Raw genomic sequence first — 57,671 nt, 5'->3', positions numbered from 1 at the left:
AGTTCTGGCCGGAAAAGAACGTTGCTTTTACCGCGGCAGTACAAAAAGAACGGTATTTCTATGGCAAAGACCTGAACCTGGACCTGACATATCAGGAAATGCTGGATGGTCTGGGAATTGAAAAGGACCTGTTTTTCAAACATTTTCATAGTCCGGAAATGAAAGCGGCCACTCAGGAGGCTTTTGCAAAAGCGGCAGATTATGCCATGTCTTATCCAACCTTATTATTGGATACCGGATCGGAAATCTTGCTCATCGAACAGGGATATTCTTCCCTGGAAGAGATCTTCAGTCGCATTGAAACGAGTTTAGTTAAATAATGATCTGTCAGCAATGAAAAAACAACCATACACTATACTTTCAACAACCATTTTATTCTTTTTAATCCTGTTAAACATGAATGCAACAGCACAAACATTTAAAGCGATTGATGCTGGTCCGTTAAAACTTAACGTGTACCATGCCGCCGAGACCAGCTTCGGTGTCGCCTCAGTGATCATTAGTGGGGAAACCGATGCGATATTGGTGGATGCTCAGTTTACCTTACCGGATGCCAGAAAGGTGGCGGAAGAAATCAAAGCCAGCGGTAAAACATTAAAGGCCATTTTTGTGAGCTATGGCGATCCTGACTTTTATTTCGGACTGGAAGTCTTCAAAAGCTATTTCCCGGGAGTAACGGTGTATGCGACTGAAACTACAGTGGAGCACATTAAAGAGACTGCCCAGAAGAAACTGGAGGTATGGGGACCACAGTTAGGGGAGAACGGCACAAAGAACGTGGTATTGCCACAGGTATTAAAAGGAAACAGCCTGGATCTGGAAGGCAATAAGCTGGAGGTTGTTGGTGTGGAAGGTGCCCCACAACGGACTTTTGTCTGGATTCCTTCGATCAAGGCCGTGGTTGGCGGAATCAACATCTTTGGAACAGGTTTTCATTTATGGCTTGCAGATGATGCTACGGCAGAGAAACGTCAGGAATGGTTAAAGGCCCTCGATAAAATTGAGTCCCTGAAACCGGCCATCATTATTCCTGCACACCACAGAGATGGCGCTGCTTTAAATATTGAGTCGCTGAAATACAACCGGGCTTACCTCAAGGCCTATGCAGAAGAGCTGGGGAAAGTGAAAACTTCCGGAGAACTGATTGACGCGATGAAAAAGCGCTACCCGGACGCTACATTCGAAATTGCATTGCAGCTCGGTGCAAAAGTGAATACCGGAGAAATGAAATGGTAAGTTTTTTTTCCTAGCTTCACTCGCATTATATAAGACGGCTCCAGGCGCCCTGATAAAGGGGCCCTGGAGCTGTCCTGCGAAAATAGATTTAGCTGGATATGAAAAAATATATTGCCCTCTCTCTTATTATTTTAACGCTTGGATGTTCAAGCGAACAAACAGATCAGGTCTTGCTCGAAAAAGACCGTTTATCATTGGTTAAAAGCCTTACTTCTGATAAAATAATCGTGTGGAAGTTCGGGAAAATCGGATTGCGTTCGGCAGGAGTACAGGATACCACGATGCCGCAATATCAGCAGCACCTCAAGGAATTACAATCTGTATCCGGCAACCTTTCCAAAATGTCTGCCGGACAAAAGGACATTCCGGTTACGGATATGATCCTCATGTACCGGGATTACCGCCGGATTAAAAACTTTATCATAGAGACTGACGAGGATATTTTTCCACCCGTGCTCGATGGCGTAACCGCAGTCTACGGGTCGCCGGGGGAGAAGCAAAGTTTTATGCAAAATATTGCGAAGCGCTCTGAGGCGGATAAAGTTTACCAGCAAAACCTGGAGCATGCGGTTTTAAGCGTACTCGTTTTGGCCACCAGAGATTTAGGGGCAGAAGTTTCATTGTATGAATGCAGTAAGACACAACCGGATAAGTTACCGGACAGTGAAATGAAAACTTTGCTTCAGTATGTTCGCGGTTTTCTGTTCTTCTCCAATAAGTTTTACTATTTATCAGAAGATGAGATCAGCAGCAACATCAAATGGCTGGAGAAAAATAAAGATGTAGACCTTCCTTATACCAGGGCCTTTTTTAACTGGGGCAAGCTCAATAATGAGCAAACACATACGGCCTTTCATGGGCTGAACCATCTTTTCAGAGGCTTTGACCGGCTGATGATGGAAAGGGCAGTGGACGAGGAAAGGGCGCTGGATGATTTTGAATCCTTTCTGGCAGATGCCCATAAACTCGGCATCCAGAATGAAGCGGTTTGGAGCATAGAAAGCTTTGTCTACATAAAAAGAGGTAAAAATGAGCAGGCCATTGCTTCGCTTGGCAAGCTTAAAACCAGCGCTTTGCTGAGCGATACGGAGAAGGCTTCGGTTCAGGAGTCGATCAATTATCTGAAAGCACGTGAGCCCGATGCTAAACTGAATGGGGTATACGATAAGTTTTTCATCAGTAAGATTGCCACGAGGTACGTAATGGCAACTTTGGCAAAGGTAGACTGGGAAAAGCTGTTAAAAGAGCATAAGGTGAGTCATGCTGAAGAAATTCTTGCCACCATTGCCCAGTTTAAAGCCATCAGTGCCGGTATGCAAAAGATGACGAGTACAGAGACGATTGCCGATCAGGGGAAATCCTTAAAAGAAAAAGGAGGAAAAATTTTAGATAAAGTAACAGACTTTATTAAATAGCATTGTTCTTTTTATTCAGAATTACAATCGCAATCATTTTGTTCATCTTGCTGGTATCCTTGTGTTTAAAAGAGAAAAACACAAAGGAATGGTTAATTTGGATTTAACCTGTTGATGGTGATGTGGTATACTGAAATATAATTAAAGTATTTTTCGTTTTTAGGGTTGGAATGCCGACAGGTTTATTGTGAATGATTTTTTACCATTAAAATAAATCAGCATGTCTCAGCAAAGATCATCCCTTAAAAAAGCGGCTATTGAGCGTTCCGGTCTGTCATTTCTGCCATGGAGCGTGGGAGAAAAATACGGAATGGAAGAATGTCTGGTCTCCTTATTTGAAAGACAGGTCCATCGCTGTCCGAAAAATCCGGCGGTGTTTTTTGGTGCAGACTGGCTCAGTTATAAAGAGCTGGATGATCACAGCAATCAGGTTGCAAACTATCTTTTAGAGCATGGAACAGGCCAGGGACAGTTGGTGCCTGTCTGGATGGATAGGTCGATCGAATGGCTGGTTGCTGTTCTGGGAATTTTAAAAGCAGGTGCGGCATATGTTCCTGTTGATCCTGCCTGTCCGTTTAAAACTGCTGCATTTATCATTAAAGATACTCAGGCGAGGTTGGTCATTAGCAACCGAAATTGTGGTTCAGGTTTGGCCGCCGGCAAGGAAAAGAAATTGCTTTTCCTCGATGATCTTTCCGTTTTAAGGGAATATCCAACCGAGTCAGCAACGATATCCCCGGATGAAAACTCTTTGGCATATGTGATGTATACTTCCGGACCTGCCGGCATCCCCAAGGGCCATAGCGTAGTGCATGAATTTATTCTGCATCAGCTGACCAGGCATAACCATAAATTCGACCTGGACGAAAACTGCAGGCTCAGCCTGGTGGCAGATCTCGACGTTGAGGTCTCCGTTTGGGAAATCTGGTCGGCATTGGCTTGCGGCGGTTCTCTTCACATTGCGAAGGAGGAAGAAAGGAGGGATGCCATTTCTTTACTGAACTTTTTTAGCCTCCATCAGATCACCCATGGTTATGTGCCTTCTGTGCTTCTGCCTTCCATAATTGCCCATAGTAAGGTTCAGGAAGGCTTAAATTTTAAGTATTTGTTTACGGGTGATGAACAGTTAAAACCGGTGCTAAGCTGTTTTAGATATCTTGATATATCGATGTCATAATATGAAGATGGAGATCAGCCTACACTGTTCCCGGATATTTTCCTGGAACAGCGATGACATTACTGATCTGCTTTAATGTTTGTAAAAACGTGCTTCCTCCAGATCCAGGTTGTTTTCCATATCCCTGAGCACCTCATCATCATAGGTTTTGGTTGCCCTCAGCTTATTTAATTCTTTCCTTCTGAAGGTAGTGAGGTCCAGCATGATCTTTTTATACAGTTTTCGTACGGAAGCGACCTGTTGTTTTTGTTCGGCAACCGTTTGTTCTGTGGCCCTGATGCTGCGCTCCATTTGCTCTTTGATCCTCCGGATGGTTTCAAAATCAGCCATTTCTTTACTGTATTTGTTGTCCAGGTATAAAACAGCTTCCTTAGCCAACAGGAGATGAATGGCTTCTTTTTGCTGATCAAAGGGAACATTGTCGTCTATTTCTTCCACTTTCAGCAGTTTAAGGAAAATGGGTAATGTCAATCCCTGAAACACCAGGGTAATCAGGATGACGATAAAAGTGATGAACAAGATCAGGTTCCGGTGCGGAAATGCTTCTCCGTTGCTTAAGGTCAGTGGAATCGCCAGCGCCGAAGCCAGGGAAACCACGCCACGCATGCCTGCCCAGCCAATAATAAACGGAAGTTTCAGGCCCGGGCTCTTTTCACGTTTCCTGATTTTTGGGCTTAACCTTGGAATAAAGGTAACCAGGTATACCAGGATGATCCTGGCGATGATCACAATTGCACTGATGATCAGGGCATAATTAATGGCTTCATCGATAGAATAACCTTCCAGGCCTTTCACAATGACCGGGAGTTCCAGGCCAATGAGGATAAACACAAATCCATTGAGCAGGAATCCAACAGTAGCCCATACTTCTTTGGTTTGCAGACGGGTATGGTAGTTTAAGAAATCGTTGGAGCGGAAAGAGAGAAACAGACCACCACTTACTACGGCTAAAACCCCCGACCAATGGAATTGCTCTGCCACGATATACATCAGGTATGGGGCGATCAGGGTAATGGGGGTCGTAATGCTGGACGATTTTGCCCAATAGCGAAGTACGAGGTAAAGGATATGGGCTATCGCCAGTCCGACGATGACACCCATCACTGCAAGGATAATAAAATCTGTTGCTGCTTTTTGAAATACAAATTGTCCGGTAATGATACAGGCCAATGCAAAGCGGAATACCGTTAATGAGGCTGCATCGTTGACCAGACTTTCGCCTTCCAGCATCGTTAATCCACGTTTTGGCATGTCTACGCCTTTTAACACCGAGGTTGCCGCTACGGCATCCGGAGGAGAAATGATTCCACCAAGCAGGAAACCCAATGCGAGGGTAAAACCAGGAATAATGCTGGCCGAGAAATAAGCAATGGCAAGGGAAGTAATGAGTACCAGCCCGAAGCCGAGTAAGAGTATGGATCTTTTCCATTTCCAGAATTCATTCCAGGAAGTGTACCAGGCTGCTTCAAACAGCAGGGGAGGGAGAAAAATAAGAAATACAATGTCGGGATTAATATTTATTGGGGGAATGCCGGGAATAAAACTGATGCCCAGACCACCGATCACCAGGAAAATGGGGTAAGAGATTTTCCATCGTTGGCTCAGCAGGTAAAGGAGTGCCATTGCAAAAAATAAAGCAAGGATCAGGAGGAGGTTCGCATGTATCATTTCGCAAAGTTAAAAAATCACTTCCTTTCTCCAACTTGTTGCCGCCACATCGCATAGTACAGACCTTTTTGCTCCAGCAGTTCTTCATGGGAACCGGCTTCAGAGATCATTCCTTTTTCCAGCACATAGATCACATCGGCATGCATGATCGTGGAAAGTCGGTGGGCAATGACAATGGTGATGCGATCTTTGCTCATGGAAAGGTCGCGGATGGTGCTGGTAATTTCTTCTTCGGTGAGGGAATCCAATGCAGAAGTGGCTTCATCAAAAATGAGCAGCCTTGGATTTCTCAGTAAAGCACGGGCAATGGAGATCCGTTGTTTTTCCCCTCCGGATAATTTCAGGCCACCTTCGCCGAGCAGGGTATTGATCCCTTTCTCCGATTTGGCCAGGAGGTTGGTGCAGGAAGCCTTTTCCAGGGCAGTCATCAGTTCCTCATCCGTGGCGGTTCCTTTTACAAATAATAAGTTCTCTTTGATCGTGCCGGCAAACAACTGGGTATCCTGGGTCACAAACCCAATCTGGCGGCGCAGTTCATTATAGCTGATCTCTTTGGCATTGAATTCATTAAAGAGAATGGAACCGGATACCGGTCTGTACAATCCAACCAGGAGTTTTACCAGGGTCGATTTCCCGGATCCGGAAGGCCCCACAAAGGCGATGGTTTCTCCACTATTGACATGGAAGGAGATGTTGTCTATGGCATTTGTCTGTGCTGTTTTATGGCGAAAAACGACCTGATCAAATGATAAGTTTTTCAAGGGGCCTGTCTTTTTTGGGGAGTCTGGTTTGCGTTCAATGGGTTTTCGCATCAGCAGATCGAAGTTGTGAACAGAGGCTTCTACTTCGCGATAGCTTAAAATGATGTTTCCAAGGTCTTGTAAAGGGCCGAAAATAGAAGTAGAAATGAATTGCATGGTGATCAGCTCTCCGGTGCTGAGTTTATTGCGGAAGATTAGCCACAGCAAGATAAATAAAATGGATTGTTTCAGTAGGTTCAGTGTGGTGCCCTGTAGGAAGGAAAGTGTCCGGACCCGCTTGGTTTTCATCATTTCCAGGTCGTAAATCTTTTGGGTCTGGATTTTTAACCTGCGGATCTCGGGGAAGGTAAGGCCCAGGCTCTTGACCAGCTCTATATTGCGGAGTGATTCTGTGATTACTCCCGCCATTTTATTGGTTTCCTTGTTAATGGAACGCTGTACGGTTTTGATTTTTTTACTCAACAGGCCGGTGAGCGATCCGAGTACGAGAATGCCAATGATAAAGACCGGGACCAGCATCCAGTTTTTGGTAATGGAATACCAGATGAGAAAGCCCATTCCTACAAGGGAAGAAAAGAGAATGTTAATGAAGGCATTGATGAAGCGTTCTGTATCTGTTTTTACTTTTTGCAGGATGGACAGGGTTTCTCCGCTATGGCTTTCCTCAAATTCCTGAAAGGAGAGGCGTAATGTTTGTTTCAGGCCGTCGTTGAAGATCTGCATTCCGAACTGCTGAACGGCAAGCCGGGTATAATATTCCTGAAAAGCTTTGGCAATTCTGGCGGCAATGGCAATCCCTATCGCGATACTCAGCCAGTACAGGACTCCTTTTACCAAAACCTCCTGACTTTTATTGCCTGGATTGCTAGCATATTCATCAATGATTTTTCCAAAGATGATGGGATCGGTAAGGCTTAACAATTGGGCTATTGCGGCAAGGAAGAGGGCCAGAACCACCCACCATTTTTGTTCTTTAAAATATTTCCAAAGGATCGGCATAGCGGAGGGTTTAAGTCAAAATACGAATTATTGTGCCAATAAAAAAGCCTGAGCGGATGCTGTTGGCTCCGTTCAGGCTTTGTGCTTTAAGATTTTAAAGCAGTTTATGAGGATTAACCGTTATTGGTTACGCTAAGGATCACTTCTATGTTTCCCCTTGTGGCGTTAGAGTAAGGGCATATCTGGTGTGCTTTTGCGACCAGTTCTTCCGCTTGCTGCTGATCTACTCCCGGGATATTTACCGCCATTTTAACCGCCAGGCCAAATCCGCCGGCATCGTTCTGTCCGATGCTCACTTCTGCAGTTACGGTAGTGATTCCTGTGGTCATTTTTCCGGTTTTGATCACCAGGTTCAGGGCGCTGTCAAAGCAGGCTGAATATCCGGCAGCAAACAATTGTTCCGGATTGGTATAGCCATCCTGTGCGCCACCCAATGCTTTTGGCATGCGTACTTCAAGGTCTAATACACCATCTGAGCTTTTAACTTGTCCGTTTCTTCCGCCTGTTGCTGTAGCTGCGGCTGTATACAATACTTTCATTTGATCTGTTTTTTAAAGGATTAATAAAGGGGTTCTATTTATTGGTAGTCGTTACTGATAAGATTTGTTTTAACTGGTCGCGCAGTTGAAACAGCTGCGCGTCATCTGTTTCCAGGGCATTTTTAATCGCCTCCGGAATGCTCAGGGCCTGTTGCTTCAATGCAGTTCCCTGAGCGGAAATCCGGATGTTGACCACCCTTTCGTCTGCTTCGGAGCGGTTTCTGCTCAAGAGTCCGTTCTCTTCCATGCGTTTTAACAATGGGGTCAGGGTGCCACTGTCCAGCCATAATAATTTACCCAGCTGTTTTACGCTGAGGGTTTCGTGTTCCCAAAGTGCCAGCATCACCAGATATTGAGGGTAGGTGAGTTCAAGTGCTTCCAGATGAGGCCGGTATAGGGCTGTGATTTGCCTGGATAAGGCATAGACGGGGAAACATAACTGGTTTTCAAGTTTTAAACTTTCCATTGCTGTTGATTTGATTTTGTAAAATTAGGTTGTGCACAATGTAATTCCTAGTGATATTGATATCCTGACTTTTTTATGAGAATAGGGACCCACTTATAGAAAATAGCCGATGCAGGAAACCAGGCGCAGAAGGATGAGTATTTATTTACATACATAAGAATACTATGTATGTAAACAAATACTATATTTGAGTATGGCAATCAGTAATGAATTATTCAAAGGAACGCTACAAACGATTATTCTCAACCTTTTATCTGAGAATGACCGCATGTATGGCTACGAAATTACCCAGAAGGTGAAGTCCATCACGCAGGGAGAGTTATTGCTTAAAGAAGGGGCGCTATATCCTGCACTCCATAAACTGGAAGCAGCCGGGTTACTGGAAACTTCAACGGAAGTGGTAGACAACAGGCTGAGAAAATACTATGCGCTGTCTCAGGATGGAAAAGCAGAAGTCGTTAATAAATTGCAGGAAGCCAGGGATTTTATTCAAAACCTACAATTATTGCTCAACCTTAAACCCTCGTATTAGATGAAACTAAGCAAAGAACAATCAGAAGAAGTAAGCCGGTATATCTTTAGGCTGACCAGATATAAAGAGACTTATGATGAAATGCAGGACCATGTACTGAGTATGCTGGAAGAAAAGGAAGAACCATTTGATTTCCGTCTGCTCCCTGAGCTTGTAAATGACACTTTTGGCGGGCATGAGCAGATCCGAATGAATGAAGGCATTTGCCTGGAACAACTCAACCTAAGCGCTGGCAGAACATTAATGGAAGAAATATCCTGCAAACTTAAAACGTTCAAATCGTTTGACAATATTTCATTGCTGTTGTTATGTTTGTTGTTTTATTTTGAAACAACAAACGGTATATTTAATTCCGTTTATTTGGTCTACTCGATTTTTCTTGTCGCGTTTTACCCAATTCTGGTCTACCTATATAGAATTGGTTTTGTAAATAGAAGTTTAGTCAAACCATCGATGAAAAATGTATTTTTACTTAAGATTGGATTGTATGGCTGTTTCCTTAGCGTCGTATTTTACCTGTTATTTTTAAGCCAGCAGAGCCTTTTTGAAATTACCAATCATACAAGAATAGTCATTTGCCTGGTTTTGTACTATTTCAGCAGTGTTTACATCAGGTCTTTCCATACATTTTATAAGAAAAAAATCAAGGTATTTGCTTAGTAATGATTGAAAGGGTTATTTTCCTGCAACATTTCAATTGTAAGCTTGTCTTGTAGAAAGATAAGCATTCAAATCCATGACAAAGCAATATCGATTTCTTCTGATCATCCCATTAATAAGCCTATACTTTTTTGTTAGCGCACAGGAAACCCAAAACCTTTCCTATATCCGGGAGGAAGTGATGATCAGGATGCGTGACGGTGCAAGGCTTCATACCATAATCTACCGTCCTGAGGTGATGACCGAAAATTTGCCTTTTTTACTGAGCCGTACGCCTTATGGCGCTGATCAGTTTATAGCACCTGGTAAAAATGATTATATAATGTCTATGGCTCAGGAAGGATATATCTTCGTGAATCAGGATATCCGCGGCCGGTACAAATCGGAAGGGAAGTATGTGATGATGCGGCCAGCTCATCCTAAAGACAGCAGGGAAATTGATGAGTCTACTGATGCTTATGATACGATCGACTGGCTGTTAAAAAATATAAAGAACAACAATGGGAGCGTAGGCATGTATGGTACTTCTTACGACGGATGGACTGCAATCATGGGGACCGTAAAACCACACCCGGCGCTGGCAGCCGTTTCTGAGCAGGCCTCTCCGGCAGATATGTATCTGGGAGATGACTTTCATCACAACGGGGCTTTCAGATTGAGCTATGGATTTGAATATGTATTTAGTCAGGAAGCCGCCAAAACGGATACGGCCTTTTCATTTCCGGTTTATGACACCTATGACTGGTATTTGAAATTAGGTCCCTTGTCTAATATCAATGACAAATACCTGCATCATCAGCTCCCGACATGGAATAATTTTGTACAACATCCGGATTATGATGCTTTCTGGCAAAAACAAGCTCTGGCAAATCAGCTGGACAGTTCACATGTGCAGGTGATGAATGTTGCCGGATGGTGGGATCAGGAGGATTTTTATGGCCCGCTAAAGATCTATGAAACACTGGAGCATAAAGGAGCGGGTAAGAAAAATACCATCGTTATCGGTCCCTGGAATCATGGGCAATGGGCCTATTGGGCAGGTGATCGTCTGGGAAATATAAAATTCGGCAGCGCTACCAGTGATAAATTCCGCAGAGAAATTCAGGCGCCCTGGTTTGCTTATCATCTGAAAAGAAAAGGGGATGGCCGGTTTCCAAAAGCCATCACTTACCAAACTGGAAGTAATACCTGGAAAACATATTCAGAATGGCCTACAGCTGATGTGACCACCAGGGACATTTACCTTCATACCGGCGGAAAGCTCTCCTTTGAAAGACCTCAGGAAGCTGCAGCGCCATATGTTGCTTACCTGTCCGATCCGGCACATCCGGTTCCTTACCGGCCCCGGCCTATCGAAGCGACTTTTCAGCGGGGGTCGCGCTGGAGTTCATGGCTGACTGAAGACCAGCGTTTTGTGAAAGACAGGCCTGATGTGGTCAGCTTTGAAACAGAACCACTTGGGACAGACCTTACCGTGTCGGGAAAGATATTGGCAAACCTATATGCGGCTACTTCGGGAACAGATGCAGACTGGATTGTTAAGCTGATTGACGTTTATCCTGAGGATTACAAGGACGAGCCAGCGATGGGAGGCTATGAACTGATGATCGCGAGCGAAATTCTAAGAGGCAGGTACCGCAATGGCTTTCAACACCCCCAGGCCATTGTACCATATAAAGTAGCGCGGTACCCGATCGATCTTCATCAAATTAACCATGTTTTTAAAAAGGGGCATAAAATAATGGTGCAGGTTCAAAGCAGCTGGTTTCCGCTATACGACCGCAATCCCCAGCGCTTTGTTCCTAATATTTTTAAGGCAAGAGCAGATGATTATCAAAAAGCAACACAAAGGATCTATACTTCTGAACAATATCCTTCCAGTATCAGATTGTCCGTTGCAGAATGATGGTTAACATCAACTTTTGTCATCCTTGTATCAGCATTTCATTATTCTGAACTTTGAAATAATCCTTTTCATTTCCCTTTCGTCATATAGCTAAATTGATAGATATGAAAACTTCATGGTTTAAATCGCTGATCATTGCAGGGGCAATTGTGCTGATGAGCGGAGCTACAGTTAACACTGTTTTTGCCCAAAGACATGGTGGAGGAAGAGGGGGCCATGGTTTCTCCAGGGGAGGGGGCTCTTTCAGGCCTTCAACAGGGCATGCATTCCGGGGAGGCTATATTGGCAGCAGGTCTGCACGTATTTACAGACCTGGTTTTGGAATTTACAGAAGACCATTTTACGGGTATCGCAGTTATTACAGGCCTTACCTAGGACTTAGGATTAATGTATTGCCATTCGGATATTATCCTTTCTTCTTTGGACCGGATCAGTTCTATTATTCCGGCGGATTATTCTACAGGGAATATGACAATACCTATAAAGTAGTTGTTCCTCCGGTAGGTGCCGAAGTACCGAGTATCCCTTCCGATGCGAAAGAAGTTCAGATCAACGGACAAACCTATTATGAATACAAAGGGGTATACTACAGCATTGCGGAAAAAGCCGATGGGAAATCTGTGTATGTGGTGGCCGGAAAAGATGGGGTCTTGAATACAGATTCCAATAGTTCAGATCCTAAGGATCGTGGTGTTCAGGTGGGCGATGTGGTAGATACCTTACCTGAGAGTTCCAGAGAAGTCTTTATCAAAGGAGAAAGATATTATGTGACTGATGCCGGCGTGTATTATGAAGAAGTGGTGAATGGGGGTAAAATAACCTATAAAGTGATTGGACTGGATAATTCGGGTCTTTAATGGCTGAATCATATTTTTCATGGTGCCTGAGGCTCATCATCAGCAACACTTAACTTTAGTAATTCTATATAGGGATCACCGTTGATTCCCAAAGCTTTTGCGAATGCAGGTTCCGTTTTCATGCCTTGTTCTTTTAAATGAACAATTAATGTTCTGAACGCCTCTCCCTGACTGATCAGGAACCTGTATTCTACCAGCATATGGAGGTAAGCATTTTGCTTTCTGGTTGGTTTGTTCTGCCCGAAAATCTCTACCGGCCAGTTGTTGATGTGGAAGTTGGCGACAACAGAGTGGACTTCGTTGATGCGCCTTTCTTTCAGTTTGAAGCCCGCGTATCCGGAAAAATGATGTTCCAGCTGTGCTTTAAAATGTTGTACATCTTCATAACAGCAAATCACATCAAGGTCGCTGCTGGCGATTGCAATATCAATAGGAATAGTTCCCGCAAGAATTGGATCAAAGCTTTTTAACTTTTCCAATACCTGCTGCGTTTTCAGCGTATGATAGGCATCCTGCTGTCTTAGGGTACCATTGGCAAGATGGTCGATGGAATCAAATTTTTTCATGATCAGGGAAGTTCATTCTTGAATTCTTCAAATCGTTCGGGGTTGATGAGTTTGAAGTTTTTCTTTAAATCTGCCATTTCATAATCCGAAGCAACGATCACAAAATCAGGTGTTTGACGGAGGTTGAACTCCGGAAGGCACCCTTTGAGTCTCAGTGCAACCCCGGCAATTGCTTTTTTTGCAAGGCTGGATTTGTTTTGCATTTCCGTTTCCTGATTGTACAATTCAAAGAGGTTCCTGCTTTCCTGATCCATTTCCAGTTCATGGTCTATGCGGTAATCTGCGGGGTTCCATATCAGCCATTTGGCCCTTTTACCATGTTCAGTAAGCCATTTTTTACGTTCTTCTTCCGTTCCCATGGCAAGCGAAGGAGGGAAGAGTGCTTCGTTCCCATAATTGAGGTAAATGCAAAACAATTCTTCCTGTGGTTTGTGCAAAAAAAGGTTCTTTTTGATCAGTTCAAAGAGTTTTTCCATGACGAGCTCCGTCAATTGCGGGAACGTGATTTTTTGATCTGCCTTTCTATAGTAAAAATGTGTGCCTTCATTAATTGTGCTTAAGATGCCAAACTGATCGTAGTTGTATTCAAATGTCCGGTCTTCAGGAACATAATCAGCCTCCGGCGAGGTCTTCATGAGCTTTTTAGTCAGTTTACCCTGGTCATAATGGTAATCACAGGCATGCCAGCCATCGGCTGTGAGCTGAACATGATGCCTTAACTGTGTATCCTCATAGTGGTATACCGTTAAATTATGGAGTTTTTTGTCTTCCCAGTAATCAAAATAATAAGTTTCAATTTTGTTGCTTTCTCTGTGGTAAAAAGTCTCATAATAGAGTTCTCTTTTGAGGCCGGTATATTCACGGATCAGGATCACTTCATTTAAGTGGTTTACACCATAATGGAATTTATTGGATTTGTCGGCGGGTTCTTCCTTTAATTTCTTTGCTTTTTTATACCGGTGCTCTTCGAAGTAGAAGGGCTCAAGGCTATGCAGGATATCTGCCGCCCAGAACCAGAAATCCACCTTGTTTTCCGTTTCCTTTTTGATACTGTGGTAGGCTTTCTTTATTTCCGAAAATTGATTTTGAAGATGATCAGTCATGGTGCTTTTCTCTAAGGGCATGATCAGTTGTGAACTGATCGGGATAACGTTGCAATTTAAGCTTTATCTGAGTTTTTTATTGTTTTCATCTTTACCTTTTAATAAATCCCGGACATCCACTACTGCATAAGTCTTCTTAGACATTTTTGCCATGAATAAAAAATCTTCAGCGAAGGTGATAAAGGTTTTCTTTAGACTTTCCTTATACTTCAGGTCGCTTTTTCTGACCTTGACTTTGATCTCTTCAGGTATAGAATCACCGAGATTATAGTCCCAGAATTTTTTAATAAATAGTGTATTGTTTCCAATTTTTTTGAAACCATTTACTTCTTCCGTACCATCATATACCTCTCTGTCAGGGGAAAATTTTTGATCAAGAAGAGGATAGTAATTGCCGTTTTTTCTAACTTTTGCTGAGTCGACAATGGCTTTTAACGTTGTTTTAAGATTGACCTCGAATGCTTTGTCGCATACGATAAAGGAATCAATCAAAACATAGCTGTCCATGGTGAAGGACCCGGGGAACCTATATTCCGTTCCTCCTTCGTTCTCGTATTTTATTGCGACCACCACAAAATCCTTTTTTGCCAGGTTTAGGATTCCTTCCGTATCCCTTAGAAAGAAGTCCTGAGGCTTTGAATTGTTGACCGTAAAAACATGTTTTTTGAATGGCGACAATAAAATTGTATCAATCGGTTTATTCGTCACCAGCGTATCTCTTTCGTCAAAAATAATGGTGTTTGGACCTGCACTGACATCGCTGATTACCGTTACTTTTAATGGCTTTTTACAAGCGCACAACAATATAATCAATAGGTACAGGTAATTTTTCATGGAGCGCATTGGTGTTCGGTATTTAATATAAAAACGAAGATACGTTTTGTTTCCTCCGGGCAAAGAGAAATTTTATGATGAGGGGGAATTGAATTTTTCCTTAAGGGCAATTTTATGTCTTTTCTGATTTCTGGAATGGAAGACTTCCGGTTTCCCCGGGTAATAATTTCATGATCTTTCTGGAACAAGGGATTCTGGCTCAATTTCTGCGACGATTCCGGATCTGCCTTTACATGAATTCTTTCGGTCCTTTCGGGGGCAAATTATTATGGATATAAGTACTTTCAACGCATTTAAGAGTCGCAATTACCGATTGTATTTTACCGGGCAATCCGTGTCCCTGATTGGGACCTGGATGCAAAAAACGGCAGTCAGCTGGGTGATCTATGAGAAAACCCATTCTAACTTTATGCTTGGACTGACACTCTTTGCCAGCTTATTCCCATCTTTTGTGTTCTCTTTTCTGGGTGGGGTAGCCGCAGACCGTTATAACCGCTATAAGCTCTTACTGCTCACTCAGGTCGCTTCGATGCTGCAGGCGGTGCTTTTGACCTTGCTGATTTTTTTTAAGGACTATTCTGTTTGGGAGATCATTGCTTTAAGTGCCATGCTCGGCATCATCAATGCTTTTGATGTGCCGGCAAGACAATCTCTTGTTTATGAAATGGTAGAAAATAAGGCCGACCTGCCCAATGCACTGGCTTTGAATTCTTCTATGGTGAACCTTTCCCGGCTGATCGGGCCGGGACTGGCCGGACTGGCCCTGGAGAAATTTGGGGAAGACATTTGTTTTGGGCTAAATGCCTTCAGTTTTATCGCTGTAATCGGTTCCTTACTGATGATGCGCCTGCCGAAATTTATAGCGACACCTCATCCAAAGAACATTTTTGGAGAACTTAAAGAGGGTTTTCAATACATCAGAAAGACACCCTCCATCTTTTATGTGCTCCTCATGCTGGCATTGATCAGCCTTTTTGTCTTGCCATTCAGCACCCTGATTCCGGTGTATGCGAAGGACATCTTCAAAGGCACGGCATCTACATTTGGGGTGATCGACAGTGTAATTGGGCTCGGTGCTTTTTCCGGTGCAATTTTTCTGGCCTCTCTTAAACCCGGCAGAAACCTGAGGAGAATCCTGGCGATCAGCACCCTGGTGTTTGGTGCCGGGCTGGTTTTGTTTTCACACAGTACTTATTATCCGGTTGCACTGGTCTTCGCCGCAATATCAGGCTTCGGCATGATGTCGCAGATCACGATCAGCAATACCCTCATACAAACGACGGTAGATCCGGCGATGCGGGGAAGGGTGATCAGCTTTTATGCGATGGCATTTTTTGGAATGCAGCCTTTAGGCGGACTGCTGATCGGAACTCTGTCTCAATTGATCGGAACACCTGATACCGTGATGATCCAGGGCTTTATAGCCTTGCTGATCGGCTTTTTGCTTTTCCGTTTTCTCCGCAAAGCGAAAGAAAAGCGGAGCCCTTCCTCCATCACTAATTAAGATGCCTTGCATCGCTTTTAATCGTTTTTAAAAAGGATATCACGCTTGTATTTTTGTCTTAAATAAAGCACAAATCATGATGGAAAAGAAATATCCGCTCCCCCCGTTTACCCTTGAAACAGCGATTCAAAAGGTTCAGCTTGCCGAAGACGCCTGGAATTCGCAGGACCCTCAACGCATTTCTCTGGCGTATTCTTTAGATACCGAATGGAGGAACCGCGATACGTTTGTGAACGGGCGTACAGCAGTTCAGGAATTCCTGAAAGGGAAATGGGAAAAAGAGCTGAATTATAAGCTGAAAAAAGAATTGTGGGCGTATACCGGCAACAGAATTGCCGTGCGCTTTGAATATGAATGGCAGGATCAGCAGGGGCAATGGTTCAGGGCCTATGGAAACGAAAATTGGGAGTTTAATGAAGAGGGCTTAATGGAAAAACGTTATGCCAGCATTAATGACCTCCCAATTGACGAATCTGAGCGTCGGTTGTAAATTTGCCGGTTGTAAATTTAATTCCGGTTTCCAGTCTTTGCCTGGCGCACAGACTGGTTTTCCTTCCCGTTAAAACGATAGACAAAACTCAGGCGGTATCTTGCGGCATTGGGGCTGCTGACCTGGTTCAATACATAATTTGCCCCCCTGGTGGAGGTATTTGTCTTCCTGCTGTTGAGCACATTGGTCCCATCGAACACGAGCGTACCTTTATTTTTCAATAGATTTTTACTCAGTCCCAGGTCTATGAAATGGATCGCACTGGTCCGGCTTTGTGCATTACTTTGTACTCCCGTAAAATTATATCGTCCCTGAAAGGCCAATTGTGCAGGGAGCTTGAGCTGTGCGCCCAGTCTCGCAGTGGAAGCCCCGGCAGAGAAATTGAAATCCTGTGCGCCGAATGCTCCGGCCTGTTCAAAACGATAAATGTTCAGTTCCAGGTTTAGCGAAAGCGTTTTAACCGGATTGTAAAGTATGCTCAGTTCCGCACCGCGCCTGATTTCCTGGTCAATATTGACTGCGGAACTGATAAAAACGCCATTTGAATTTCTATAAGTATAATCCTGTATCGGGCTTTTAATGTATTGATAATAGAGGGAGGGATTAAAGGTCAGTGTTCCCCATTTTTGTAAGAAGCTGAATTCAAATACATTGGCATAGGATGGGTTCAGATCGGGGTTGCCGACAAATTGCGCATTGAAATCCGTAAGTTCATTAAAAGGGTATAAAAGATATAGAGAAGGCCGGTTGATGCGTTTGCTATAGCTCAGCTGTAAAGCAGAACCGGCTTTAAACTCGTAACTGGCATGAAGGGTTGGAAACAGGCGGAGGTAATTTTTTTTATTGTTAAACTCGTTTCCAAGATCTTCAATCGTGATTTTTGTGGCTTCAGCACGTAAACCGATCAAATAAGAAAACTTCTTGATTTTACTGCTAAACTGGGTATAGGCACTTCCGATCAGTTCATTATAATCCATTTTGTTGTCAATTCCATCTATGATGCGCCAGGAATTTTCCCGCTGTTCTTCTGCTTTAAAATCGCTGCTCACCAATCTCTTTTCCAGTTTTACTCCCAGTTCAAGATTGGATCGGGTACTTAGCGGCTGTACAAAATCGGTTTGCAAAAGAAAATCTTTGCTGGCACCTACGGAAGATGTCCTGATCGGAGCAGCCGTTGCCATCACCGGCGACAGCTTAATGGTGCTCAGCGCCCAGTTTTTATCGCTGTTCCAGAAATCGTATTGCATGTCTACCGTCAGTTTTTTTCCGGCATCCTTAAAGGTTCTGGTATAGTTAAATTCCAGCTGATTGTAATTTCTGGACTCCCTGGACTCTCCATTACGCCGAATTGTACTGTCTTTAGCAAGGGAATTGCTGAACCCGTAATTTAAAATTGTTTTATCGTGGTCTTTGGTCGCATTTCTGAGGAATGCTGCGGTAATGGTGTTTTGAGCACTGATAAAATAATCTGCGCCAAGGTAGAACAGCTTCCCTTTATCATTCCGGTCTTCGTCCTGTACCTGATTCAGGTATGCCCGTTTCCCCTGGTCTGTTATGGTTTGTTTAGTCTGGTAAAGGCCTTTGTAATCAGTGTTTCTAATCCCAAAAGTAGAAAACAGATTGACCTTGTCCGACTTATAATTCAAGCTTGGGTTGATCCTGGAATCATTGGGAAGACCGGCAACAAGCCTGGCCTGCCCGTTAAACCCGGCATTCTTATTTTTCTTCAGAATGATGTTGATGATCCCTGCCGAGCCTGCGGCATCATACCTGGAAGAGGGGTTGGTGATGACTTCGATTCTTTCGATATGATCAGCAGGAATCTGCTCCAGTGCATTGCCCTGTGTAAGTCCGGAGCGCCGGCCGTTAATGAGGACAAATACATTGCTGTTCCCCCTCAGGCTCAATGTTCCGGAAGGGCTTACCGCAACGGAAGGGACACTGTTCAACAATTCCGTCAGGGAGCCACTTTGCAGCAAAACGTCTTTTCCGACTTCGAATATTTTTTTATCCAGCTTTAAGCTGAGTGTAGATTTTTCGCCGGTGACCGATACTTCCTTTAACAGGTTTTTGTCTTCTTCTAAAGATAAGGTGCCGAGCTCCGCCGAGCTTTGAGCTGCAGTCAGGCTAACAGATTTTATCAATGGCTGATAGCCCATAAACCTGAATTCTATGTTAAAGGTGCCCAAGGGAAGCTCATCAATTTTAAAGAATCCTTTTTCGTCGCTCATTGCAACGGCGACAGATTTTGCAGCCTGGTCTTTAATGCTGATGGTTACATAGGCGATGGAAAGTTTGCTGGAATGGTCTGTTAAACGGCCGTTGATGATCCCTTTATTTTTTTCTGGGGAGAGGGGCTGTGCAGCGGCGTTGAAACAAAGCAATACAAAAAGGAAAAAGAGTCTTATGTTCATGGTTTTGCAGGATATATGCTGCAAGATTAACCTCCCGGATGCTTTCTTTGACGTTAAAACATGTGAACTGCTCTATGGCCTTGTGTAATACACTTTTCTCTCCTATATTCAGCTTAACTTTACCAGATGTTCCGATTTACTGTATTGATTGCGCTCCTTCTTGCCTTATCCTCTTGTAAAAGATGGGTCGTTTATGAGGTTTCTGATCCGGTTTATCAAACCGGGGATAACCTGGCCTGGGCAGCTAAAACTTTCAATTCAAAAGGATGGGCTAAGGAACGTGGGGAAACAGGAACCCGGGTTTTCTGGCTAAGGACTGATGTTTCGATCAGCAAAATCATGACCACTGAACATTTAGGCGTAGATATTCATGATTTTGGTGCCTTCGAAGTGTTCTGGGATGGCCGGAAAATTGGAGAAAACGGAAAAATAGCTGCCGGCACTCCGGAATTGCCCGGCACAGAAAAAAGTAGTTTTCTGATCCCGGACTCTTTGGCCACAACTGGAAACCACCTGCTGGCAATAAGGGCTTCCCAGTCTTATGAACAGGATACCGATCGGCGGTTTGTACTGAGGATAGAAAGTTATGACCGGCTGTTAAAGGAGCCCCTGATCATGATGTCTTTTATGAACCTGATGGCAGGTGCATTTCTCATCGCTGCGATTTATTACCTCTTTATGTTCATCAACAGCAGCCGGAAGGAGTATGCCATATTGATCTTCTGTGTGACCTGTTTTCTGTTTTTCGCCCTGCTCATCGTTGAATACCTCAAATTCTACATCGACATTCCATATACACGTTTCTATTTGAGACTGGAGACGATCGGATGGCTTACCTTTTCCATTTCATTGCTGGTTCCCCTATATTTTACGATTCAGTTTTCCTTTAGAAGGAGATGGCTGCTGATGGCGGGATTGCTGGCGGCATTGCTTTATATCTATGTTTCTCATTTCAGGGAATATGACCTCACAGCGAAGTATTTCAGTTATGCGATGTGGTTTGCTTCGTTGATCGTAGCGCTCAATGCACTTGTTCAAAAAGAAAAAGGAGGAGGGATTGTCCTGGCCGGACTGCTCCTCAGTGCGGTCGTCAATTTCTTTTTGTATTACGATATTGGCCTGTTCATCAGTTTTACGATCATCGTGCTTTGCATGCTTTACCTGTACACCATTAAGGCGAAGGAGGTGGAAAGGGCACACCAGAACTCGCTGCTCTTATCCTCCCGGTTGAAACTGGAATTGCTGAAGAAAAATATCCAGCCTCATTTCATTAAGAATACCCTAACCTCCCTGATGGATTGGGTGGAGGAATCCCCAAAGGAAGGAGCACTTTTTGTTCAGGCCCTGGCCGTAGAATTTGAGATCCTCAACCAGATCGCGGAGGAGAGGCTGGTTCCGGTCAGCAAGGAGATCGAGTTGTGCCAGGTGCACCTGAAGGTGATGCAGTTTCGTAAAGAAATTCGTTACGAATGGACCAGCTCAAATATTGAACCTTCCGATCTGATTCCTCCGGCAATTATCCATACCGCGTTGGAAAATGGAATTACCCATAGTACCCCGGCCGAAGATGGCATGATCCGCTTTAATTTAAACTTTGAACGGGGCCCGGGTTATAAGAAATATACTTTGAATACCATGGCTAAAAACAGGCCCATGGGAAAAGATAAATCCTCCGGTACGGGTTTTCAATACATTCAGGCACGTTTAACGGAAAGTTATGGCGCCGGCTGGGACTTTAGTTCCCGGCGCTCAGCCAATGGCTGGCAAACAGAAATTACCATTTATACCCCTCAATGAGAATATTAATAGTTGAAGATGAAGGCCGCATTGCGGGAAGAATTGAACGCATGAGCCGTAGTTTTTTCGGTGCAAAGCTACAGCAGATTACGATTTGTGAGGCCATAGAAGAAGCATTGCAGTTTTTGGAAAATAATGAGATAGAGGTATTGCTCCTGGATTTAAACCTGAATGGAAGGGATGGTTTTGAGCTGTTGAAATCGGTGGTCTCCGGATCTTTTCATACCATTATCATTTCCGCATACACAGAAAAGGCAATCATCGCTTTTGAGTATGGTGTGCTTGATTTTGTCGCCAAACCTTTTGATGAACGCAGGCTGTCTCAGGCTTTTCAACGGATCTCCATTGCGGAAAATCAGCAGGAGAACGGGCTCCGGTTTCTGGCGGTAAAAAGATCAGGAAATATTATCCTGATTGATGTGACTGAGCTGTTGTATATTAAAGGAGCGGGGATTTATACTGAACTGCATTTGAAAAACGGCAAGCAGGAACTCCATGATAAGTCTTTGGAGAAGCTGGAGCAATTGCTGCCAGCTTCTTTTGAAAGGATTCATAAATCTTATCTTGTTCCGATCGGGCAGGCGATGAAAATCACCGTCAGCCCGGGAAGCAAATACCAGCTTTTACTGGAAAACGGGGAGTTGCTTCCGATTGGCAGGACCCGGTATGCCGCTTTAAAGGAAAAGCTGTTTCATTAATGGCTATTCATATTTAAGCGCATCGATGGTATTGGTTACTGCTGCTTTGTAGGAGCGGATACTGACCGTAATCAGGGTGAGCAGCATCGAGACCAGCATCGCTAATGCGAAAGGCCAGATGCTGATTTCTGTACGGTAAGCAAAGCCCGACAGCCATTTGGATACAAATAAATAAGCCAGTGGCCAGGCCAGCAAATTGGCAATAAAGACCATGATCATAAAGGAACTGTTGAGCATTTTAACCACTTCCAGGGTAGAGGCTCCCAACACCTTGCGGATGGCGACCTCTTTTGTTCTTTGTGAGGCCACAAAAGAAATCAGCCCGAAGAGTCCGATGAAAGAGATAAAAATGATCACTCCGGCGAAAACGCGGAACAGGATGCCCATGACCCGTTCATTTTCATAATAGCCTTTGATGGCATCATCTATAAACTCGGCACGATAAACGTGCGCCGGAAAGGTGTAATTCCATAAGTTTTCAACCTTTTCCATGGTGTTCAATACCTGTTTGCCATCGATCTTTACCGCGACCCGATAATAGTCGTCCTTTGCACTATAGATCGCAAGAGGAGAAATGCTTTGCTGAAGGCTACGGTCATTGAAATCCTTTAAAACCCCTACAATAGGCGCTTTTCTGCCATTTTGATTAATGATTTTTCCGAGAACATCCTCAGGCTTTAATACATTGATTTTCTTTAAGAAGGTCTGGTTCACTACATAGCCTGAGATCGTATCGCTTTTCCGGAATGCTTTTCCGGCAACAAATTTCAGGTCAAAAAGCTTAAAGTAATTCTCATCCGCTGCAGAAAGTCTAAGCTCAAAATCCTTGTTCTCTGTTCCATTGTAAGAGAAATTACTGCTTTGCATGTCCTCAGACAAAGGCGCTTTCTGACTAAAACTGAGCATGGTTACCCCCGGAATCCGAAGGGCCCTTTCTTTGAAAGTATCATATTTGGCCTTACTCAGGCTATCTCCCGGTATATCAATCATCGAGACTGCTTCTTTATTAAAACCCAATGGCTTTTCCCTGATGTACTTCATCTGTTGTAAGATGACCAGGGTGGAAATCACAAGGATAATGGTAATGGCAAATTGTACTACCACAAGCACTTTACGCAGACTCAGGCTTCCGGAATTGACAGTTACCTTGTTTTTTATGGCCAGTGCCGGGCTATAGCCAGACATCACCAGTGCAGGGTAGAACCCGGCAAGCAAGCTCACCAAAGCGACCAGCAAGAGGAGGAAGACGAAAATTACTGGATGCTCAAACAGGCTGAAAGACATCCTTGCCTTAAACAATTGCTGCATCTGAGGTAAGGCAAATTCTGTTAAGACACAGGCAATGAGCAAGGCCAGGAAGGTAACGCAGAAGGTTTCCGTCAGGAATTGAAGGACCAGCTGTTTGCGTTCACTGCCCATTACTTTACGGACACCCACTTCCTTAGACCTGTTGATCGCCTGTGCGGTGGCCAGGTTAATGAAATTGATGCAGGCAGTGAGGATCAGGAACAATCCAATAATGGTCAGTCCATAAATTTCCTTTTTGGTTACCGTCCGATTGGCGAAGTTGCCGTATACATCGTTGAAATGAATGTCCCTTAGAGCCTGTAAGGAATTCGTTTGATTGCCTGAGATATTTTTATGTTGATAATATTTGGTGTTGAATTTTTGCATGGGCTGCTCCAGATCAGCAAGGGAGACCCCTTCTCTGAGCAAAACATAACATTCTATATTTGAGCTTACAGAATCCCATGCAGTCCAGTTTTTGTTTGGATTATTGGCATTGCTGACCACGATCTTTAAGGTAAAACTGCTGTTCTCGGGAAGGTCTTTAAATACACCGGTTACCTTCAGAATGGTTTTTGTTCCCAGGAAAATGCTTTTGCCCATTGCTTTTTCCGCTGTTCCGAAAAAAAGCTTCGCAGTACTTTCAGAAAGTGCCAACGTATTGGGTGCCTTAAGCGCTTCCTTTGATTTGCCTTCGATCCAGCCAATGTCGAAAATGTCGAAAAAATCAGGCTCTGTATAATAAATTTCTTTCGATGCCTTTATGATGTCCTTACCGTGTTCATCCTGAACACGGATCACATTGTTGAATTTCGTAATGGGGGCAACCTTTTCGAAAGCGGCAAATTCATTCCGCGCAGCAGCAGAGAGCGGAACAGGAACACCCTGGCTATGGTCGTCAAAACTGTTGTATTTCCAGTCGGTTATAAACCGGTAAATCCTGTCTTCATTTTTAAAGCCTTCATCAAAACTCATCTGGTGACGGATAAAAATGAAAATAAGGATACAGCTCATCATGCCTATAGACAATCCAAGGACATTGATAAAGGCGTAGCTCTTGTTTTTCCAAAGATTCCGGAATGCGATCTTGAAGTTTAATTTGAACATAACTTGAAATTTGTTTTCATATTAACTAATCGGATGCCAGTTTTAAATGAATTGCTATCCCGCTTAAATTAAGTCACTTAGCGCATAGCTTTGTTTTGGTTGTTCATTATTGAACAGCTGCTGACCGAAAACGTACAGCGAACCGGTAGCCATATTGTGACAGGCAAGGTGGTATTGTTCTTTGGGCTTCTTTCAAAATTAAGTAATTTTAAGTACTTATAGATTTTTATGAAACACTTATTCTCCGCATTGTTCCTTTCGGCAGCGTCTATATTGCCGCTCTCTGCACAGCAAACCCAAAAGCCAGTGCTGCATGGCCGCAACTGGATGGCCATTACCGGCAAACCCCTGGCCGCTACAGCGGGGGCAATGATCTTTCAAAAGGGAGGGAATGCCGTTGATGCCTCCTGTGCGATGCTCGCTGCAACCTGCACCATGTGGGATACTTTAAGCTGGGGCGGAGAAACACAGGTGCTGATCTATAATCCTAAAACTAAAAAGGTCATCGCCATTAATGCGATGGGCGTGGCGCCAACCGGGGCGACGGTAGATTTCTTTAAGAATAAAGGGTATAACTTCCCTCCGGAATACGGGGCCCTGGCGGCAACTACTCCGGGGACACCGGGAGGACTCATCTATATGCTGATCAATTATGGAACACTGAGCCTGGAACAGGTGCTTGCCCCGGCAATGGAAATGGCAGCGGGTTATCCGATTGAAGCACAGGCTGCAAACAGCATGGAGCGTGGAAAGGACCTGATCAAACAATGGCCCTATAGCAAAAAGGTATTTCTCACCCATTCCGGAGAAAAGAGAGAAGCACCGGAAGCAGGAGAGATTTTTGTACAAAAAGACCTCCTGGCTACGCTGACTAAAATGGTAGAAGCAGAAAAAACAGCCCTTAAACAAGGAAAAAACAGGAAGCAGGCATTAATGGCGGCCTACGACCGCTTCTATAAAGGGGATATCGCCAGGGAATTTGTGCGTGGTTGCCGGGAACAGGGAGGCCTGATCACGATGGAAGACCTTGCCAAATGGAAACCCCTCGAAGAAGCGCCGCTTAGCGTGAATTATAAAGGTGTTGAGGTATACAAACTTCAGCAGTGGACACAGGGCCCGGCAATGTTGCAAGCCTTGAACATTCTTGAAAATTTTGACCTTAAAGGAATGGGCTATAACAGTTCAAAATATATCCATACCCTTTATCAGGCCATGAACCTTTCCTTTGCAGACCGTGATTTTTACTATGGAGATCCGGCAGCTAATCCCAAAGGACCGATTAAAGGACTATTGAGTAAGGAATATGCCAAACAAAGGGCACAATTGATCCAGTTTGATAAAAATGACCCGGATATCGGTCCGGGAAATCCATATCCGTTTGAAGGCAAGGTCAATCCCTACCTCGATCTCCTTAAAAAAAGAGGGTATGAACTGGATACTACTAAAAGAAATTTTGCGCCTAAGCATGATTTAGGTAAGCTCAATACCAGTCCTGATGAACTGTATCAGGAAAGGTTATGGAAGGGAACCACCTCCATCGAGGCGGCAGATAAAGAAGGATGGGTAGTTTCCGTGACCCCAAGTGGCGGCTGGCTTCCGGCATGCATCGCTGGTGAGACTGGAATAGGAATGAGTCAGCGGATGCAAAGCTTTGTCCTGGACTCTACGTTGAACCCTTTCAATGTCGTTGCCCCCGGGAAAAGACCAAGGGTAACTTTATCGCCTTCACTGGCATTAAAGGATGGTAAGCCTTTCCTTTCTTCCGCGGTACAGGGCGGTGATACCCAGGATCAGAATCTATTGCAGTTCTTTTTAAATGTGACGGAGTTTGGTATGAATGTACAGCAAGCTTCGGAAGCCGCAAATATCAATACCAATCAGTTATGGCTTTCTCTGGGAGGCACGAAAACGGAAGACCGTAAGCCCAAACCAGGCCAGATTCTGTTAAACAATAATTCCTCAACGGCTGTCCGCGAGGAATTAAAGAAAATGGGGTATACATTAAGCTTTTCTGACCGGACCAGCGGACCAATCAATGCCATCTATTTTGACTGGAAACATGGCAGTCTCTGGGGCGGATCAAGTAATCATGGCGAAGATTATGGGATCGGATGGTAAGCTTCGGCTATTCCTGTGTTAAGATGGCTGTTGCTTTTCCCTCTTCAGTTTTATAGAGCACCCAGTGACTTTTTGCATCCTTTTCCAGCTTATATACTTTATCTGTGGAGAGGTAGCTGTCGTTTTCTGCAGCACTGATCACTAAAGCGGGTTTAAATTCTTTCGCGAAAATTTCTACCTGCTTTTTATTCTGAGAGAAGAGTAAATAAGCAGCCATGGTAGAATCGGTAAGGTCTTTTAGTTTGTCCGTTAACTCGAATGGACGGATGCATTCCTGCTTGATCGCAGACCAGGAATAACCTGCAGAGGCCTTACAGCCATGTTCGTCTTTGTCGCCGCCAACTATCGCCCCGGCTTCGGTTTTTGCAGGTGGTTGTGTATTGTTTCCTGTCTTCTGACTGTTACAGCTAACTAAAGCAAGGGAAAATAAGGAAATTGTAAAAGTGAGGATTGTTTTCATATGGCATTTTTTTAGGTGAATTTTTATTGTATACCCAACAAATGATGGTCATCTTTGTTTACTAAAGCTAATGTTAAATTCTAAAAAATTCCCCTTTTGAGTTCCTAAAGCACATAAAATGAAAGAAAATAAATACGACGATCCCGATTTTTTTGCCAATTATGGCAATATGCCACGTTCAGTTGAAGGATTAAATGCTGCAGGTGAATGGCAGGTATTGCAGCAAATGCTGCCTGATTTTGAAGGGAAGTCAGTGCTTGACCTGGGCTGTGGTTTTGGCTGGCATTGTATTTATGCAAAACAACAAGGCGCTAAAAGGGTGGTTGGAATTGACCTTTCTGCAAAGATGCTGGAAAGGGCTAAAATGAAATCTGCCGGACTGGGCATTGAATATCTTCAAATGGCGATTGAAGATATCGACTTTTCCAAGGGAGAATTTGATGTGGTGATCAGCTCGCTTGCATTTCACTATGTGAAAGATTTTGACCTGATCTGCCGGAAGATAAACCATTGCCTTAAACCGGGTGGCCATTTTATCTTTTCACAGGAGCATCCTGTATTTACTTGCAGACCTGAGCAGGATTGGTATGTGGATGAAGCTGGAAACCGCCTGCACTGGCCCCTTGATCATTATCAGGAGGAGGGAATCAGGCATACCAGTTTCCTGGGGCATACGGTTACCAAATACCACAGGACCCTGGAAACGGTCTTTAATGCCCTGATCGATGCTCATTTTAGTTTGCGAAGACTTTCTGAGCCAAAGCCATCTGAGGAAACGCTGGCGGCTTATCCGGAGATGAAAGACGAAAAGCGAAGGCCGATTTTTTTAATGGCTGCTGTAATAAAAGAAAATTAATTAGGTATATTGTAGAAATATTCTCATTCCGAAAAAATAGATCTCCTGAATACCGTAATGAAATTTTCTGCTCTTGTTTATTTGTGCCTGATCCTGGCAGTGACCGGCTGCTCCTGTGGGCAGGAACGTCTGAAACCAGCATTGGGTTTTACCGAAAAGAACCTGGAACTGCTGAACGGCATTTCTGAAGAGCTCAAGAAAAATCCGGATCTGGAGTATCGTTTGTCTTTTTGGAAACAACAGCTACAAAAGCCGGAATTTAACAAAGACGCGGTCTTACTTTCTAAAATACATTACAACATTGCAGGAGTTTTCTATGCGAAGAAGAATTTAGATTCCATTAAATACCATATGCAGCTGGCCTGGCAGCTTATGGAAAACCGTATTGGTTTTGATAAGGATAGGTTATTGCTGTATTCCGGTTTAGGCAATGCGGCGCATATGGAACAAAAGCTCCATCAGGAAAATTATTACTACAACCGGGCGGCACAGATGCTGGCCAGCGACAGTAGCCTGCAGCTGAGCCCAAAGCAAAAAGTGATGATCTATCTGGCTGCCGGACAATCGAGTAAGGTGCTCCGGCAGTTCGACAATGCGTTTAACATGAACCGTAAGGCCATAGCAATCCTTCCTGAATTGCCTGATGATCCTAAATCTCAGTTCAGGGCTTATAATCAAATGGCAAGCTGTTATGCGCTGAGCAGGAGGAACCAGGACTCGCTCCGGTATTATATTGTGAAATTGGAGGAGATAAACAGGCGAAACCCGGATTGGGAAAGGTCTAAATTCATTTTCGGACAGAAGTCTGATTATTTTGAATGGAAAGGAGAGCGGGATTCTGCAATTTTCTACGAGAAAAAGGCACTTCATGCAGAGATTGCCGATGAAAAAGAAAACGGGGCGGGAGCAAATAGCATTGTGACTGGAAATTTGTTTGCGACCTATGTGGATATGGCTTCTTTCTTTCTGGATGAAGGAAAACTGGATAGCGGACTGTATTACCTACAGCAAAGTGAAAAACTGGCCAGACAATATCCGGGTAAACAAAATGATGATCAAAGGGTATGGTACCTCAAGAACAAGGTGATTTACCTGTTTGCCACGAAGCAATATGCTGCCGCTGAGCAGGAGAATCAGCGATTGCTGGATGGAATTAAACAGTTGTATGAAGGGGAAAATGCACGTGCCATTGCCGAGATGAGTACGATCTTTCAATTACAGGCAAAGGACAAGTCGATCCATCTTTTAAATGAAACCGTCAGCCTGACCGAAACGAGATTGCAGCAAAACCGGCTTTGGCTGGCAGTGAGTGCATTGGCGGCTTTACTCGCAGTGGCGATTGCCCTGTTGTTGTACTTTATACAGCGACAGCGGAAACTGAAAAATGAAAGCGAAAAAATGCAGCTGGAGCAACGCTTGCTACGCACACAGATGGAGCCTCATTTTATCTTTAATACTTTGGCGGTATTACAGGGATTCATCAGACTTGAAGAAAAAGAAAAAGCCCTGAAATACCTGCACCGTTTCAGCCGTTTATTGAGGGGGAGCCTGGAGCTTTCCAGAGAAAGTAAAATCCCGCTGACGGAAGAGATCAGTATCCTGGATAATTACCTCGGACTGCAACAAATGCGCTATGAGGACGCTTTTGAATACCATATCGAATATGATGAAGAGGAGGAACTGGAAATGATAGTTATTCCGCCAATGCTGATTCAACCTTTTGTTGAGAATGCCATTCTATATGGCATCAATCCCAATGAAAAAAATGGGCAGATTACCATAGATTTTGAGGTCAGAGACAAAAAACTGCTGGTCACCATCAGAGACAATGGCAAAGGTATCTCTAACCACAGGAACCCGGATTCGCATAAATCCTTATCTACCGCCATCAGCAGGGAACGTTTAGGGATCCTGGCCAAAGAAAGTGGCTTCGCTGCAGGAATAACGATTGAAAGTAGCCCGGAAAAAGGAACTTCGGTTTTGATTACCCTGCCGATCAGGTAAAACCGGATCATTGTACATGTAAATTGAAAGAATGGGTTTTGAGTATAAAATAAAAGCTGATTTTACCAGCAGACAACTTCAGGAGATTACCGATCTGCTGGAAGGGAATCCCTATTTTGAAAAAAAATATAATTTTCAAGGTAAGGAAAACCGGCAATTCAGACATCCGGAAAATAAAGACCAGATGCCGAACCTGATCGTCGTATTTGAAATTGATGGCATCTATGTTTGTCAGTTTGGGACTTCTTACCTATGGACATGGCTGGAAGTGTTAAAGACTTACCTGGACAGCAATGAAATTTCCTATAGTATCATTGATTACCAGGAATAAAACAAGTGGTTTTTCATCTGTCATTTTTTCGATGTTGTGGTTCAGCCTGATACCGGGTATCGCCATCGGTATGAGGCCCGGTTCCCTATAAGCGGAGATTATAAAACGTTTTAAGAATCTATCTGATTGAATGACTTTTGTGTAACCTGTTGATGCATAAATGAATAGGTGGTGGTGTGGCTTCGGAGAACAAAGCTTTTTTTTTAAAATAAATTAAAAACAATTTATCATACATAGGTGTTGTGCTGTACGATTACTAAAGAATCATACCCTATGAATCTAGTACATTCCATCCCGGTTGAGCAGGTGGGGACTTGCCCGGATCACATGCATCGTGTCATTAACCTGATCATGCAACGGAGCTTTCATGCTACGGAAATTGGCGATTACTTTCTTGGAAATGTGCTGGTAGACAATCAAAAAGTAATGGTTAGTAATTATGCCAATAAAGTCGAATCAAGGCTCCTGAACCAGAACGATAAAGAAGCGCATCAGCTTTGGCTTGCTTACTTCGAATTTTTCTTTCCTCCGGAAGATGACATGGTCATCGAAGAGGAGCTACTGGAAGCCATCCGGCTAAAGGAGCATTGGAAGGTCCATTTCTTTTTTCAACGTTTGAGACCTTCAAAAAAATCAGACTATAAATGGCATTTCTCCACTACCAGGCTCTGTTCTTCCGAAGAAGAAAAGCTTTCTCCAATCCTGTTTCATTATGCGTTTGAGCTGAACATCTCCGGTTGCGGATCGGAAAACCTTGAAGAAGCAGACTATGCACAGAAATACCATAGCCGCTTTGAATTGTTAAGCAAAAGGGAAAAAGAGATCATTAAGTTGATTGTAGAAGGAAAAAGCAGTTGCGAGATTTCCATCATTCTGTATATCTCCACGCATACCGTGAACAATCACCGGAAAAATATCATCAGAAAACTGGAGATCAATAACCTCTGCCAGCTCACGAAATTCGCGATGTCCTTCCATATTATTTAAGGATATCCTTTCCTGTCGTTTAAGTTGCAGGCTTTATCCGGATAAAAGCATCAAAGGTAGCCTTTGTAAGAAAAGCAGTATATCTGGATTGCCGGCTCAGAAATGGCATTGAAAAGAACAAAGGGCAATGAATCCTATGCCGAGGATGAAAAATGCCGGTATTCCCTTTAGGACTACAGGTATCTTTTCTGATACAAATGACTAGTACTAGCTATTGTGGTTATTCTAAAACTTATGGAGCTTTAATCTGATAATTATTTAGCCATGATTGACAAGACGCTCCAATTGTTGAAATCAGAACTGACCAGTTACCTTATTGCAAAGGGCGACAATGCCGCGAATGTCATCATCGACAATATCGGCTTGTCTGAAACTGCAAGTGGCAGCGGCCTGACTGACAGCATCGTCATCAGTCTGGTTAACATTGAAGAAGAAAGTACCCTCAAAAATCAGTCTCCCTTAAAACGCTTTCCTTCCGGCACTGCGATTTATGAAAATGCTCCGGTCTATTTAAACCTGTATGTTTTATTAAGTTGTAACTACTTCGGGGATGGATACCTGCTGGCACTCAAAAGGCTTTCTTCGGTCATCCGATTTCTTCAGAGCAAAAACTCCTTCGCTACTTCCACATCTTCGAGCGGGGGATCAACAGATCCCGGCGATCCGGAGGAATTGAGCTTTACCATGGAACTGTATACGCTGACTTTCGAACAGATCAACCATTTATGGGGCTCGCTGGGTGGAAGGCAGGTTCCTTTTGCCATGTATAAACTCAGATTGGTGGCCATCTCTGAACATGCCACAGTGAGAACAGTACCGTTGATCGAAGAAATTGAAACCAATATATCCACCTTATCCGGGCATAACTGATGAATACGGTTTATAAGATCTTATTTGAAATGCGATTGCTGCATGAATTCTATCTGACAGATAAGGAGGGTAAAAATATATTTGATTTTCCTGCACAGGCCGACCGGCTTAACTTTTTAAAGCAGCGGTTTGATGCCGATGAAGAAAATATATCCGATGAAATTGCATTTGAGCTGCCTGAAAAAACTAAGGTATTGTTTGATAACTATCATTTGAAACTGGTGCCCGGCTATGCCGGATTTAAAGTGGCGGTAAGCGTAATTCCTAAGAAATTACCTGGTGGGACGGTTGTCTATGAGCCTAAATACACTTTACCCGACGATTTGTGCATTTCCGTTTTGGCTGTTAAGAAAAGCCCTCGGCTGGATGGTTTTACAAATGCTAAAATGGAAAGGCCGCTGCCTGCCACGTATTATTTTTCCAATGAAAACACGGTAACAGGACCAAGAATCTTTCCTTTTCTATCCGCGGATATTACCGTATTTGACGCGGGCGCGGCCTATGAACAGGGAGAACTGGTTAAATTTGCAGCCAACGACTACCGGGAATTCTATACAGACGATGCTGATGCGGTACAATGGATTTCCCTATCCGGTAAGGCCTTTGCGAATGAGAACGACCGGATCTTGCTGCCACGTAACTTCTATTATGCTTTTCCGAAAAATACGGCGGTTACCAAAGCAGATTTCTTACTCAAAGATAAAGACGGAAATACCGTCGACAAGTTTCAGTTCAAAGGAAGTCAGCCCTTTCGTAAAGTGCAGCTGGCCATAGATCCAAAGAAAGTATTACAGATTCCCGTTCCAGTGGTCACAGAACGAATGGTATACAGCCTGAAGGTAACCGGGAACGGGGGCTATAACAAAACCCATAAGCTCATGTTTTACGAGAATGAGCAGGAGATCAGGGACAGCCTGGCGCTGATCGTGATGAAAGTGAAAACATCCGTACCTGCTTATAACCTGATCGACAACCTCGGGAGGCTGATCACAAGGAAACAACCTGATCAGACGGTGAATCCGCTTCCTCCGGTATTTGAGCTCAACTTTAAAAGCAAGCCTTCTTTCTGGCGGTACATCAATAACCGCCGGAAAAACCTGAAAGCAGGGCTTCATCCCGATTTTCTGCTGTCCAAAAACGGGCTTCTCGTAGCTAAAAAGCCAAGGTCGCTGACTTGTAGTACCACCTTATTGCGCAAGCCCGACAACAGCTTGTATTACCTGCCGAATCCATCGCCTTATCAGGCCCTAACCTTTGAAAATAATAAACTGTATAGTGATATCATGGTGCAGGAATCATCCCTGTTTCCCTTAGCACCTTAATCTGAGCATGTATTTAAACTTTAAACTAAATAACATTTGTTATGCAAGATTATAAAACTCCGGGAGTTTATATTGAGGAAATTCCGCACCTCCCACCTTCTATTGCATCCGTAGAAACAGCGATTCCAGCGTTTATCGGCTACACCGAAAAGGCACAATGGAAAGAGGCAGATGACCTGAAAAACAAGCCATGGCGCATCGAATCGCTGCTGCAATACGAACAGTTTTTTGGCTATCCTGATCCTGAAAAGGAAAGCCTGAGCGTGGTGTTTGATACCACTGCCGGTAAAAATGAGGTGAATGGAAAAATTGATGAAACCAAGCGGTCTAAATTTCTGATGTATTATTCCCTGCAGCTGTTCTTCGGGAATGGTGGAGGTGCCTGCTGGATTACCTCGGTAGGAAATTATACGGATGCAGGAGGCCTGATCATGGCCGCCGACTTGTCGGCGGGACTGAAGCAGGTAGCTAAGATCAATGAAGTTACCCTACTAGTGTTTCCGGACTCGGTTAACCTGGCCACGCTGACAGATTATTACGACATCCATACCCAGGCCATCCAGCAATGTGTGGACCTTCAGGACCGGTTTACCGTTTTGGACGTTTACCATGATGCCGCAAATCTGGAAGAATGGGAACTGGATGTTAAAGCCCTGCGTGATACCTTATCCGGAACTACAGACTTTCTGAAATATGCTGCGGTATATTTCCCGAAAATATATTCAGGTGTGGATTACAACTATAAGGTGGTTGGAGATCAGTCAAAAGACAATGACGACCTCGTGAAAATTACCGGCATTGCAGGTGTTACGAAGCTCTCTGAACTGCTGGCCACAAAAAATGCGCAATATTTTCAGGCTAAAAGTGCCATCACGAATATTCAGATGTTATTACCTGCTTCGGTAGCCGTTGTAGGCGTATACGCGCAGGTAGACAATGCGCGTGGCGTATGGAAAGCACCGGCAAATATCAATATCGCAAATGCGATCAGGCCGCAGTATCTCATCACACATAGTGAACAAATGGGGCTCAATGTAGATGCGCAGGCCGGTAAGTCCATCAATGTGATCCGTTCTTTTGCCGGCCGCGGACCGGCCATCATCTGGGGGGCCAGAACATTGGCCGGAAATGACAATGAATGGCGTTATGTGCCGGTAAGGCGTTTCTTCAGCATGGTGGAAGAATCTGTGAAAAATGCAACGGAACAATTCGTCTTTGAACCCAACGACCGCAATACCTGGGTAAGGGTAAAATCGATGATCGAAAACTACCTGACCCAGCAATGGAAATCGGGTGCACTGATGGGTGCTTCCACTAAAGAAGCCTTTTTTGTACACATCGGGCTTGGAGAAACGATGACAGAGCTCGACCTCTGGGAAGGAAGGATGATCGTCGAAATCGGAATGGCCGCTGTTCGTCCTGCAGAGTTTATTATCCTCAGGTTTATGCATAAAATGCTGGCTGAGTCTTAATCATCGAATTGTTATTTATTGAACTTAAATCTATTGTCATGTCTATAGAAAGCTCAGGTTCTCGGGAACCACAAAATGGGAATTGCAATGATGCAGAAGCAGAGACAGCAACACAGAAGACGATCCACCTGCTGAAGGAGGATTACTGCAAAAGGCTAAAAGGGAAGGTCGCTGAGCTCGGTGAAAGCGAACTGACCTACGATGGTACGGTTATGATCTACCAGAAAAAGAAATGCGCTTTTGTAAAAACCGAAAAAAATTACCTGCTGGTCAGGAACCTGGAACTTAAAGTTGGTGTGGAACTGATCACGGCTTCAGACGAAATAAAGAAAAATGTAGCGGCGGATATCTTGCAGAACGACGCACTGGTCCTCGCATTGAAAGCAGTAGTGAAAACGGCTAAAGATGCAAAGGCAAAGTTCGGAGAACTCCGGGAAGCCGCAGGAAAACTCGATGGCTGCAGAAAAGACAGCTGCAGTGCGGTGCAAATGAAAATATTGGGCTGCAGCGAAGGCGACGATTGTAATGACAACAATAAACAGGAAGAATCTTCCAGAAGACCAGACCCATGCCGTAACGTCTGTCAGATTCTCGACGACCTGATTACGATACCGGACAGCCTGAGCCAGGACATCGATATCATCTTTAATTCGGCCGCCGAAATTGTAGGCATTCAATCTTTTTCCAATATCAAATCCCTGGAGAAATTTCAACAGGATTTTGCCACTAATGCGAAAGCTTTTGACGACCTGATCCAGGCGCAAATGACAAGTGGAGGACTAAGTCTGAAAAAAGCGCAGGAAGATTTTGTCCTGTCTACCAAAACTGCTACTCAGTCGGGTTATGCCTTGTATAATAAACGCAATGAAGTGGGAACGCTTGATGAAACTAAAGATTACCTGTGTCATCATGAATGTAAATGCATTGCCGGTTGTGGTTGTGACGGGGAAAAAGGAGAGGATGACAACAGGCTTAAGAAATGTAAATGTGACATCTGCGATATCTGTAAAGAGGTTACGGAGGTCTATTCCTGTGAAAACCCTTCAGATAATTCATCCTGCGATTAAGCCCTGAGGGCCGGCGCAAATTTGTTAAATCATTAAAATCACTACTATGTTAGTCTACGATAAAATATGCAACATTGACAGAGATATATTTGATTGTTGTCATAAAAATCCGGGAACTGAGACCCCTGGAGGGGATTGTTGTTATGATGCCTGGGTAAAAGATCTGGTACAGGTTACGGCCGACTGGAAGCAGGCTAATGCAGATGCCCAGAATAAAGAAACGGAATATAACCTGACCGTTGAAGAGCTGGAAAGGCTTAAAGGATGGTGGACGGATTGGGAAGCTACGGACGAAAAAGCCGATGCGCTTTGTCGCCAGTTAGAACTGTTTACCCTGCACCTTTGTAAGGTCTGCATGGTGACAGAGAAAACGAACGACGCCATTGAAATCCTCTTCTGTATGACGGAAGACCTGTATATCCGCGTGGATAAACTGAAAGCATCTTACGATAAACTAATCCAATGCATCCAATGCCTGAAAAGACCGGAACTGGCACCAGGCGTAGGGATCATGAAGTGTATTGAAAATTACGGGGCGAAACTCGATGCCGTGATCCTGACCCGGGATGTCCTGATTACACAGATTGTAACTGCGCTGGAACTAGCCTATGGCATGCACCTCAGCATCTGCGAAGATTATGGCCTGAAAGAAGTGATCCTTTACTGGAAGAAAAAATTCAATTGCGGAGGTACCTGTGGCGAGCAGCCTAACCCTTATCCGCAGCAGCAGCAGTCCAAAATTGAACATAGCGGATATGCCAAAGAATGTTGCTGCCTGGAACCACGTATCTCCTTACCAATAGATGAAGATGAGTATTTCATCCACCTGGAAAATGACTATAAAAAATTAAAGAATGAGGTGGTTCAGCTTAAAAAAGACCTCGATGCAGCAAAAGAGAAAAGGGATGCTTTACTATCCTGCAAGCAAAGTCTGGAGAAAGCAATCGAAGAGGTGAATCCTGCAAATAAGTGTAAATAAATACCATAAAAATAAAACCTATCATTATGGCAACGGATCCTAAAAAGAATTATCCTCTTCCTAAATTTCATTTTCAACTGGATTGGGGAGGAACAAGAATCGGGTTTACAGAAGTAAGCGGACTTGATTTTGAAACGGAGGTAATCGAATACAGGGAAGGCAGCAGCCCGACTTACAATAAAACAAAACAACCGGGACTTACCAAATATGCGAATGTGGTACTGAAAAGGGGAACCTTTCTCGGCGATTTCGAGTTTTTCGAACAGTGGAAGAAAACAATGATGTTCCAGGAAGGAAAGGAGCAGTTCAGGAGGGATGTCACGATCCGCTTACTGGACGAGGAACACCAGCCGGTCATTTCATGGACACTGTCCAGGGCCTGGCCTTCAAAAGTGCAATCTACCAATCTGAAATCGGATGCCAATGAAGTCGCCATTGAGACAATAGAGCTGGTGCATGAAGGGTTGTCCATTGTAGAAGCGAAAAAATAAAACCAGCTGAACCATGGCCAATCAAACTTATCAAACCGTCAACTTTCATTTTGCCGTGAATTTTGAGCTGCAGGGCGCGAAATCTGTCGACGTGAAATTTCAGTCTGTAACGGGCTTAGATGCTACTATTGATACGGAAACCGTAAAAGAAGGCGGGGAAAACAGATTTGAACATGTGATTCCTACCCGGCGTAAGTATGGTCCCTTGATTTTAAAACGCGGACTGCTCGCACCGGGAACCTCAGGCCTTACAGACTGGCTGAAAAAGGCTTTTGACGACCAGATTTATGAAACACTGGAAACCGTTGTCATCAGTCTGCTGGACGAACAACATCAAAGTCTGATGCATTGGAAAATTAACAATGTATGGCCCAGAAGCTGGAAAATCGCTGAACTGAACGGAACGAGAGGGGATGTCCTGATCGAAACCCTGGAACTGAATTATAACCGTCTGATCTTTCAAAAATCATAATATGCCTATTGAAATAAGAGAGCTGGTGATCAAAGCCACGGTATTGCAGGACCTCAATAGCGGTTCCGCGCCAAATAATGGGGTTCCTCCTTCTGAGGAACTGGTAAAAACATGTGTTGAAAAGGTACTGGAAATTATAAAAGAAAGAAATGAGCGCTGATTACATGTCCGGAAAACTGGAGAAACTACTGATTTATTCCTTTACTGACCGCAAATTCCAGATCAAGGATGCGGAGCAGACGAATAAACCAGCCTTCGTTGCGCCTATCAATCCCGAAACCTTTACCAAAAATTATAAGATTGAACATGATGTACAGCGTCCCCATGGAAGCGGTGCACCGGAAGTGAAATTTAAATCCACAGCACCTGAAGAGCTCAAACTGGAGTTTACCCTCGATGGCACCGGCACGATGGAAGGCTACTGGAAGGAATATAAAGAAAAGCCGGTTTATGAACAGCTGAAAATCTTCATGAACTGTGCTTATAATTACCAGGGCGATATTCACCGGCCAAATTTTCTGCTGATCATCTGGGGTTCGGAAATCAGGTTCCGCTGTGTGCTCACAAACCTGGATGTAAATTATACCCTGTTTAAACCGGATGGTACCCCATTAAGGGCGAAGTTAAGCGCCACTTTCCTGGATTACCAATCCCGGGAAACGCGCATTGCCGAAGATGCACCGGCTTCGCCAGACCTTACACACCACCGGACGATCAAACAGGGAGACCGGCTGGACCTGATGACGTATTCGATTTACAATGATCCGAAATACTTTATGCAGGTCGCCAAAGCCAATAACCTGATCTCGCTTAAGAAGCTGAAATCAGGGAACGACATTTATTTTCCACCCTTTAATAAAAACGAAATCTGATGGAAGAACTGATCATACCCAATCCTTCGACGCATGATGTATGCAGCTTCAATATATTGCTGGACGGTGCGGCTATGGATGCTTCGTATGAGGTGTTGAGCATTTCCATTGAAAAGGAAATCAACCGGATACCCACCGCCAGAATCCTGCTGAAAGATGGGGATGCAGCATTGGCCGATTTTGAAATCAGCAATAAAGAAGATTTTGTGCCTGGCAAACAGATCATTATCAAAATGGGTTTCGACGGCAACAATACCCAGGCCTTTAAAGGAATCATCACCAAGCATACCATCAAGGTAAAAGAAAACGGAAACACCCAGCTATTGATCGAATGCAGGGATTTAGCGCTACGCATGACGATTGGTCGCCATAGCCGCTATTTCCTGAATGTCAAAGACAGTGAGGTTTTCGATCGGCTGATCGGAGATTACAGGGGCCTGCAGGGAGACATTACCACGACCAGTCTGCAACATAAGGAACTCGTACAGCACCACCTGAGCAATTGGGACTTTATGTTACTCCGGGCAGAAGCAAACGGGATGCTGGTCAATGTAGACGATGGCACAGTCAAAGTATCCCGGCCGGATACGGCAGCGACACCGGTTTTACAGGTGAGCTACGGATCTTCCATCATTGAGTTTGAAGCGGAAATGGATGCAAGGACACAATGGGCTAATGTAGAGGCTGTTTCCTGGGATTATAAGACACAAAACCTGTTTAAAGCGGATGTTTCGGAAGCAAGTTCCTTTACCCAACATGGAAATGTTTCCGGAGCGGACCTGTCGGCGGCGGTAGACCTTGATAAATTTGAGCTCAACCACAGTGGCCACCTGATGGAGCAGGAATTACAAAATTGGGCCGACGGAACGATATTGCGCAGCCGCCTGGCAAAAATCAGGGGCAGGGCAAGAGTAACCGGCTTTTCAGGGATAAAACCTGGAAATATGTTAAGGCTCAGCGGGGTTGGCAACAGGTTCAATGGGAATGCCTACGTGACTGCTGTAAAGCAGGATATGGGAGATGGTTCCTGGTATACCCACATTCAGTTCGGGCTTGATCCGGAGCGTTATAGTGCCGTTCATCCGGACATCAATGATTTTTCTGCTGCGGGTTTAATTGGCGGCATTAAAGGGTTACAGATTGCCAAAGTATTGCAGCTGGAGAACGATCCGGAAGGAGAAGACCGGATTCTGGTGAAGATTCCGGTGATCGACAATACCTCCAATGGTACATGGGTGAGGATTGCCTGTCTGGATGCTGGAGCGTCCCGTGGTTCTTTTTTCCGGCCGGAGATTGATGATGAGGTGATCGTTGGCTTTATCAATGATGATCCCCGTCATGCTGTGATGCTGGGTATGCTCAATAGCAGCGCCAAGAAAGCACCACTGCCGGGAAAGGACGTAAACCATGAAAAGGGCTTTTTTACCCGCAGCAATATGCGCATTCATTTTAACGACGATACGAAAACGATTACCATAGATACCCCTGCCGGAAACAGCATTCAGCTGGATGAACAGGGAAGTAAAATCGAAATTAAAGACCAGAACAGCAATAAAGTAACGATGAACAGTACTGGGGTTTCGATGGAGAGCCCGAACAATGTGGAAATAAAAGCGGGGATGAACCTGACGCTTAGCGCCGGGGCAAGTTTGTCTATCGGGGCGGCTTCCATCTCTTTGAAAGCAGATACGAGCCTGGGATTGGAAGGCGCAGCGGTGAAGCTTTCTTCTTCGGGGATTACAGAAATCAGCGGTTCATTGGTCAAGATAAATTAATAAAATTATGCCTTCAGCAGCAAGAATCAGCGATATGCACGTTTGCCCGATGTTCACAGGGCCAGTGCCACATGTAGGTGGCCCCGTTTCGGGACCTTGTGTGCCTACGGTTTTGATTGGCAGTATGCCGGCAGCAGTGGTTGGCGACCTGCTCGTCTGCACTGGTCCGCCGGATTCCATTGTCAAAGGTTCGGCAACGGTATTGATTGGTGGCAGACCTGCGGCAAGACAGGGAGACCTGACCGCACATGGTGGCGTGATCGTAGCAGGATTACCGACGGTACAAATTGGGGGTTAAATAAATTGATGGGTTAAATAGCAACGCATATGGACAATTCTTTTAAATCATTTCTTGGAACCGGCTGGTCTTTTCCTCCGGAGTTTAACCCGGAATCAGGGGCTGCCGAAATGGTGAGCGGAGCGGAAGATATTGAGCAGAGTTTAAATATCCTGCTTTCTACTTCTCTGGGAGAAAGGGTAATGCAGCCCCGATATGGTTGCGACCTTAATGATTATGTGTTTGAGGCTTTGAACAGTTCTATGATCGGTTACCTCAAAGACCGGGTCAGCAATGCGATCCTGTTTTATGAACCGCGCATCAAAGCGGAAAGAATAGAGGTAACGGCCAGTGAATCTTTTGACCTCATCGAAGGACGCTTTACGATCAGTGTGGAGTATTCCATTCCGGGCACCAATTCGAGGTTCAATTATGTGTATGATTATTATAAAAATGAAGCATTAAAGCCTATTTAGATGGAATGCAGCTCAGCTATACATCCTTTTCAGAATGATCCGGGCGTCAGTCAGCGTCAGCGGGTAATGGACGACCTGTTGTCGGGGGCTGCGAAAATAGATGGCAGAAGTCTGGCCGACCTGCTGGATTATTTTGTGCAGTTGTCGAGGCACATCAATTACTATGATCCGCAGATGAAGGTGACCGACTGGCAGCCTTTTTTCCAATCGAGCCTGCCATTTACATTGAGCGCCATCTTAAAGTACGACCGCAACAAGGTGAACGATAAACTTGCCTTTTACCAGCAGTTGTTTGATAAAAGACCAGGAAAAGCCAGCCTTCAATTGCTGTTCAATTACGTCTTTCAGACCGTCATCAGGCCACTGAATACCTGGAGCACAAAATTCAGGGATACCGGCCTGCCGATAGAGCTGCTATTGGATAAACTAATCAAAGACAAGCTGACTGACCCGATGAAGATGTTTATCGTCGATTTAAACGCAGGTGTAAAATGGTACCATCTTACACCGCTTAATTTCAACGAGCTGCTGGGCAATGAAGTCTGGGGCCTGGACATTACCGATACTTATGCCAACTTTGATGCGGCTGCATTTGCCGCGAAAGGAACAACGAAACGGAAACGCTTATTTGCGCTCCGCAATGAAATGGTTGGACTGGTGGCTTCCTTTCTGGATGCGATACAACTCATTGAAAGCACTGCAGATTTAAGCATGGAGGAGAGCTTCTTTCCCCTGAAAGAAGAACTTAAAGAAAAACATACCCCGCATCTGGCGCTGTTGTTCTCCTTTTTAAAACTGTTTCAACACCTTCAGGGAGACCTGAATTCTTTCTCTAAAAAACACCTGGACTTCTTTTATAAAGAGGTTTTAGCGCTGAAGCCGAAAGGGGCGAAACCTGATCATGCACACCTTGTTTTTAAGATTCAGAATCAGCTGGACAAATACCTGTTAAAAGAAGGGCTGCTGGTTAAAGATGGCAAGGATAGCCATAAAACCGAGATCCTGTTTGCCCTTGATGAAGAAATTGTGGTCAACAAAACGCAGGTAGCCGATCAGCGGACGCTCTTTCTCAATAACCAGATCCACGGGGACGATACCTTTTTAGAAGGCTTGTATATTGCCCCTGATGCGAGCAAAGCCGATGGCCTCACTAAAGCTTTTAAAGACGATGTGCCGGCAAGCTGGCCAACATTGGGTGCGCAATATAGTAAGTACATCGACCCGGAGCATAAATTTGTGAAACCTTATCCCAATGCGAGGCTGGGGTTTATACTCGCTTCTCCGGTTTTGCTGTTGAGTGAAGGAACGAGAACGGTGAACATTACACTTTCCTGCAAGCTGCTGGATGATTGTTGCAGTTATCTGATGGCGGATACTTCTGTTAAAGGAAGTCCATGTTGTGAGGAACATAACACTCCGGGAACAGGGGTTGGAACGGGCTCCGGAACGGCTTCAAAAAGCAAATCCCCTCATTTCTTTGCGGCAACTGCGCTCTACTATAAGGTGAGGGCAGCATTGAACCAGGTCTATTACGAGGTCAACAGGGAGCTGATTGCTGCTGCATGGAAGAAAGGCATCAGTAAGGAGCTAAAGCTTGCGCTGGATGGGATTCTGATCAAAACGCCCATTCCGGGCAAAGAAAAGCTATGTTATTGTCCGGTGGAAACCTTATTGTATGAAAAAACATTAACGGAGGCTGAGTTTTTCAAGGCAGTTCCTGATGAGGAAGAAAGAACGATGCTGGCGGCGATTTTTAAACCAGTTAAGGCCTTAAACGTACTTTTTAGCGGAGAAAAAGAATGGATCAGTCCGGCAGAAGTTCCACTGATTAAACTCAGTCCCCTGAATTTAGGGAATGATGGGGCTTTTAAAATCACGATCACTGCCACCTTACTGCCGGAACAAAAGGCGGTGACCTTTTATAATGCGGAAGCATTGAAGGAAGATTTCGGCACCACTATGCCAGTTGTTAAAATTGAATTGAACGATAAGGTGAAATGGAAACAGGATGTGCAATGGAGCAGTCAGGAGGAGTGTTGTGAAAAGAAATCAAAAGAGCAGTTTCAACAGGTTTCTTTATATCATTTCTTTAGAAATGTGAAAATTGCAGCGGATAACCAGACCCAAATCCAGGTTCAGGTTTGCGGGATGAAGAACTTCATTGTCCAAAATGACGAAAGCGTACAGAATGTAAACGGGCCCGTTTATCCATTTGGAACAAGGCCTGAGGTGATCGATTTTGACATTAAAAATCCTTTGGCTCCACCTTTTTCGACCAGCGCCAATCTGATCGGCCCTAATTTTTATATTGGCAGTAAAGAGGTGTTCGGTAAAAAATGGGACAACATTTACATCAATCTGGATTGGAAAGACAAACCGACTGATTTCGGCGATTATTATAAAGGTTATTTAAAAGACGGGACTTTATTCGGACTTGACGTCAACAAGTTCCTGATTAACCTTTCCATCCTTGAAAATGGGACATGGAAAGGGGAAGCCTCACATGGCAATGCCACTACGGTAGCAGTTGATATCCTGGGTACGAAATATAATGACCGCAGGTTGTTTGTAGACGACGGTAAATTCGGCAGTTGTACGCCGGCAAACCCTTTTCAACAAACGATTCACCTGGAGCCTGCTTTTTTTGGTCTGAGTCAGCAGTTTGTGCCAGACAATAAGCCATTTCTGAAATATGGGGTGGATAGCTTTAACGGCTTTGTCCGCCTGAACCTGCAGAACCAGGATTTTTGTCATAAAGTATATTCTTACGTACTGGCCAGGCAAATGATGGCTTTGGGAAGGCCTAAGGACGACAAGCTTGAGGATGCGATTTATTACGACATCAATAATGGCAACCTGATCGTATTTAGTACCAACGACATTAAAAACGATTTGCTTGCAGCTGGTGTTATCGCAAATCGTGTGGAAAACCTGGTCAACGATAACCCTGATGGGATCATTTCAAAAATCGGCCCTCATGGAGACGGCCCGATCAACGATCCCGGTGCCGAAGAGATTCGCGAAATCGTTTATGCACCAAGCTTCCTGCACCTGAGCGATAAAAACCTGACGGGAAATGTAACCGTGTTACGGGATCAGATTGCGGCGATCAGTACCATCATTGCCGGTAATGACCAGTTTCAGGCTGTAATTCCCGCCGAACCCTGGACTCCGGTGTTAAAAAACATCACGCTGGATTATACAGCTACTGCAACGATTAAAGACATTGACCTGATTCACCTGTATCCTTTTCCTAATACTTATAAACCTGAGGAACTGGAATTGCAACCCGCACTGTTCCCAACGTTTTGCGAAGAAGGCAGCCTGTTTATTGGCCTGAAAGACCTGCAACCTGGCAGCAACCTGAACGTGTTGTTTCAGCTGGCGGAAGCCACGGCAGATTCAGAATCGGAAAGGGTAGACGTACAATGGTATTACCTGGAAAACAACTCATGGAAAGCTTTACGTAAGGGATTTGAAGTGTTGGAAGATGATACAGATGCGCTGACCACTTCCGGTATCATCAAATTCGCTTTGCCCGCCAATATGAGCAATGAGAATACCGTCCTTCCAAAAGGCTTACACTGGATAAAAGCAGCGATTCCTTACAGCAGTAAATCTGTGAGTGAGACGATGGCGATCTATACCCAGGCTGTCAGGGCGACCTTTACCAATGCGGAGGCGAATGATAAACTTCGTTTGGCGCAAGCCTTGCCTTCGGGGGCATTGGCTAAGCTCAATGAAGCTGATGCTTCGGTAAAAAAGCTAAGTCAGCCTTTCGATTCTTTTGGCGGAAGGGTATCCGAAGGCGAAGGTCATTTTTATACCCGTGTGAGTGAATTGCTAAGGCATAAAGGCAGGGCGATTCAGAAGTTTGATTACGAAAGGTTGGCTTTAGAAGCTTTTCCTCAGTTGTTTAAGGTGAAATGTATCAACCATAGCTTTGCTTTAAATGCGCACCGGTATCAGAACGATATGCCTATGGCGCCAGGATATGTATTGCTGGCTGTGATTCCTGATCTGAACCAGTTGAAAGCGGCACAGCAGTTTGAGCCGAGGGTTCCGGTAAGCCTGCTGGAAGAAATACAAACCTACCTGAAACAACGAAATTCTCCTTTTGCGCGACTGATGGTGATGAACCCCAGATATGAAAAAGTAAATTTCTGTCTGAAAGTAAAACTCCATCAGGGGAAGGATGAAAACTTTTATAAAGAAAAACTGAAACAGGATTTGAGAACATTTCTGGCGCCATGGGCGATTGGTGAATTCGACAAGCTCAGCTTTGGGCAATGCATCAACCAGTCGGACATAGTGGGTTTCCTGGAAACACGTGATTACCTGGATTACCTTATGGAATTAAAAATGCAGCATGAGGAAGATGAGGGGGCAATTGTGAATGCTGAACAGAAGTCAATTTGCCCGATCAGTCCCCGCGCTATTTTGATAGCGGGAGATATCGATGTGTGCATTTTGCAGCAGGACTGCGAAAGCTGGGGAAATACCAAGGAGTATCCGCCATGCGAAAACAGAGCTCAACCCATTGGAGATTATTGTAAGGATCAAATCAATTTTCGGCCCAACGCATAATTATGGCAAACGAGGAACAAAATATCAAAGTGATTAGCAAGAACAATTCTGGTTTTCCGGAGTACCTCGATTTTGAGAAATTACGGACAGAAGGGATTGAATACCTTGGCCGGTTGTCCGGGAAAATCTGGACAGACCATAACGTGCATGATCCCGGAATTACCATTCTGGAAGTTCTTTGTTATTCACTTTTGGATTTAGGCTACCGCACAAACCTGCCGGCGACAGACATTTTTACACGCAATCCTGCAGAAACGGGGAAAGACGATAATTTCTTTAGTCCGGCGCAGATCCTGGCCTGTAATCCATTGACAATCATCGATTATCGTAAATTGCTGATCGATATTGAAGGGGTTAAGAATGCCTGGCTCAGCCCTGCTACGGATCAATATGATTTTTGTAAAACAGGAACGCCTACACATGAGATGTCGACCGGAAACCGGGAGTGTGAAGAATTTTTAAATGGCCTTTATCATGTTTACATTGAACCGGAAAAGAATGCGGCTACAGATTTCAAGACGGAAGCTGATGCAAAGCACTATTTCGATGCGCTTATTGATAAAGTAAAGCGCACATTGATGGCACACCGCAATTTCTGTGAAGATTTTGCAGATGTCTACCTGATGTGTAAGCTGCCGATGGGGGTATGTGCGGATATTGAAGTCGAAGAGGGTTCCGATCCGGAAAAGATATACCTCAGTATTACACAGCGTTTAAGGGATTTCTTTTCGCCTTCTCCAAAATTTTATACGCTGCAGCAGCTTTTAGATAAGGATAAAGCCATAGATGAGATCTTTGCAGGCCGCCCTTACGATGTCAATGAAAGCCATGGTTTTATTGATACAGAAGAGTTGATGAAACTCAGGCTAAAAAAGGAAATCCATCTTTCTGATGTTTACCAGGTCATACTGGAAACTGAGGGCGTTAGAAGAGTAAACAATCTCGGATTAAGAAATTGTCAGGAGCAACCTTTGAAAACTAATTTCGACTGGAAGTTTAAGCTCCCTGAAAACCACATTCCTGATTTTTCCATGGCCTGCTCCGGCTTTCAGTTTACCAGAAATGGATTGGCGATTGCATTTGACGCTAAAAAGTATGAGGGCTTGCTGAACATCAATTTTACGCATAATGGCAAGGTCTTGTACCAGTCGCCTTCGGCATATTTGGATAAAGAAATTCCTAAGGGCATTTATCACAGCGATCTGGATGAGTATTTCCTCTTGCAGGACGATTTTCCAAGGGTGTATGGCATTGCAGAGGGGGGATTGCCTGAAGATGCATCTAAGCACCGGAAAGCACAGGCATTACAGCTGAGGGGTTATCTCTTGTTCTTTGACCAGTTACTGGCCGGATATCTGGCGCAGTTAAAAAACATCAGGTCCTTATTTGCGATGTCTTCCTCAGGAGACCCGGATCTGCAGCGTACCTATTTTCTGAACGAGCTGGAATCCCTGCCGGAGCTGAACCAGTTGCTTCGGTTTGCGATGGGTGCAGGGGAGCTGAATGGATTGGGGAAAGCTGGAAGTATCCTGATCCGTGTCATTTCAAAAGCAGAATTACAGGGATTGATCAGTGAAAATCAGACGAAAACAGTGGACCCTTCTTTAGTTCCCGGCTATACTTTTCCATCAATGTCCAGGCAGAAAATTGCCATTAACGGGTTAAAGGATGACCTGTTTAACCGTCAGTTTCAGCATGGTTTTTTGAATGAAGGAACTTCGGGGATCTATTACTATATCAACAGCTCATCCGATGAATTTTCATTGATCAGCAATAAAAGCTTTAAAACAGCTGAATCTGCTGAACTTCATTTGAGCTCAGTGGTTTATGTCGGTACGTTTGATGAGAATTACCGCAGTTTTATTAAAGATGCCGATCATGTTTCCTTTGACCTGGAGCTCAATATTGTTTCCTCCAAAGGATACCTGCAAAGGGTAATTGAAGATCAGCAATTGTATTCAACACGAAGGAACGGTTTTCTTGATCACCTGTTGTCGCGTTTTGCCGAGCGCTTCACCGATTTTGCTTTGTTCTCCTTTGGTAAACTCAACGCTCAGGAACGTGCTACAGCAACCATTAAGGCGAAAGAGGCATTCCTGTCCAATTATGACGAGCTTAGTGCCAATCGTGGAAAGGGCTATGATTACTTTAAGAATAAATGGAACAGCGATAATGTCTCCGGCTTTGAGTTGGAGGCTAAATATTTAGCTGGAATTGAGGATAAGCAGTTGCACAGCCTTTGTAATTTTGTGGTGGAGCAATATGATGAGCAGTACCTGGTCAATGTTAAAATTGCCGGGGAGACCTTCTTTGCGCTAACGGAGAAATTCGATTCCAGGCCCGAAGCAGAGGATGCTGCAAAAGGCGTGTTTGCAGCATTATCCGATCCGGATAAGCTGAAAACCCAATACATTGCACATGAGAAAGCATACATCGTACAGCTGCAGTACGACGATCGAAATGTCGTTCCTTTTGTCACAAAATATAAGACTTCGCAGGAAGCGGATGCCGTAAGATCGGGTTTTAACCGGATGTTCCGGGAGACGGTCCGGGAAGAAGATGTGTTTATCAGCAACTATAGGTATGGTTTGCATATGGTTGATTCTGATGGTGATATTGTTAAAACTCATGTTTCTTCCTTTGCCAGTGTTGTGGAGGCGGAAGCTGGAATAAAAGCACTGATCCCAAAAATCAATGAAGCGAAAAACTGGCAGAGCGATCAAAAGGTAAAACCAGGAACCGGCACTTTATACTTCAATAAAACGATTCCTGAGGCATTGAAATTTGTGAATGTCAAATCCTTCAAAATTGACATCAACAATACCATTGTTGGAAAGCCCGATCAGTTTACCTATGATTTGCTGGACAACGACAACACTTTTAAATTTTATCCGGAAAAGGAATTCGGAACGGCTAAGGACGCGCGCCAGCATTGCTATTTTGTGATCAGTCTTGCAGCAGATGAATCCAATTACCGGATCAGTCCTAAATCGGGTAGTTTTAAAATCAGCATTGTGTTTAACAATGAACTGGAGGCGACCTGTTATTCAGATTTCAGTACTTTGGAAGAAGCGACCAGGATGCAGGCGCAGATCCTGGCCCTGGTTCGGAAGCGCGAATTTACCTTGAAAACTGAACCGGTGGCTAGTGGATGGCGTTTCAATTACCGGTTGGGTTATGATCCTGCCTCAGATTTCCATTTTAGAAGTACCTCAGAATATTCCTCTCCGGAGGAAGGGTTGCAAGCGGCAAAAGCATTTCATCAGGCCATTCCATCTTTAAAAATCCAGCGTAGCGGGGAGCGTACATTCCTGGCGGTGCTGCAGAAGAACAACCAGACGCCTGCAGTTGACCTGGTTAGCGGGAGCCAAAGTGCCGGTGTTGATGCCGCTGCCAGTGCGGATACTGCTGCCCGGAAGGAGGAATCCCTGGTTAAGGCGCTGGAATTGCAAAAGGACATCACCGGATTGAAAAGAAACCCTAAATCTCCTGCATACCGTACTGCGGTAGCGGTAGATGAATCCAATGGGGATGGCAGGTATGTCTATCGGCTGGTAGACAAAGACAATGTCCTGGCTTTTTACCTGGACCGATATACGGATAAGGAACAAGCCAGTTTAGGCAGAAGAAAGCTGAGCAGAACACTACGGCGCAATTTGAAATACCTGCAGCTTTGCCTGGGGGGAGATATTGTTCATGAGATCTCAGAAAGTAATTCCCGGTCGCCATTGTACCGGTATCAGTTAAAAGCACATAACTACTGGTATACCTCCGGAGCGTTGAACGGTCAGGAAATCGTATTGTTTGAGAGCTGGAAGAGTTATCCCTCGAAAGCGCTTGCCCTGCAGGCTTTTGAAGAAAACTACTTTTCTATTTTGGAACTGGCCACTGATCTGAATAGCTATGCCAATCAGATCAGTCTGGACGAGCCTGCTCAAACGCTTAGCCAACTTGCTGCGTTAAATCAGACGGCACTCGTCTTTATTCCGGCAGCCACTCAAAAGGAAATTGAAAGTCATACGGGAGGAATGTCATTGAGGGAGACTATGGTCAACCTGATCAAAACTTATCCCATTAAAAGGGTTGAGTATGGCTCGGAGGCCTTTGACCGGTCGTTCTGTGAAGCAGTAGACCGCGCCGCAAACGATCCTTGTAAAACAGGGAAGCCGGTTAACCAGGTTTATTATTTCAGTACCAATAGCAATCCTAAAGATCCGGGAGCATGGCAAAGCCTAAAGTACTATGATTCGCCGGAAGCAGCGATGAAAGACTTTATGTTCTTTATAGCCTTGCTTCGCTTTGCAGGAAACCTCTATGTAGACTGTGATTTATGTGACCAGGAAAAAGGGCCTTTTTACAGGATCTACCTGCGTGAGGTATTGGCAGAAAGCAGTGTCAGGTTTATTGATGAAGCTTCGGCCTGGGGTAAAGATGGGGTAGAGAAATTTATCTGCGCAGTTCAGTCGGGCAAGGGGTTCCATAACTACCAGAGAAGGGAAGACTGCTGTTATACCTTTTACCTGAATTGCGGGGAAGACCTGGTCGTACATCCTTGTGTTTATGATACTGCTAAGAAAAGAAATGAGGTATTGAATGAGCTCTACAGTCAATTTAATGCCTTAATGGAAAAGCAATCTTATGGACTGACCACGGAAGAAAAAACCTTGTTGCTGTTGGACGGGGGCGGTCAGCCTTTTGCACTCCGGAGATTGGATAACGAAGTGTCTTGTGATTCTCTGATGGATGTACTGGACAGCATAGGGGCGGCAGATAGTGTGTATACCGAAGAGAGTGGTGTCTTGTTTTTGAAAGACAGTGCAGGAAAGGTCATTCTTCAATCTTATTCAAAAGATTATGGTTTGGCCCTGTGGAAGACGACTTTAAACGCTTTTGTTTACTTCTTTCCTCTGGTAAAACGTAAAGATGAAAAGACAGGGAGAAACCGTTTTGAAATAGAGTTGAAATTACCGGGTACCAGCAGCTGTGAAGAAGAAGAAAAGGTTAAAGACCCTTGCGGCTGTGAGGAACAGGAGCAAGAGCCAGGGGCTTATACGGCCTGGAAATCGCCTTGCAGTTATGCTTCCTGCGAAGAAGCACTTCGTGTATTGGCGGAGGTCAGGCGCTTATTGCGCATTTTTGAAAACTATCAGGGGGTATCGGATTGCGAATGCAATTCTTTCGGCATCGCCCTTCATTTTAATCTTCAGGAGCGCCGTCCGGGAACGCAGACGCATGAAGAAACGGGTACCCATGAACAAATGTCTGGCGTATATAGGATCACCGGCGATCGAATTGCCTTTAATCCGCAGTGTTATGAATCCACGCAGATGGCATGTAGTGCTATCGACCGCACAAAAAAACTCAGTAATGCAGAAGGCTTTCATGTGGCCGAACATATCCTGCTAAGGCCCCGCTGTTATGGAGATTGCGAATGCCGGCAAAACTCCTGGTGTGGGGAAGAAAAACGTCATTGTGGTTATAAATGGCTGGCCGGTAATGATGATCCTTGCGCCGAGGAAAAAGACATTTGTTTTATTCCCGGCAATGACCCATACTCGTTTATTGCAACTGTGGTCCTGCCTGCATGGCCTGAGCGCTTCCGTACGGCCTCCGGACGCATGTTGATGGAAGATATGCTTTACCGGCTTGCACCCGCCCATGTGATGCTCCGTATCCTTTGGCTTGCCCCACACGATTTCTGTTGTTTTGAAAGTAAATATAAGAACTGGCACCTTTGGCTGGCCGGAAAGAAAGGTTGCAAGATGGAATTTTCTGTTTGTGATTTTCTCGAATTGCTGTTCAGAAGAAATTATGAATGTCTGAAGGATTGCGATAGCTGTTTGCCTTGCGGAAACGGGAATCCGGAGCCAGGCCCTTGTTTCAAAGAAACGAAAGTAGCAAGAGATCCGAACGACTTCCTGAACCAGATTAACAGGACTTTCTGCTGGAGGACACAACAATGTGAGGAATACGAATTTATCGCTTGTGAGCGGGAGGAAAAGATCAGTATGGAGCCGGTTCCCAAGCCTGTGGCCAGCGCCGCAGATCAGCGTGTTTTCAGGGCCAGCCGTGTAGATGCCTATCGGACACGCACAGCACACATTGCCGGTAAACTAAAGAAAAACAAACTGGTAGTGGCTGTTCAGGTCTTCCTTCAGGAGAAAGCACCGGACATTGCTCAGTTTGAGGCAATTGTTACGGACATTATCCAAAATAAAAAGCCTTCCGGAAAGGAGGTGCCGGCGCTCAACAAACATCAGGTGCTCCATTTACTGGAAGATGTAACAGGCTACACTTTGGATCATTTGTTTTTCAAAAAGGGAAAAACCGGAGGATTGGAGCTTTTAAATCCGGCTTTTGAAAAGATGAGAAAGGCAAAAATAGATGTTGCCGCAATTTTTAACCATTGGGACGGCCTGGAGCTGAAAAAGTACCTGCCTGATCTGCGTATCGATGATATAAAAACAGTATTCACCGGAACTAACAAGAAATGAGATGCAGCACCTGATCAGAAAACAGCAGATTGACCTTCAGTTGGATAAGCAGCTGGACAGCTTTCGCATACAGCAGCAATTCAGCGATCAGTTCTGGAAGTATCTCGTCCCTTTGCTCGAGCATGAGTTTGATAAAATGGTTACAGAAGAGGAGGTTATTTCTTTGGACCGGATAGAAATTGATCTCGGTGTCATTACTGAGGCTCAAATCAGCCAGATCGTTTGGAACCCTGATCTTTATGAGCTGTTCAAAACTGAAATCAAAAAAGCCATTTTTCAGGGCGAGGTTTTAGCCGGTGATGCGCTGGGAGCCGTTAAACGTTCCACCCCGGCGAATGCTTACCGGCAGTGGTTTTTTTATATGCAAAATGGACATTTGCCATGGACGGCGACTCAGGTCAATCCAAAATGGTACGATTTGGTACTGGAAGAGTTGGCTACCGATTATGCGAGCATTGAAGTACTGAGAAGGGAGATCCGTGGGAATGAGACATTTGTATTAAGGGTCATCCGTCAGCACCCATTGTCATTTCTGAAAAAACTGGTGGAAATACTGACGGCCGAAAAGCAAACGAAATTCTTTACAGCGGTCCATCAGCTGAATGACCGCATATCAGACTGGTCAGTTCCTCTGCAAAAATCCAGATCTGCAAAAAAAACAGCAGAACTGATCCGTGTGTTCAATCTGAGCTATGAAACCATATTGAAGCAGATTTTAAAGGTGTCTGTTGAAACAAGCGGAACTGCGTTGCGGAGGGTGTTGGCATCCAAGATTCAGGAAATGATCAGCGCTGCCGAACCAGGCAAGACAGATGTGTTTTTAGCAGCAGGTATAACGGAAGGCATTGATCAGACAGCGGACAAATCTTTTCCGGAAGAAAAAGCAGGTGTCTGGGATCAAAAGGAGGGAGAAATCCAGGAAGGTGTTTTTACTACCGCCGCCGGATTGGTATTGCTCCATCCATTTTTAAATTCCCTGTTCCATCTGCTTGGTTTACTGCAGGAGAAAAGGTTTTTAAATATAGATGCCCGGGAAAAGGCAATTTACCTATTGCATTATCTCGCCACTGGCGAAAAGAAAGCTGAGGAGTATGAACTCCTGATGCCTAAAATTCTTTGTGCTTACCCGATCGATCAGCCAATATCAAAACGTATTAAACTGTCTGACCTGGAAATGGAAGAAGCGGATACTTTATTGAAAGCAGCCATTGCTTCATGGGAGATTTTAAAGAATACCAGTCCGGCAGGCCTTCGTGAAGGGTTTTTACAGCGAACAGGAAAGGTACAGGTCCTGGAAGGAAAAATAGGTTTACAGGTAGAGAAGGCGGCGATTGATGTGTTACTCGATCATTTGCCATGGAATTTAAGCATGATAAAATTGCCCTGGCTTAAGGATGTTATCCGGGTAGAGTGGAGGTAGAAGCAAGGTCTGTGCAGATAGCAGAAGATTTAATGTGGTATTAAAAGATAAACTATGAAAGCTGGCGAAGCGAAGTCAGTGGCAACACCCGCCAAATCCGGGACTCCTTTCTTTAATAAGGGGGCGGATACTGCTTTGCTCAGCGATTCCTCTGCAGAAACACCTTTTTTTCAAAAACAGAGCAGCAATTCATTTCCTGTTCAAAGGAAACTGACCGTAGGCCAGCCCAACGATAAGTACGAACAGGAAGCTGATGCCAGGGCAGATCAGGTGGTACAGCGACTTGCAACACCCCAAGTGCTGAGCAGGAAGGAATCGGCTGTTCAGGCCAAATCATTGGTAGGCCCCGTTACCCCGGTGATACAGGCAAAATGTTCCGCTTGTGAGCATGAAGAGCAACTGCAAAAGAAAGAAGAGGAAGATTTGGTTCAGGAATCACCATTAGAATTACGGCGTAAACCGATTTTTGAAAGCAATGGAGAACCTCCGGGAGATGAAAAACCGGTTCAGCGTAAATGTGCCAGCTGTGAGAAGGAAGAGGAACAGAAAGTACAAAAAAAGGAAGAAGATCATTCCGCGCAAGTAGCCCCGACATCGATTGAAAGTAATTTGAATGCCTCTTCGGGAACGGGCAGTTCGTTACCGGAAAGCACCCGCACACAAATGGAATCTTCATTTGGAGCTGATTTTTCTGGTGTGCGAATTCATACCGGCAGTAATGCCCAGCAAATGAGTGAAGATTTACATGCTCAGGCATTTACACATGGAAATGATATTTATTTTAACTCCGGAAAGTACGATACCGAATCAGATTCAGGAAAACACTTGTTAGCACACGAGTTGACGCATACGTTGCAACAAAATGGTGGATCTGAACCAGCTCAGAGGAAAATTCAACGGTTGCCGGGTTGGATGAGTGATGCTGCAGATTGGGTAAGTGAAACCGCATCTGATGCGGCAGGTGGCGTAGTTGACGGTGCACAATGGGTAGGTGGGAAGATCGCCGATGGCGCAGAGTGGGTAGGAGACCAGGCCAGTGCTGCCGTAGATTGGGTCTTTGAACAAATCAGCGATCTGGTGAATTCGGGAGTCAACTGGCTGAATGAAAAATGGGAAAGTGTCAAAGAATTCGGACGGACCAGCTTTGAAGACATTAAAAACGGGTTTGGCGACCTGATCCACTTCATTACTACACCATTGTCAGGCTTTATGTCGGCATTATCAATGATGAACGCCGATCTCCTGGGGAATGTCTGGAATTCAGCAAAAGAGGGGGCCTCTGCGCTTTGGACTGGGATTAATTCCGTCATCAATGGCGTATTGCAATTTGGACAAGGGGTTTGGGATACCGTTTCTGGATTCATTACCAACACTTTTGAGACTATAGAAGGATTATTCGATAATGTTGCATTTAACCTGTTGCCAGAAGGGATAAAAGAACAGGCCCGCTCGCTCTTTAGCGGCCTTCGGTCTTTATGGACTCAGTTTACCTCATTCTGGACGGATCTTTGGCAGCGCCTGACCAGCATGATACAGGAGATCCTGGCTGCGGTACGGTCCTTCGCCGATAATGTAATTGGATTCGCGATAGACAGGGTGATCTCCATGGTACGGAGCCTTAAAGAAGTGTCAGATTACTTCACTAAATTGTTTGAAGATCCACAGGCCACCATCCAGCCATTTCTTGACCAGATTGCTGCGAAATTAAACGCAGAAGCCCCCGGCCGCGCGGAAACTGTGGGAAATGACCTTGCAAAACAAAACTACCCGGGTGGATCTGCGCAGGAAGGGGATAGCGGTACTGTTCAAAGGGTACCTATAGATGCCGAAGACAGACGCACTGCGACGCTGGATGAGGTGGGCAGTGGGATTGTGTACTACATTTCCAGGGCCTGGGCCGAACTGGACCTTAAGAAATTACTGTGGACCACTGTGGTCAATTCGTTTTGGCCACCGGCAACAATCAGGGCGATCTTCAGACAATTCAGCCAACTCTGGTACGACGATTGGGCAACCGCCGTTGATAGCCTTTACATGCCAAGGAATTTCTTCGATGATCCGCTTGGATGCCTTCATGATATCTGGTCCAACTTTTTAATTTTGCTGGATTTCCCTTTGGCCTTGTGGAGGACACTTAACAATGTAGTAGGGCTTTTAATTGGATACGTAGCCATTATTGTGATCCTGGTAGAAATGGTCTTAGGCGGGATTGCTGCGGCCGAGGTTGGCGTTGTTCCTGGTATTGTGGCCGGTTTCTTCGCAGGAGTGGCCACAATGGCGCCCTTTGGAGAGTTACTGATGACTTCTTTCCTTGCCGCGGAAAGCGCTACCGTCATCATCAGCCTGATACGTTTGTATACTGCAAGGCAGCTTTGTGAAAAACGCCAGATTGACATTTTAACTTCAGTGGCAAGTTTTATAGCCATGGGTGTGGCATTGGTACTACAGGCGCTGATGGCACTTTTGGCTGAGCTGGTTACCTTGATTGCCAATTTCTTAAAAGGTGCCCCTCAAGGTGTTCCGGTACCGCAACCACGCCCTCAGCCCCAACCACAGCCTCAGCCAACGCCACAACCCACTCCACAGCCAACACCGCAACCAACGCCAGTACCACCGCCACAGCCGACGCCGGTACCTCAACCCATACCCGTACCGCGGCCACAACCTCAACCTCAACCCCAACCGGTCGCACCTGCGGGACCAGGAAGGGTAATTCCGTTTCCAACGCGGCCACAACCGGTACCTGTCAGCCCTTCAGCTCCGGGTCAGATTGCAGCTAAATTTGAAGATGGCCTAAGCGATGGAACGGGTACAGAAAATTTAGTGGAAGGCAGGAAATCACCTGAAGTACTAACAGAGGATCCTGATACCCATCAAAAAAACAATCCCGGTACAACAGATGGGGCGTTGTCAAATGTCGGGGTATCTCCAAATGGCATGTTGCAGACTGCAAGGAAGGATCGGATCAATCCGGATGCATGTGAGAAAAAGAAAGGTATTTGCTACGAAAAATCCCTGATGTTCGGCCTTACCAGAGGTTCAATGCCATTTATTGGTGTAGGGCCAACCCCAGATGATCTTCGGATTCCTGCTTGTCTTTTAAGAACGGCTACAGGTACCACAGTCGCTAATTTTAGAGCCAGCAACATTGCTGTAGCAAGATTTTTGGTTAACAATAGCATCGAATATGTGGCTGCTGCTAATATACCTGGAGGGGGGCTCCATTCTGAAGATATGATCTTCATCGAAGCTAACCGGAGATTTGGAGCGGGTAATTTTACGTTGGCGGCAATTTTTTCAGAAAGGGTTCCTTGTCCGCGGTGTTCCGGCTGGCTCAGGACGGTACCACTCACTCCTGATTGCAGGGTCTATTGTGTCGTTAAGGATGATCAAAACTGGAGTGCAATCAGGAGAAGTTATAATAAAGGCGTTTTGTTCTAATTAAATTAAAAACAACCATGTCAGAAAAACCACTCGCCCTTCAATGGAATCAGCTTATCCTCGATGCCATTAAATTCACTAAAACTTCACCGCCACTGGCTGCCAGGGCTTTGGCGATGGCACATACTGCGATGTATGATGCATGGTCTGTCTTTGATAAATGCGCCATCAGCACCACGACGGCAAAATACATTAAAATGGCAGATGAGGAATGTGTAAAAGAACATACTCGAAAAGCATTCAGCTATGCTGCTTATCGGGTGTTAACAGACCTGTTCTGGCTGGCACTTCCTTCAGAAAAAAAAGACCTGTTCCGTGACCTGATGTGTACCTGTGATTATGATCCAGACGATACGACCCTGGACATCGCCCTCCCTCAGGGAATTGGCAACCTGGTTGGCAGGCTGTTGACAGAAAGGGGACATGGCGATGGTGCCAATCAGCAGGGCACATTACACATGCCGAATTGGTCTGACTATACTGGTTATCGGCCGGTCAACACTCCGGATCAGGTAAACGACCTGAGTTTTTGGCAGCCACTGAGAAAAGAGGGAGGCACTATCCAGCAATTTCTGACCCCACACTGGGGATTATTGAAATCATTCTCTTTAAATTTCAACGGGCAGTTCCGGCCGGTCCCTCCGTTCCGGAAGGAAGATTTTGATTTCCGGCCTCAGGTGAAAGCAGTATTGGAAATCAGCGCAGCATTGACAGAGGAGCAGAAAGCAATTGCCTCTTATTGGGCGGATGGCCCTGGAACTTTTAGCCCTCCGGGGCATTGGTGTGAGATCGCGCAATTTATCGCCGAAAGGGAACAATACCGGAATACCGATTGTATCAAATTGTTTTTTGCCATGAGCAATGCTTTGTTTGATGCCTCAATC

44 protein-coding genes (2 of these 44 running past the window's edge) are annotated in these 57,671 nt (G+C 44.8%); 34 read left to right on the top strand and 10 right to left on the bottom strand.

What is annotated here, in order from left to right; genetic code table 11:
- The 4 genes from DBR43_RS29405 to DBR43_RS29390 all read left to right on the top strand — a co-directional run.
- Positions 1-320, top strand: partial view of a DsbA family protein gene (locus tag DBR43_RS29405; protein WP_199757158.1) — the 3' portion only. The gene continues 304 nt to the left of window position 1, outside the view; only the last 320 of its 624 coding nucleotides appear in the window; the start codon falls outside the window, past its left edge; it ends in the stop codon at positions 318-320.
- Between the two features lie 13 nt (positions 321-333).
- A complete protein-coding gene (locus tag DBR43_RS29400) occupies positions 334-1,236 on the top strand; it encodes an MBL fold metallo-hydrolase (RefSeq protein WP_124586883.1) in 903 nt (300 codons plus the stop codon).
- A gap of 98 nt (positions 1,237-1,334) precedes the next feature.
- Positions 1,335-2,651, top strand: a complete 1,317-nt coding sequence (locus DBR43_RS29395) for a short-chain dehydrogenase (protein WP_124586882.1) — start codon at positions 1,335-1,337, stop codon at positions 2,649-2,651.
- Positions 2,652-2,871: 220 nt separating this feature from the next.
- A complete protein-coding gene (locus DBR43_RS29390; protein WP_124586881.1) occupies positions 2,872-3,828 on the top strand; it encodes an AMP-binding protein in 957 nt (318 codons plus the stop codon).
- Between the two features lie 72 nt (positions 3,829-3,900).
- Here DBR43_RS29390 and DBR43_RS29385 read toward each other — a convergent pair whose 3' ends face one another.
- The 4 genes from DBR43_RS29385 to DBR43_RS29370 form a co-directional block, all read right to left on the bottom strand.
- Entirely contained in the window at positions 3,901-5,496 is a 1,596-nt protein-coding gene (locus DBR43_RS29385) for a Na+/H+ antiporter (protein WP_124586880.1), read from the bottom strand.
- 17 nt (positions 5,497-5,513) lie between these two features.
- Positions 5,514-7,256 carry an ABC transporter ATP-binding protein gene (locus tag DBR43_RS29380; RefSeq protein WP_124586879.1) on the bottom strand — a complete coding sequence of 581 codons (1,743 nt, stop codon included), beginning with the start codon at positions 7,254-7,256 and terminating at the stop codon, positions 5,514-5,516.
- Between the two features lie 113 nt (positions 7,257-7,369).
- On the bottom strand, positions 7,370-7,795 hold the full coding sequence (locus DBR43_RS29375) for an organic hydroperoxide resistance protein (RefSeq protein ID WP_124586878.1): 426 nt from the start codon (positions 7,793-7,795) through the stop codon (positions 7,370-7,372).
- Between the two features lie 34 nt (positions 7,796-7,829).
- Positions 7,830-8,261 carry a MarR family winged helix-turn-helix transcriptional regulator gene (locus DBR43_RS29370; RefSeq protein WP_124586877.1) on the bottom strand — a complete coding sequence of 144 codons (432 nt, stop codon included), beginning with the start codon at positions 8,259-8,261 and terminating at the stop codon, positions 7,830-7,832.
- Positions 8,262-8,454: 193 nt separating this feature from the next.
- Between DBR43_RS29370 and DBR43_RS29365 the strand changes: the two genes are divergently transcribed.
- The 4 genes from DBR43_RS29365 to DBR43_RS29350 all read left to right on the top strand — a co-directional run bounded on the left by DBR43_RS29365 (position 8,455) and on the right by DBR43_RS29350 (position 12,216).
- The gene (locus DBR43_RS29365) at positions 8,455-8,793 is read left to right on the top strand and encodes a PadR family transcriptional regulator (RefSeq protein WP_233603266.1); all 339 of its coding nucleotides are present in this window, start codon (positions 8,455-8,457) and stop codon (positions 8,791-8,793) included.
- Positions 8,794-9,453: a hypothetical protein gene (locus DBR43_RS29360; RefSeq protein WP_124586876.1), complete on the top strand. Its 660-nt coding sequence runs from the start codon at positions 8,794-8,796 to the stop codon at positions 9,451-9,453.
- Positions 9,454-9,529: 76 nt separating this feature from the next.
- Entirely contained in the window at positions 9,530-11,359 is a 1,830-nt protein-coding gene (locus DBR43_RS29355) for a CocE/NonD family hydrolase (protein ID WP_124586875.1), read from the top strand.
- A gap of 104 nt (positions 11,360-11,463) precedes the next feature.
- Positions 11,464-12,216: a DUF6515 family protein gene (locus DBR43_RS29350; protein WP_233603265.1), complete on the top strand. Its 753-nt coding sequence runs from the start codon at positions 11,464-11,466 to the stop codon at positions 12,214-12,216.
- 17 nt (positions 12,217-12,233) lie between these two features.
- On the opposite strand, the gene DBR43_RS29345 is transcribed toward DBR43_RS29350, so the two are convergent.
- The 3 genes from DBR43_RS29345 to DBR43_RS29335 are packed head-to-tail and all read right to left on the bottom strand — an operon-like array spanning position 12,234 to position 14,719.
- On the bottom strand, positions 12,234-12,782 hold the full coding sequence (locus tag DBR43_RS29345; protein WP_124586874.1) for a DUF4269 domain-containing protein: 549 nt from the start codon (positions 12,780-12,782) through the stop codon (positions 12,234-12,236).
- 2 nt (positions 12,783-12,784) lie between these two features.
- Positions 12,785-13,906, bottom strand: coding sequence for a hypothetical protein (locus DBR43_RS29340; protein WP_124586873.1), 1,122 nt, complete (start codon positions 13,904-13,906; stop codon positions 12,785-12,787).
- A gap of 42 nt (positions 13,907-13,948) precedes the next feature.
- Positions 13,949-14,719, bottom strand: coding sequence for a hypothetical protein (locus tag DBR43_RS29335; protein WP_124586872.1), 771 nt, complete (start codon positions 14,717-14,719; stop codon positions 13,949-13,951).
- A 268-nt stretch (positions 14,720-14,987) separates the two neighbouring features.
- Between DBR43_RS29335 and DBR43_RS29330 the strand changes: the two genes are divergently transcribed.
- Both DBR43_RS29330 and DBR43_RS29325 read left to right on the top strand, forming a co-directional pair.
- A complete protein-coding gene (locus DBR43_RS29330) occupies positions 14,988-16,223 on the top strand; it encodes an MFS transporter (protein WP_124586871.1) in 1,236 nt (411 codons plus the stop codon).
- 76 nt (positions 16,224-16,299) lie between these two features.
- Complete coding sequence (locus tag DBR43_RS29325) at positions 16,300-16,713, top strand: DUF1348 family protein (RefSeq protein WP_233603263.1); 414 nt, start codon at positions 16,300-16,302, stop codon at positions 16,711-16,713.
- Between the two features lie 17 nt (positions 16,714-16,730).
- On the opposite strand, the gene DBR43_RS29320 is transcribed toward DBR43_RS29325, so the two are convergent.
- Positions 16,731-19,127: a TonB-dependent receptor domain-containing protein gene (locus DBR43_RS29320; RefSeq protein ID WP_124586870.1), complete on the bottom strand. Its 2,397-nt coding sequence runs from the start codon at positions 19,125-19,127 to the stop codon at positions 16,731-16,733.
- Between the two features lie 126 nt (positions 19,128-19,253).
- Here DBR43_RS29320 and DBR43_RS29315 point away from each other — a divergent pair, with 126 nt between their 5' ends.
- Together DBR43_RS29315 and DBR43_RS29310 are read left to right on the top strand one after the other, a co-directional pair.
- Positions 19,254-20,924 (top strand): histidine kinase, encoded by a 1,671-nt coding sequence (locus DBR43_RS29315; protein ID WP_124586869.1) that lies wholly within the window; start codon positions 19,254-19,256, stop codon positions 20,922-20,924.
- Positions 20,921-21,622: a LytR/AlgR family response regulator transcription factor gene (locus tag DBR43_RS29310; RefSeq protein ID WP_124586868.1), complete on the top strand. Its 702-nt coding sequence runs from the start codon at positions 20,921-20,923 to the stop codon at positions 21,620-21,622. Before DBR43_RS29315 ends, DBR43_RS29310 begins: the two co-directional genes overlap by 4 nt.
- A gap of 3 nt (positions 21,623-21,625) precedes the next feature.
- Here the strand turns inward: DBR43_RS29310 and DBR43_RS29305 are convergent, their stop codons facing one another.
- A complete protein-coding gene (locus DBR43_RS29305; RefSeq protein WP_124586867.1) occupies positions 21,626-24,016 on the bottom strand; it encodes an ABC transporter permease in 2,391 nt (796 codons plus the stop codon).
- 228 nt (positions 24,017-24,244) lie between these two features.
- Between DBR43_RS29305 and DBR43_RS29300 the strand changes: the two genes are divergently transcribed.
- The gene (locus tag DBR43_RS29300) at positions 24,245-26,134 is read left to right on the top strand and encodes a gamma-glutamyltransferase family protein (RefSeq protein WP_124586866.1); all 1,890 of its coding nucleotides are present in this window, start codon (positions 24,245-24,247) and stop codon (positions 26,132-26,134) included.
- Positions 26,135-26,141: 7 nt separating this feature from the next.
- Here the strand turns inward: DBR43_RS29300 and DBR43_RS29295 are convergent, their stop codons facing one another.
- Positions 26,142-26,594 carry a hypothetical protein gene (locus DBR43_RS29295; protein ID WP_124586865.1) on the bottom strand — a complete coding sequence of 151 codons (453 nt, stop codon included), beginning with the start codon at positions 26,592-26,594 and terminating at the stop codon, positions 26,142-26,144.
- A 118-nt stretch (positions 26,595-26,712) separates the two neighbouring features.
- Between DBR43_RS29295 and DBR43_RS29290 the strand changes: the two genes are divergently transcribed.
- The 21 genes from DBR43_RS29290 to DBR43_RS29195 form a co-directional block, all read left to right on the top strand.
- Positions 26,713-27,450: a class I SAM-dependent methyltransferase gene (locus DBR43_RS29290; RefSeq protein WP_124586864.1), complete on the top strand. Its 738-nt coding sequence runs from the start codon at positions 26,713-26,715 to the stop codon at positions 27,448-27,450.
- A gap of 57 nt (positions 27,451-27,507) precedes the next feature.
- Positions 27,508-29,454 (top strand): sensor histidine kinase, encoded by a 1,947-nt coding sequence (locus DBR43_RS29285; RefSeq protein WP_124586863.1) that lies wholly within the window; start codon positions 27,508-27,510, stop codon positions 29,452-29,454.
- A 31-nt stretch (positions 29,455-29,485) separates the two neighbouring features.
- Positions 29,486-29,785, top strand: a complete 300-nt coding sequence (locus DBR43_RS29280; RefSeq protein WP_124586862.1) for a hypothetical protein — start codon at positions 29,486-29,488, stop codon at positions 29,783-29,785.
- A gap of 273 nt (positions 29,786-30,058) precedes the next feature.
- A complete protein-coding gene (locus tag DBR43_RS29275; protein ID WP_124586861.1) occupies positions 30,059-30,772 on the top strand; it encodes a response regulator transcription factor in 714 nt (237 codons plus the stop codon).
- 264 nt (positions 30,773-31,036) lie between these two features.
- On the top strand, positions 31,037-31,642 hold the full coding sequence (locus DBR43_RS29270) for a DUF4255 domain-containing protein (RefSeq protein WP_124586860.1): 606 nt from the start codon (positions 31,037-31,039) through the stop codon (positions 31,640-31,642).
- On the top strand, positions 31,642-32,964 hold the full coding sequence (locus DBR43_RS29265) for a hypothetical protein (RefSeq protein WP_124586859.1): 1,323 nt from the start codon (positions 31,642-31,644) through the stop codon (positions 32,962-32,964). Before DBR43_RS29270 ends, DBR43_RS29265 begins: the two co-directional genes overlap by 1 nt.
- Before the next feature lie 41 nt (positions 32,965-33,005).
- Positions 33,006-34,436 carry a phage tail sheath family protein gene (locus DBR43_RS29260; RefSeq protein WP_124586858.1) on the top strand — a complete coding sequence of 477 codons (1,431 nt, stop codon included), beginning with the start codon at positions 33,006-33,008 and terminating at the stop codon, positions 34,434-34,436.
- A 38-nt stretch (positions 34,437-34,474) separates the two neighbouring features.
- The gene (locus tag DBR43_RS29255; protein WP_124586857.1) at positions 34,475-35,503 is read left to right on the top strand and encodes a hypothetical protein; all 1,029 of its coding nucleotides are present in this window, start codon (positions 34,475-34,477) and stop codon (positions 35,501-35,503) included.
- A 46-nt stretch (positions 35,504-35,549) separates the two neighbouring features.
- Positions 35,550-36,482 (top strand): hypothetical protein, encoded by a 933-nt coding sequence (locus DBR43_RS29250; RefSeq protein WP_124586856.1) that lies wholly within the window; start codon positions 35,550-35,552, stop codon positions 36,480-36,482.
- 26 nt (positions 36,483-36,508) lie between these two features.
- Positions 36,509-36,973, top strand: a complete 465-nt coding sequence (locus DBR43_RS29245) for a phage tail protein (RefSeq protein ID WP_124586855.1) — start codon at positions 36,509-36,511, stop codon at positions 36,971-36,973.
- A 13-nt stretch (positions 36,974-36,986) separates the two neighbouring features.
- On the top strand, positions 36,987-37,445 hold the full coding sequence (locus DBR43_RS29240; protein WP_124586854.1) for a phage tail protein: 459 nt from the start codon (positions 36,987-36,989) through the stop codon (positions 37,443-37,445).
- 1 nt (position 37,446) lies between these two features.
- Positions 37,447-37,605, top strand: a complete 159-nt coding sequence (locus tag DBR43_RS33240) for a DUF5908 family protein (RefSeq protein ID WP_172665002.1) — start codon at positions 37,447-37,449, stop codon at positions 37,603-37,605.
- Positions 37,595-38,317: a hypothetical protein gene (locus tag DBR43_RS29235; protein ID WP_074612735.1), complete on the top strand. Its 723-nt coding sequence runs from the start codon at positions 37,595-37,597 to the stop codon at positions 38,315-38,317. Before DBR43_RS33240 ends, DBR43_RS29235 begins: the two co-directional genes overlap by 11 nt.
- Positions 38,317-40,092 carry a type VI secretion system tip protein VgrG gene (gene vgrG, locus DBR43_RS29230; protein ID WP_124586853.1) on the top strand — a complete coding sequence of 592 codons (1,776 nt, stop codon included), beginning with the start codon at positions 38,317-38,319 and terminating at the stop codon, positions 40,090-40,092. The genes DBR43_RS29235 and vgrG overlap by 1 nt, the downstream gene beginning before the upstream one ends.
- Positions 40,093-40,099: 7 nt before the next feature.
- Positions 40,100-40,390: a PAAR domain-containing protein gene (locus tag DBR43_RS29225; protein WP_074612733.1), complete on the top strand. Its 291-nt coding sequence runs from the start codon at positions 40,100-40,102 to the stop codon at positions 40,388-40,390.
- A gap of 29 nt (positions 40,391-40,419) precedes the next feature.
- A complete protein-coding gene (locus tag DBR43_RS29220) occupies positions 40,420-40,845 on the top strand; it encodes a GPW/gp25 family protein (RefSeq protein ID WP_124586852.1) in 426 nt (141 codons plus the stop codon).
- Positions 40,846-45,432 (top strand): baseplate J/gp47 family protein, encoded by a 4,587-nt coding sequence (locus DBR43_RS29215; protein WP_124586851.1) that lies wholly within the window; start codon positions 40,846-40,848, stop codon positions 45,430-45,432. It abuts the gene before it with no gap.
- A gap of 2 nt (positions 45,433-45,434) precedes the next feature.
- The gene (locus tag DBR43_RS29210; protein WP_124586850.1) at positions 45,435-51,926 is read left to right on the top strand and encodes a hypothetical protein; all 6,492 of its coding nucleotides are present in this window, start codon (positions 45,435-45,437) and stop codon (positions 51,924-51,926) included.
- Position 51,927: 1 nt separating this feature from the next.
- Entirely contained in the window at positions 51,928-53,346 is a 1,419-nt protein-coding gene (locus DBR43_RS29205) for a contractile injection system tape measure protein (RefSeq protein WP_124586849.1), read from the top strand.
- A 54-nt stretch (positions 53,347-53,400) separates the two neighbouring features.
- The gene (locus DBR43_RS29200) at positions 53,401-56,787 is read left to right on the top strand and encodes a DUF4157 domain-containing protein (protein WP_124586848.1); all 3,387 of its coding nucleotides are present in this window, start codon (positions 53,401-53,403) and stop codon (positions 56,785-56,787) included.
- A gap of 17 nt (positions 56,788-56,804) precedes the next feature.
- A protein-coding gene (locus tag DBR43_RS29195; protein ID WP_124586847.1) for a vanadium-dependent haloperoxidase crosses the window boundary here: on the top strand, positions 56,805-57,671 show its 5' portion. Its footprint extends 474 nt past the window's final position; the window shows 867 of its 1,341 coding nt (coding positions 1-867); its start codon is at positions 56,805-56,807; its stop codon lies off the right edge, out of view.

Origin of the sequence: Pedobacter sp. KBW06, assembly GCF_003852525.1 — a bacterium.
Taxonomy (GTDB): Bacteria; Bacteroidota; Bacteroidia; order Sphingobacteriales; family Sphingobacteriaceae; genus Pedobacter.
Note: the sequence above shows the minus strand (reverse complement) of the source record. Positions and strands in the feature narration are given on the sequence as shown.

Excerpts from the sequence above, each read along its gene's own strand:
- DBR43_RS29290 (WP_124586864.1), top strand. The coding sequence starts at position 26,713 with ATGAAAGAAAATAAATACGACGATCCCGATTTTTTTGCCAATTATGGC.
- DBR43_RS29330 (WP_124586871.1), top strand. The coding sequence starts at position 14,988 with ATGGATATAAGTACTTTCAACGCATTTAAGAGTCGCAATTACCGATTG.
- DBR43_RS29375 (WP_124586878.1), bottom strand. The coding sequence starts at position 7,795 with ATGAAAGTATTGTATACAGCCGCAGCTACAGCAACAGGCGGAAGAAAC.
- DBR43_RS29335 (WP_124586872.1), bottom strand. The coding sequence starts at position 14,719 with ATGAAAAATTACCTGTACCTATTGATTATATTGTTGTGCGCTTGTAAA.
- DBR43_RS29315 (WP_124586869.1), top strand. The coding sequence starts at position 19,254 with ATGTTCCGATTTACTGTATTGATTGCGCTCCTTCTTGCCTTATCCTCT.
- DBR43_RS29215 (WP_124586851.1), top strand. The coding sequence starts at position 40,846 with ATGGAATGCAGCTCAGCTATACATCCTTTTCAGAATGATCCGGGCGTC.
- DBR43_RS29240 (WP_124586854.1), top strand. The coding sequence starts at position 36,987 with ATGGCCAATCAAACTTATCAAACCGTCAACTTTCATTTTGCCGTGAAT.
- DBR43_RS29270 (WP_124586860.1), top strand. The coding sequence starts at position 31,037 with ATGATTGACAAGACGCTCCAATTGTTGAAATCAGAACTGACCAGTTAC.
- DBR43_RS29250 (WP_124586856.1), top strand. The coding sequence starts at position 35,550 with ATGTTAGTCTACGATAAAATATGCAACATTGACAGAGATATATTTGAT.
- DBR43_RS33240 (WP_172665002.1), top strand. The coding sequence starts at position 37,447 with ATGCCTATTGAAATAAGAGAGCTGGTGATCAAAGCCACGGTATTGCAG.
- DBR43_RS29385 (WP_124586880.1), bottom strand. The coding sequence starts at position 5,496 with ATGATACATGCGAACCTCCTCCTGATCCTTGCTTTATTTTTTGCAATG.
- DBR43_RS29205 (WP_124586849.1), top strand. The coding sequence starts at position 51,928 with ATGCAGCACCTGATCAGAAAACAGCAGATTGACCTTCAGTTGGATAAG.
- DBR43_RS29260 (WP_124586858.1), top strand. The coding sequence starts at position 33,006 with ATGCAAGATTATAAAACTCCGGGAGTTTATATTGAGGAAATTCCGCAC.
- DBR43_RS29345 (WP_124586874.1), bottom strand. The coding sequence starts at position 12,782 with ATGAAAAAATTTGATTCCATCGACCATCTTGCCAATGGTACCCTAAGA.
- vgrG (WP_124586853.1), top strand. The coding sequence starts at position 38,317 with ATGGAAGAACTGATCATACCCAATCCTTCGACGCATGATGTATGCAGC.
- DBR43_RS29390 (WP_124586881.1), top strand. The coding sequence starts at position 2,872 with ATGTCTCAGCAAAGATCATCCCTTAAAAAAGCGGCTATTGAGCGTTCC.
- DBR43_RS29370 (WP_124586877.1), bottom strand. The coding sequence starts at position 8,261 with ATGGAAAGTTTAAAACTTGAAAACCAGTTATGTTTCCCCGTCTATGCC.
- DBR43_RS29380 (WP_124586879.1), bottom strand. The coding sequence starts at position 7,256 with ATGCCGATCCTTTGGAAATATTTTAAAGAACAAAAATGGTGGGTGGTT.
- DBR43_RS29395 (WP_124586882.1), top strand. The coding sequence starts at position 1,335 with ATGAAAAAATATATTGCCCTCTCTCTTATTATTTTAACGCTTGGATGT.
- DBR43_RS29280 (WP_124586862.1), top strand. The coding sequence starts at position 29,486 with ATGGGTTTTGAGTATAAAATAAAAGCTGATTTTACCAGCAGACAACTT.
- DBR43_RS29340 (WP_124586873.1), bottom strand. The coding sequence starts at position 13,906 with ATGCCCTTAGAGAAAAGCACCATGACTGATCATCTTCAAAATCAATTT.
- DBR43_RS29200 (WP_124586848.1), top strand. The coding sequence starts at position 53,401 with ATGAAAGCTGGCGAAGCGAAGTCAGTGGCAACACCCGCCAAATCCGGG.
- DBR43_RS29285 (WP_124586863.1), top strand. The coding sequence starts at position 27,508 with ATGAAATTTTCTGCTCTTGTTTATTTGTGCCTGATCCTGGCAGTGACC.
- DBR43_RS29320 (WP_124586870.1), bottom strand. The coding sequence starts at position 19,127 with ATGAACATAAGACTCTTTTTCCTTTTTGTATTGCTTTGTTTCAACGCC.
- DBR43_RS29305 (WP_124586867.1), bottom strand. The coding sequence starts at position 24,016 with ATGTTCAAATTAAACTTCAAGATCGCATTCCGGAATCTTTGGAAAAAC.
- DBR43_RS29235 (WP_074612735.1), top strand. The coding sequence starts at position 37,595 with ATGAGCGCTGATTACATGTCCGGAAAACTGGAGAAACTACTGATTTAT.
- DBR43_RS29275 (WP_124586861.1), top strand. The coding sequence starts at position 30,059 with ATGAATCTAGTACATTCCATCCCGGTTGAGCAGGTGGGGACTTGCCCG.
- DBR43_RS29325 (WP_233603263.1), top strand. The coding sequence starts at position 16,300 with ATGATGGAAAAGAAATATCCGCTCCCCCCGTTTACCCTTGAAACAGCG.
- DBR43_RS29300 (WP_124586866.1), top strand. The coding sequence starts at position 24,245 with ATGAAACACTTATTCTCCGCATTGTTCCTTTCGGCAGCGTCTATATTG.
- DBR43_RS29355 (WP_124586875.1), top strand. The coding sequence starts at position 9,530 with ATGACAAAGCAATATCGATTTCTTCTGATCATCCCATTAATAAGCCTA.
- DBR43_RS29350 (WP_233603265.1), top strand. The coding sequence starts at position 11,464 with ATGAAAACTTCATGGTTTAAATCGCTGATCATTGCAGGGGCAATTGTG.
- DBR43_RS29265 (WP_124586859.1), top strand. The coding sequence starts at position 31,642 with ATGAATACGGTTTATAAGATCTTATTTGAAATGCGATTGCTGCATGAA.
- DBR43_RS29210 (WP_124586850.1), top strand. The coding sequence starts at position 45,435 with ATGGCAAACGAGGAACAAAATATCAAAGTGATTAGCAAGAACAATTCT.
- DBR43_RS29310 (WP_124586868.1), top strand. The coding sequence starts at position 20,921 with ATGAGAATATTAATAGTTGAAGATGAAGGCCGCATTGCGGGAAGAATT.
- DBR43_RS29220 (WP_124586852.1), top strand. The coding sequence starts at position 40,420 with ATGGACAATTCTTTTAAATCATTTCTTGGAACCGGCTGGTCTTTTCCT.
- DBR43_RS29255 (WP_124586857.1), top strand. The coding sequence starts at position 34,475 with ATGTCTATAGAAAGCTCAGGTTCTCGGGAACCACAAAATGGGAATTGC.
- DBR43_RS29360 (WP_124586876.1), top strand. The coding sequence starts at position 8,794 with ATGAAACTAAGCAAAGAACAATCAGAAGAAGTAAGCCGGTATATCTTT.
- DBR43_RS29295 (WP_124586865.1), bottom strand. The coding sequence starts at position 26,594 with ATGAAAACAATCCTCACTTTTACAATTTCCTTATTTTCCCTTGCTTTA.
- DBR43_RS29225 (WP_074612733.1), top strand. The coding sequence starts at position 40,100 with ATGCCTTCAGCAGCAAGAATCAGCGATATGCACGTTTGCCCGATGTTC.
- DBR43_RS29400 (WP_124586883.1), top strand. The coding sequence starts at position 334 with ATGAAAAAACAACCATACACTATACTTTCAACAACCATTTTATTCTTT.
- DBR43_RS29365 (WP_233603266.1), top strand. The coding sequence starts at position 8,455 with ATGGCAATCAGTAATGAATTATTCAAAGGAACGCTACAAACGATTATT.
- DBR43_RS29245 (WP_124586855.1), top strand. The coding sequence starts at position 36,509 with ATGGCAACGGATCCTAAAAAGAATTATCCTCTTCCTAAATTTCATTTT.